This window comes from Achromobacter anxifer (assembly GCF_903652925.1).
GTDB lineage: Bacteria > Pseudomonadota > Gammaproteobacteria > Burkholderiales > Burkholderiaceae_B > Achromobacter > Achromobacter anxifer.
Map to the genome: position 1 here is coordinate 502,147 of NZ_CAHLAR010000002.1, position 54,774 is coordinate 556,920.

A 54,774-nucleotide genomic window follows, 5' to 3' on the forward strand; every position below is an offset into this window, starting at 1 on the left:
CGGCGACCGCGGCCAGCGTGGTGGCCAACGTGGCGGCGAGGGCGGTCAGGGCGGTCAGGGCGGCCACGGCCACGCGCCGCAGAAGCCCCAGTTCAACCGCCCGCGCCAATCGCACGCGGCCATCCGCATCGACCAGGTCCAGCGCGTCCTGGGTGAAATCCTGCAATGGACCTATCCGGCCGACGCGGCGCTGTCGCACTGGCTGCGCAATCATCCCAACCTGGGCGCGCGCGACCGCTCCGAGGTAGCCGAAGCCGTCTACGACGTGCTGCGCCACCTGCGCCGCTACCGCCAATTCGGCGAAAGCGGTGTCGGTCCCGCCTCGCGCCGCCTGGCCATCCTGGGCCTGGCCGCGACGCTGGGCGCCGAGGCGCTGGCCGAAGGCATGGACGCCGCCGAAGCCGAATGGCTGCAGCGCGTGTCGCAGATCGACCTGGCGACCCTGCCGCGCGCGTTGCGCGGCAGCATCCCGGACTGGCTGGACGAGCGCCTGGGCGCCATGGACAGCCCCGACACCCTCATCGAGGCGCTGAACCGCCAGGCGAGCCTGGACCTGCGCGTCAACCCGCTGAAGGTCGAGCGCGACGCCATGCTGGCCGAATTGCAGCAGGGCGCCGGCCGCTACGAGCCGGTCGCCATGAGCTATTCGCCCTGGGGCATCCGCATGGAAGGCCGCCCGGCCATCAACCGCTGGCCGCAGTTCGAGAACGGCAGCATCGAAGTCCAGGACGAGGGTAGCCAGCTGCTGGCCCTGCTGGTCGCGCCGCGTCGCGGCGAAATGGTCATCGATTTCTGCGCCGGCGCCGGCGGCAAGACGCTGCTGCTGGGCGCCTTGATGCGCTCCACCGGCCGCCTGTACGCATTCGACGTTTCCGCCGCCCGCCTGGCGCGCGCCAAGCCGCGCTTTGCGCGCAGCGGCCTGTCGAACGTGGTGCCCGTCGTCATCGACAGCGAAAACGATGCCCGCGTGAAGCGCCTGGCCGGCAAGGCCCAACGCGTGCTGGTCGACGCCCCGTGCAGCGGCATCGGCACCTTGCGCCGCAATCCGGATCTGAAATGGCGCCAGCACCCCGAGGCGCTGGCTGAACTGGGCCAGCTCCAGGAGCGCATCCTGAACAGCGCGGCGCGCTGCGTGGCTCCGGGCGGCCGCCTGGTCTACGCCACGTGCAGCCTGCTGGCCGAGGAAAACGAGGTGCAGGCCGAGCGCTTCCTGGCCAGCCACCCCGATTTCGAGCGTCTGGACGCGGCCGAGATCCTGGCCGCCCGCTGCGAGAATCTGAAGCTGGAAGGCCCCTACGTGCAGCTGCGTCCGGACGTGCACGGCACGGACGGCTTTTTCGCCGCGGTGTTCGAGCGCAAGAAGAAGGGCGCCGCAGCGGCCGCCGACGAGGCAGAGGCTATGGACGCTGGCGATGCGCCGGCTGAAGAGCAGGCCGACACCGCTGCGGCCGGCGAGCAGGGCCAGCCGGCCTGAGTGTGGAGGCGCCGGGTCAGGGACCCGGCGTGACCACCACCGTGGCGCTGTAGCGGCGCGTTCCCAGTGTCTTGTTCTGGTACTTCACTTCCCAGGCCAGGGTGTCGCTGCCGGCCTGGTCCGCCTGATAGACCAGCTGCGACACCGGGACGGTCTGGTAGGCGCAGCGGCCGGAATCGCTGGACTGGCCGCGCGTCTGCATGACGCTGGCCTTGCCCAGCCGCGGCATCATGGTGAGCGAGAGCCTGGGCGCGCGCAGCGCCAGGCAGTCCGACCCCCGGATCTCGTAATACGAGGCCAGCACGGCGACGTCTCCCGACTTCAAGGTCTGCGCGGAAGCGGCGGCCGGCAGCGCGGCTGTCAGCGTGGCCAGGGCGTAAAATAAATGGGGACGTATTTTTTTCAGCAACATCAGTGGGACAAATGAGACAGTTTGGGCGGCAAAAACACCCGCAGTGTGCGCCAGCCGCAAGTCCGCTTCAAGACCGGATTCCAAGCTGACAGGAACTTTAACGGCGAAATGTAGCCAAAACCTTGCGCCTTCGCGTATGCCCCCCACCTTCCCTGGGGAGGACGGCCATAGCGCCGCGTGCCGCAAGGCTCGGCCTCGCAACCTTCGTCAGTGGTGGCGAGTATGGCTTTTTGCCCTGAAAAACCGGGGCTTAGTCCTTGATTTCGCTCAAAAACTATTTTGAAACTACCTTGTCATAAGTCAGGCAAGGTACGCTAAACTTCAGGCACTTCTTAAGCGAGGCTCCTTACAGCTTTATGGATTACATCCTCTCCTTCATTGCCGGCGGTCTGACCCAAGCTACTTGGTGGCAGGTCGTCGTTTTCACGCTGGTAGTGACGCACATCACCATTGTGTCGGTCACGGTTTTCCTCCATCGCAGCCAAGCGCACCGGGGTCTGGATCTGCATCCGGCCGTCATGCACTTCTTCCGCTTCTGGCTCTGGATGACGACCGGCATGGTCACCAAGGAATGGGTCGCCATTCACCGCAAGCACCACGCCAAGTGCGAAAAGGAAGGCGATCCTCATTCGCCCATCCTGTTCGGCATCTGGAAGGTGCTGTTCCGCGGCGCGGAACTGTACCGCGAAGAATCGAACAACAAGGAAACCATGGCCAAGTTCGGCCACGGCACGCCTGACGACTGGCTCGAGCGCAACGTCTACAGCAAGCACAGCCTGTGGGGCGTGCTGACCATGCTCGCCATCGACATCGCCCTGTTCGGCGCCATCGGCGTCACGGTGTGGGCTGTGCAGATGGCCTGGATTCCCTTCTGGGCCGCCGGCGTCGTCAACGGCATCGGCCACTACTGGGGCTACCGCAACTACAACAGCCCGGATACCAGCACCAACGTGTTCCCCTGGGGCATCGTGATTGGCGGCGAAGAGCTGCACAACAACCACCACGCCCACGGCACGTCGGCCAAGTTCTCGGCCAAGTGGTACGAATTCGACATCGGCTGGTGCTACATCAACATCCTGAAGTTCTTCGGCCTGGCCAAGATCAAGAAGGTTGCGCCCAAGCTCAAGCTGGACGACAGCAAGACCGGCATCGACCTGCGCACCCTGCAGGGCGTGATCACGCACCGCTACGAAGTCATGGCCCGTTATGCGGACGTGATCAAGAGCGCCGCCCGCGAGGAAATGGCCAAGCTGAAGGATTCGCGCAAGAAGGGCTCCGCCGAATGCGACTGGACCAAGCTGCACAGCGTGCGCCGCGCCATCCACCGCAACGAGGACATCCTCCAGCCGGAACAGCTGGCCGCCGTGGACAAGGCCATTGCCCAGAACAAGTCGCTGTCCACGCTGGTGCAGATGCGCCGTGAACTCGGCCGTATCTGGGAAAGCTCCAGCGCCAGCAGCGAACAGCTCCTTCATGACCTGCAGGCCTGGTGCCAGCGCGCCCAGCAAAGCGGCATCGCCGGGCTCGAGCAATTCGCTCAACGTCTGCGCCGCTACGCGGCATGATGCTAGAGAAGCTCAACCCTGAACAACGCGCCGCAGTAACGTTAGAACCGCAGCACGCCCTGGTCCTGGCCGGGGCGGGCAGCGGCAAGACCCGGGTGCTCACCACCCGCATGGCCTGGCTGATTCAAACCGGCCAGGCCTCGCCTTTTGGGCTTCTGGCGGTCACGTTCACCAACAAGGCGGCGCGCGAGATGCTCGCGCGCATGTCGGCCATCCTGCCAATCGACACGCGCGGCCTGTGGATCGGCACGTTCCACGGCCTGTGCAACCGCATGCTGCGCGCGCATCACCGCGACGCCGGGCTGCCGCAGAGCTTCCAGATCCTGGACGTCACCGACCAGCTCGCGGCCATCAAGCGCCTGATGAAGGCCAACGGCGTCGACGACGAAAAGTATCCTCCCCGCGATGTGCAGCGCTTCATCAACGGCGCCAAGGAAGAGGGCCTGCGCCCCGCCGATGTCGAAGCCTATGACGCCCACCGCCGCCGCCTGATCGAGATCTACCAGCTCTATGAGGCCCAGTGCCTGCGCGAGGGCGTGGTGGACTTCGCCGAGCTGCTGCTGCGCGCCTACGAACTTCTGTCGCGCAACGCGCCCGTGCGCGAGCACTACCAGCGCCGTTTCCGCCACATCCTGGTCGACGAGTTCCAGGACACCAACACGCTGCAGTACAAGTGGCTGCGGCTGCTGGCCGGCGGCGGCGCGGCCATCTTCGCGGTGGGCGACGACGACCAGTCGATCTATGCCTTCCGCGGCGCCAACGTCGGCAACATGGCCGACTTCGAGCGCGACTACGCGCGTGGCACCGTGATCCGCCTGGAGCAGAACTACCGTTCCTTTGGCCACATCCTGGATTCCGCCAACGCGCTGATCGGCCACAACACCGGGCGGCTGGGCAAGAACCTCTGGACCGAGCAAGGCGACGGCGAGCCGGTACGCGTCATCGAGCAGCCGTCCGACGGCATGGAAGCGCAGTGGATCGTGGACGAAATCCGTTCCTTGATCCGCGAAGGCAGCCTGCGCCGCGAGATCGCCGTGCTTTACCGCAGCAACGCGCAGTCGCGCGTGCTGGAACACGCCATCTTCTCCGCCGGCATCCCCTACAAGGTTTACGGCGGCCTGCGCTTCTTCGAGCGCCAGGAAATCAAGCACGCGCTGGCCTACCTGCGCCTGATGGCCAATCCCCACGACGACACCTCGTGGATGCGGGTCGTCAACTTCCCCACGCGCGGCATCGGCGCGCGCACGCTGGAACAATTGGGCGACGCCGCGCGCGCGCACGACACCAGCCTGTATGCGGCAGTGGCCCTGGTGCCCGGCAAGGGCGGTTCCAACCTGGCGCAGTTCGCCCAGCTGATCCACCGCCTGATCGAAGAGACCCGCGACCTGCCGCTGCCCGAAATGGTCGAGCACATGCTCGAGGCCAGCGGCTTGAACGCGCACTACAAGGCAGAGCGCGAAGGCGCGGAACGGCTGGAAAACCTGAACGAACTGATCACGGCCGCGGCAGTGTTCGCGTCCGAGGAAAACTACGACGGCATGCCTGCCGGCGTGGTGCCCGAGCAGGACACGGCGTCCACGCTCAACGCGGGCGTGGTGGATGCGCCCGTGGTCGCGTCCGACGGCCTGACGCCGCTGGCCGCGTTCCTGTCGCATGCCGCGCTGGAAGCCGGCGACAACCAGGCCCAGCAAGGCCAGGACGCGGTGCAGCTCATGACCGTGCACGCGGCCAAGGGCCTGGAGTTCGACGCGGTCTTCATCACCGGCCTGGAAGAGGGGTTGTTCCCGCACGAGAACAGCGTCCTGGAAGCTTCCGGCCTGGAAGAAGAGCGCCGCCTCATGTACGTGGCCATCACGCGCGCGCGCCAGCGCCTGTACATCAGCCTGGCGCAAAGCCGGATGCTGCACGGCCAGACGCGCTATGCGATGCGGTCGCGCTTCCTGGATGAAATTCCCGAGCAGCACCTGAAGTGGCTGTCGCCCAAGGCCGGCCTGGCCCAGGTTGGCAGCACGGGGGCGGGTTGGGGCGGCGGCAACCGCGGCGACGCGTTCGGCCGCAAGCCCACCAATACCATTGCGCCGCGTCAAGCCCGCAGCGTCACCACCGGCGTCACGGTGGGCGACAAGCAGTATCGTGTAGGTCAGGGCGTGCACCACGCGCGGTTCGGCGAGGGCACGATCATCGGCTTGAGCGGAGCAGGGCAGGACGCCCAGGCTGAAATCCAGTTCCGCGACGTAGGCGCCAAGACCCTGGCGCTGGGCATCGCCAAGCTTGATATTGTTCAAGGTTGAGACATATGGCCAACACCGATTCCCCCAAAGCCGAGCTGGCGTCGCTGCGCGCCGAGGTCGATGAAATCGACCAGCAGATCATGCTGCTGTTGGGCGTGCGGTTCCGTTGCACGGACATGATCGGCGAGCTCAAGCGCGAGCTGGACATGGACCTGGTGGACCCCAAGCGCGAGGAGCAGCAGGTCGCGCGCATCCGCCGCCTGGCGCAGGAAGCGGGCGTGCCGCCCGCCCTGGCCGAGACCATCCTGCGTGAAGTGATCGACACCGTGGTCGACCACCACACCCGCCTGCGCGAGCGCCCGTACTCGTAATGCCAGGTAGACGGCGCCCTAGGGGGCGCCGTCTTTCCCTCAGCTCTACAAAACCCGCATGAACGCCAGCAAGGCGTCGATCTCGTCCGCGCTCAGGTCCAGCGGCCGGATGTGCTCGGACTTGCGCGGGGCATGGGGGTCTGGCGGATCGGCAGGAGCCGGGTCGCGACCCATGCCCGCGTTGTACATCCGCAGCAGCCCCTTCAGGTCCGGGAACAGGCCGTTGTGCATCCATGGTCCGGCGCGCGAGACATTGCGCAAGCTGGGCGTGCGGAACTTACCCAGGTCGGCGGCGTCCCGGGTGACCTCGTAGCGGCCCAGGTCCTGGTTGCGGCGCCCGTAGAAGGACAGGCCGATGTCGTGGAAACCGTGGTCGGTCAGCAGCGCCCCGCTGTGGCAGTTCATGCATCGCGCCTGGGTGCGGAACAGGTGCATGCCGACCATCTCGGCGTCGTCCAGGGCATCGGGTCGGCCGTCCAGGAATTCGTCGAAGCGCGTGGGCTCGGGACGTAGGGTGGCGACGTAGGCCGCCAGCGCGCGCGCCAGCCGGTCCGCGTCCACCGGCGGTTGCGGCGCGGGCGCCGCGCCGAATGCCCGCAGGAATTCCGCTGGATACGGTTCGGTGTCCAACAGGCGCGCCACGACGCCGCCGGCATCATGATTCATCTCGCGCGGATCGTGGATGGGGCCGAGCACCTGTTGCTTGAGGCTGGCGGCGCGTCCGTCCCAGAACAGCCGCGGCGCGAACGGCGCGGCATAGAGCGGCGTGGAGCGCCGCCTGCCCATCAGCTTGTCTTCGCCCACCGCCAGCGCCAGCCCGTCGGTGAAGGCGCGTTGCGGCAGATGACAGGAGGCACACGAAACCTGTCCCTTGCGCGACAGCCGGGTATCGAAGAACAGCGTCTGTCCCAAGGTCACGATGGCCGGGCGGGCCACGTCGGCCGCCAGCTCCTGCTGGCCGGCATTGGCGGCGGTCCAGCTCAGCGGCGCACTGGAAGCGGACGGCACCGGCGCCCACTCGCGCCAGGCCACGCCGGGATCGATGACGGGCGCGGGCCAGGCCGCGGACGGTCCGGCGTAGTGCCGCCGCAGGCATGCCGCGTCCCAGCCCGCCGGCCCTTTGCAGGCGGCCGCGTCCGCTGCGGGCCTTGTATTCCCCGCAGTGTCCGCGCGGCTGGCGGGTGCCGCCAGCGCAAGCGCCAGGCCCAGGATCAGAACCGGTAGCCGACTTGCAGCCATAGCTCGCGCCCCGTCTGGTAGGTACTGCGGTTGGTCTTGAGGTTCGGATTGCTGGCCGTCACGGCAGGCCTGCGGTCCAGCACGTTCAGGACCTCGACCGTGAATTCCAGGCTGCGCGCAAAGGTCGGATTCCAGGCGAGCTTGGTGTCCCAGGTCCAATAGGAAGGGATCTGGCCGGACTCGAAGCGGTCCAGGTAATCGGGCCGCGGGCCCAAGCCCACATAAACGGTGGCATCGCGCTTGCTGCGCCAGTTCACCATGTTGCTCCAGGTCAGCCCCGTGCGTGGCCAGGCGCCGACCAGGCTGAGCGTGGCGACTTGCGGCTGGTAGAAGGTGGACGGCGGCAGGTCGATGGCGCGCATGCGCGAGCCGTTGTAGATCACGTATTCGTCAGGGTCGCGGGCGTCGGCGTTGTAGCCTTCGACCAGGTCGACGTTGGTCTTGCGCTTCTGCCAGCTCCAGCTGGCCTGCATGTTCCAGCGCGTTTCGCCCAGCCGCCAGGGTTCCAGCGTGCGCACGGACAGGCTGACGCCGTCGGTGGTGGACAGGCCTTCGTTGGTGTAGCGGTAGCCGTCCTTTTCGTTGCCGGTCTTGGTCCACTGGTCGCGCCCATTGCGCCGCACGTAGCTCAGCACGCCTTCCATGCCCGCCATGCGCTGGCGCAGCGAGACCGCCCATTCGTCGTCGTACGGCATGCGCAGGCCCTTGTAGTGGACGTAGTACTCCTTGCTGCCATCGGCCACGGGCTTGCCGTTCTTGTCCAGCACCTGCCTCCGCAGGCGGCTCCTTTCCTCTTCAAGCGCCGTCTCCAATACCCCCGAACCGTAGTAGCGCGACCAGCCGGCGCTGAGCAGCGTGTCGCCCGATCCCGACACGTCCCAGTCCAGCCGCGTGCGCGGCGATATGTTGTTGTTGCCGAGGAAGGTCTCGCGGTCGTAGCGCAGGCCGGCGTCCAGGGCCAGCCGCTCCCATTCGATGCGATCAGACAGGTACAGGCTCGCCATGTTGTAGTTCACGTCGACGGTGCCGGGCAGGTAGCGGACCTTGCTGAAATCCCGGTAGCTGCCGTCGCGGTTGTAGGCGCGTTGGTAAGAATGGCTTTCCTGGAAGCGTTCGAAGTTGGCCTGCACCTGGTACAGCTCCACACCCGCGTAGGGCAGGTGGGTGAACACGCCCGTGCGCACGGGGTCCAGGTCCACGCGTCCCTTCAAGGTCCAGGTGTCTTGCCGCTTCTGTTCCTTGCCGAAGCCGCCCGCCGTGTACCGCGGCAGTTGATAGGGAGCGAAGGTCACGAGTTCGTCGCCGACGGATGCGCGGTTGCTCAGCGAACGGTCCCAGCCCGCCTGCAGCGCCAGTCGTCCGCCCTGGAAGACGTGCTCCAGGTTGGCGCCCACGCCGCGCGCGGCATGGTTGTTGTCCCAGCGCGTATGGCGGAACAGGTCGCTGGCCAGGGTTTCGCTGCGGTCGCTGTATTTCAGCGTCAGGTCGGCGGTGGTGTCGGCGCTGGCGCGCACGCTGAACTTGCCCAGGAAGTTGTCGATGCGGTCGCTGTAGCGGTCCTGGCCGGGAGCCGGCTGGCCTCGCTCATCCACGCCCATGTTCCAGCGCGTGATGTCCGATTCGCGCCGCGACATGGCCAGCACGGCGCCCGATTTCTCATTGAAAGCCACATCGCCCACGGCGGAGTAGAAGCGCTTCTTCCATTCGGGCGAGTAGCCGGGCTTGCCCTGCGCCCAGCTGTTCTGCTCGCCCTCGGCCACCTCCTGTCGCGTCATCTTCGATGTGTTCCAGCGGTAGTCGAGGTTCAGCCGGTTTTCGCCGGAGAAGCGGCGCAGCCTGGCATCGACGACCCCGCCGGTGAAGCGGCCGTACTCCACGGGCACGAAACTGTCGTGCACCCGCACTTCCTCCAGCAGGCTAGTGTCGACGAAGTACGACTGCGGATTGCTGGGCACATTGCCGACCTGCAGGTTCAGGTTCTTGCTGGCCGGGTCCACGCGGTTGGTGGCATCCATGCCGTCGAGCTGGAACAGGTTCTGGTAGGGGCTGGAGCCGTGGAAGGAAATGTCCTCCACGTTGAGCGAACCGCGGTTCTGCGAGCCGGCGGCGCCCGGGTTGGTGCGCACGGCCGGATGCGTCGCCACCAGCGTGCTCAGGTCCCGGTTGGAGCTGGGCGTGTCGGCAATGTCCTCGCGGGTGTAGACGCGTTCGCCGATCTGCTCGCCATAGACCCGCACGGCGTCCAGGCGCAGGGCGGAGAACTGGCTGGTCTTGTCCACGAACACGATGTAGCGGCCGGGTCCGTCAGCGCGCAGCGACAGGCCCGATCCTTCCAGCAGCCGGTTCAAGGCCATGAGGGGCGAGTACTCGCCTTGCAGCGCGGGCGCGGTCTTGCCCGCCACGGCTGCCGGCGGGAAGGAAATCTCCAGGCCGGCCTGCCGGCCCAGCGCAAGCAGCGCCTCGCCCAGCGGCTGCGCGGGCAGATCGTAGGCGGCGCCGCGCGCGGCGGGCTGGGCCGAAGCCGGGGAGGCCGAGATCAGGGCGGCGACGAGCAGAGCGGCCGCGGCGCCCGGGCGGCGAGCGCGCCGGACGGTGTGGGGAAACGACATGTATGTGTCCAAGCGGTGTTGATGTCAGCCGTAGGACGTTTGCTGCCGCCGTTTACCTCATCGGTTTGATCATGAATAATTTATATCGATTCTCATTTACCGATTGGCGGCCGTGGTCAGCGCAGGATCAGCAGGCCGGGCAACTCGGTAATGCCGACCTTGGATTGCGCCAGCAGCAGCGCCAGCGCGCGCCTGGGATCGCCGATGCTGGCGGTGCCGGACACGCGCAGGTTGCGGGCGGCTTCACCCAGCACCAGGATGTGCTTGCCGCCATAGCGGGACAGCCGCGCCGCGGCGTCGGGCAGCGAGACGTCGTTGAACGCTAGCAGGCCCTGGCTCCAGTCCGGCGCGGTTTCGGCGGCGGTCGCGGCCAGGCGGGCGATGCCGGCTGCCGAAACGTCGGCCCCTTCGCCCGGGCCGAGGACCAGGCGCTGGTCGTTTTCGCAGGCCAGGCAATCGACGGCCACCTCGTGTTCATACACGACGACGCGCGTGCGCCCGGCTTCCCGCGCCGCCGAATAGCGGGTGCCCAGCGCGGCGGCGGCGCCGTCCGGCGTAAGCACCGTGAAGCCTGGGCCCTCAGGGGTGCGCGGCGCCGCGGCGAACAGCGCACGGCCAGCCAGCAGCCGGACTTCGCGCTTGTCCGAGGTGAAATCGATGGCGATGGCCGATTCCGCATCCAGCGTGGCGCTGGAACCGTCCGGCAGGACGACGCGGCGCACCTCAGCGCCGGTCGTGTAGTCGGCGCCAGGATGGAAATCGCGCAGCAACTGCCAGGCCGGCCAGGCGGCCAGCAAGGCCAGCGCCGCCGCAGCGCCGCGCTTGCGCGCACGCCGCGGCGCCAGCTTGCCGCGTTCGACCTCGCCCATCCGCCGCCACAGGCGCGCCAGCCGTTCGTAGGCGGCAGCATGGCTGGCGTCCGCGCGGTACCAGGCTTCGAACTCCGCCTGGGCTTGAGCATCCATGCCCTGGCCGCTGTGGCGGACCACCCAGCGCGATGCTTCCTCCTGGGCGTTGCGGGCAGGGGCCGGAGACGCCATGGTCAGGATGCCAGCGCGTGGTCGCAGGCCAGCAGGATGCGCATCATGTGCTTTTCCACGGCGCTGACGGAGATCGTGTAGCGTTCGGCGATGGCGCGGTAGCTCAGGCCTTCGTGCCGGTGCAGCACGAACACGTCCAGGCTGCGGCGCGGCTGGGCGAGCAGGGCGCTTTCCAGCCTGCGCAGCATCTGGTTCGCGACGGCGACATCGAGCGTGTCGGCCTCATGCGCGGGCGGCCGCGAGGCCGCGTAGTCGGCAGTCGCCGCCAGTTCACGGCCGCGCCGCCGGTGCCAGTCGGTGGCGATATTGGCGGCCACGCGGAACACGTAGGCGCGGTCGTTGTCGGGACGCGTCCTGTCCTTGAATTCCGCCAGCTTGATCCAGGTGTCCTGCGCGCAGTCCTGCGCGACGTCGCGCGAACCGGTGCGCAAGGACAGGAAACCCAGCACCTCTCGGTAGTGGCGGAGAAATACATCCGTTAGCGAAGACATATCGCCGGCGTCGGGCGCCAGATAGAGTCAAATTCGCGACAGAGTATAGATGATAACGATTATTATTTCTATATAAGCACGGACAGCTGGAAGCGGCGGCAGGCGAGTCGCCCGCCGCCCGGACTCAGGCTTCGGACTGCTCGATCTCTTCGAGCGAGCCCTGGATTTCCAGCCACTGTTCTTCCAGCTCGTCCATGCGTTTGCCATGTTCGCCGTGTTCCGCCATGACCTTCTGGCGTTCGGCGCGGCGCGCGTCCGAGTACAGGTCCGGATCGGCGATCACGGCGTCCAGCGCGTGCAGCTTGGCGCGCAGCTTTTCCATTTCCGCCTCGACCTTGGCCAGCTTGGATTCCAGCGGCTTGCGCAGGGCGGACAGGCGCTGGCGCTGTTCGGCTTCGGCGCGGCGCTGGGCCTTGCGGTCGACGACCGGTTCGCTACCGTCGGCGTTTTCGCGCGCAGCCTCGGCGCGTTCGCCGGCGTTGCGGGCGGCGAGCCAGTCGCGGTAGTCCTCCAGGTCGCCGTCGAATTCGCACACGGCGCCGTCGGCCACGATCCAGAAGCTGTCCACGGTGGTGCGCAGCAGGTGGCGGTCATGCGATACCAGCAGCATGCTGCCGCCGAAGTCGGCCAGCGCGGCGGCCAGGGCCTCGCGCGTTTCCACGTCCAGGTGGTTGCTGGGTTCGTCCAGCAGCAGCAGGTTGGGCTTCTGCCAGACGATCAGCGACAGCGCCAGGCGCGCCTTTTCGCCGCCGGACATGGGGCCGACCTTGCTGGTCACCGTATCGCCCGAAAAACCGAAGCCGCCCAGGTAGTTGCGCAGCTCCTGCTCGCGGGTCTCGGGGGCCAGACGCGCCAGATGGGCGATGGGCGTGCTGTCCACGTCCAGCATGTCCAGCTGGTGCTGGTGGAAATAGCCGATGGCCAGGCCGCGCGAGGCGCGGCGCGTGCCGGCCTGCACCGGCAGTTCTTCGGCCAGGGTCTTGATCAGCGTGCTTTTGCCGGCGCCGTTGGCGCCCAGCACGCCGACGCGGCTGCCGGCGCGCACCATCAGCGTCACGTCGCGCAGGATGGGCACGGCGTTGCCGTCGGCATCCGTGTAGCCGGCCGACAGGTGTTCCAGGGTCAGCAGCGGATCCGGCACCTGGTCGGGCGAGGGGATGCGGATGTCGATGCCCGCCTCGGCGTGCAGCGGCGCCAGCACCTGCATGCGGGCCAGCGCCTTGACGCGGCTTTGCGCCTGCTTGGCCTTGGACGCCTTGGCCTTGAAGCGGTCGATGAAGCCCTGCAGCCGGGCCGCTTCGCGGGTCTGGCGTTCGTAGGCGATATTGGTCTGGCGCAGGCGTTCGGCGCGTTGCGTCAGGAAGTCGCCGTAGCCGCCGCGGTAGCGCACCAGCTTGGCGTGGTCGAAATGCAGGATGGACTTGGCGACCGCGTCCAGGAACTCGGTATCGTGGGAGATCAGCATGACGGTGCCCGGATAGGCGGCCAGCCACTTTTCCAGCCACAGCATGGCGTCGAGGTCCAGGTGGTTGGTGGGCTCGTCCAGCAGCAGCAGTTCGGACGGGGCCATCAGCGCGCGCGCCAGGGCCAGGCGCATGCGCCAGCCGCCGGAAAAGCTCTCCACCGGCTGCATCCACTCGGCCGGCTTGAAGCCCAGGCCGGCCAGCAGCTGTTCGGCGCGCGAGGCCGCGCTCCAGGCGCCGGCTTCCACCAGCGCCGCTTCCACTTCCGCGATCTGGGTGCCTTGCTCGTCAGTCAAGGCGGCGCGGCGCGCCTGCAGCTCGCGCAGATGCGTGTCGCCGTCGATGACGAATTCGCGCGCCGGGCGCTCATCGGCTTCGATTTCCTGCTTCACGCTGGCAATGCGCCAGCCCGCGGGCATGGTGAAGTTGCCGGCGTCCAGGTCCAGCGCGCCGGTCAGCAGCGCGAACAGCGAGGACTTGCCCGCGCCGTTCTTGCCCACGATGCCCACGCGCTCGCCTGGGTGCACGACGAATTCAGCGCCGTCCAGCAGCACCTTGGTGCCGCGGCGCAGGGTCAATCCAGTAGCGCGTATCACAGGCTCAGTTGCTCGCGGGTAAGCAGCAGAAGCTGGTCGGAGGCTTCCTCGGTGTCCAGCCATACGGGCGACAGCTGCGGGAATGCGGCCTCGAAGAAGTCGCGCTCGTGGCCGATTTCCAGCACCAGCACGCCTTCCGGCGTCAGGAAGCGCGGCGCCGCTTCCAGAATGCGGCGCACCAGGTCCATGCCATCGGCGCCGCCGGCCAGGGCCAGCTCCGGCTCGTGGCGGTATTCCTGGGGCAGCACGTCCATGGAGCCGCTGTTCACGTAAGGCGGATTGCAGATGATCACGTCGTACTGGCGCGCCGGCAGGTCGTCGAACAGATTGCTCTGGTGCAGTTCCAGGCGCTCGGCCAGGCCGTAATCGTCGACGTTGCGGCGCGCTACCTCCAGCGCGTCCGTCGATACGTCCACCGCATCGACGTGGGCGTAGGGGAAGGCCAGCGCCGACAGGATCGCCAGGCAGCCGGACCCCGTGCACATGTCCAGCACGTTCTCGACCGCGTAGGCGTCCTGCACCCAGGGCGACAGGCCGGTATCCAGCAGTTCGGCGATGGGCGAACGCGGCACGATGACGCGCTGGTCCACGTAGAAGCGATGGCCGCGCAGCCAGGCCTCGTTGGTGAGGTAGGCGGCCGGCAGGCGCTCGGTCACGCGGCGGTCGATCAGGTCAAGCACGCGGTTGCGTTCCTCGCTGAGCACGCGGGCGTCCAGGAAGGGCTCCAACGTGTCCAGCGGCAGGTGCAGGGCATGCAGCGTCAGGTAGACCGCCTCGTCCCAGGCGTTGTCGCTGCCGTGCCCCAGCGCCACCTGGGCGCCGTTCAGGCGCGACACGCCGTAGCGGATCAGGTCGCGCAGGGTCAGCAGTTCTTGGCGGGCGGATTGATACATATAAGACCTTTGTTTTTCCCCGCCGGGCCGCCCCAAGGGGAAAAGCGCCCCCTCAGGGGCGGAGAGCCCGCGCGGCGAGCGCCGCGCGCGGGCAGTTCATTGCGGCAGCAGGAGGTTTTCCAGCGTGCGCCGATAGATGTTCTTCAGCGGGTCGAGCGAGGCCACTTCGATCCGTTCGTTGACCTTGTGGATCGTGGCGTTGCAGGGGCCGAACTCGATGACCTGCGGGCAGATCTTGGCGATGAAGCGGCCATCGGACGTGCCGCCCGTGGTGGAGAGCTCGGCCGTCACGCCGGTTTCGTCGCGGATGGCCGAGACCAGCGCGTCCGTCAGCGAGCCGCGCGGCGTCAGGAAGGGTTCGCCGCCCAGTTCCCAGTCCAGCGTGTACTCCAGGCCGTGGCGGTCCAGCACCTCGTGCACGCGCGCCTGCAGGCTTTCGGGCGTGCTGGCGGTCGAGAAACGGAAGTTGAACAGCGCCACCGCCTCGCCCGGCACCACGTTGGTGGCGCCCGTGCCCGAGTTCAGGTTGGACACCTGGAACGTGGTGGGCGGGAAGTACTCGTTGCCCTTGTCCCATTCGATGTCGACGATGTCGGCCAGCGCCGGCGCCAACTGGTGCACGGGGTTGCGCGCCAGGTGAGGGTAGGCCACGTGGCCCTGGATGCCCTTCACCGTGAGCTTGCCCGACAGCGAGCCGCGGCGGCCGTTCTTGCAGGTATCGCCCAGCACGTCGCCCGAGGTGGGTTCGCCGACGATGCAATAGTCCATCTGTTCGCCGCGCGCCTTCAGCGCGTCGCAGACGATGGCGGTGCCGTCGATCGACGGACCTTCCTCGTCGGAGGTAATCAGCAGGGCGATCGAGCCGCCATGCTGCGGGTGGGCCGCCACGAATTCCTCGGCCGCCACCACGAAGGCGGCGATCGAGCTCTTCATGTCGGCCGCCCCGCGGCCGTACAGGTAGCCATCGCGCTCGGTGGGAACGAAGGGATCGCTTTCCCACTTATCGCGCGGACCCGGAGGCACCACGTCCGTGTGACCGGCAAACACGGTCAGGGGCGCCGCGCTGCCGCGCCGCGCCCACAGGTTGGTGACCCCGCCCTGGGCGATGGTCTCGCAGGTAAAGCCGACGCGCTCCAGGCGCGCGGCCAGCGTCGCCTGGCAGTCTTCATCGGCCGGCGTGACCGAAGGGCGGGCAATCAGGTCCTTGACCAGATCCAGTACAGCCGTCGTGCTCATTTACGCCCTCAGCAGATCATTGATGCTGGTCTTGGCGCGGGTCTGCGCGTCGACGCGCTTGACGATGACCGCGCAGGCCAGGCTGTGCGAGCCGTCGGCCGAAGGCAGCGAGCCCGGGACCACGACCGAACCCGACGGCACGCGGCCGTAGGTGATCTTGCCGGTGGCGCGGTCATAGATCTTGGTGCTTTGCGACAGGAACACGCCCATGGCCAGCACCGAGTTCTCTTCGACGATCACGCCTTCCACGACTTCCGAGCGGGCGCCGATGAAGCAGTTGTCTTCGATGATGGTCGGGTTGGCCTGCAGCGGCTCCAGCACGCCGCCGATGCCCACGCCGCCCGACAGGTGCACGTTCTTGCCGATCTGGGCGCAGGAGCCGACGGTGGCCCAGGTGTCGACCATGGTGCCTTCGTCGACGTAGGCGCCGATGTTCACGTAGGAGGGCATCAGCACCACGTTGCGGGCGATGTAGGCGCCGCGGCGGGCCACGGCCGGCGGCACCACGCGGTAGCCGCCTTGCTTGAAGGCGTTGTCGCCGTATTCCGAGAACTTGAGCGGCACCTTGTCGTAGAACTGCAGCGGAGCCTGGCCCATGATGGCGTTCTCGTTCAGGCGGAACGACAGCAGCACGGCCTTCTTGATCCACTGGTGCACGACCCAGTCGTCGTTGATTTTCTCGGCCACGCGCAAGCGGCCCAGATCCAGGCCGTCGATGGTGTGCTCGACCGCTTCGCGCACTTCGGCGCTGGCGTCGGTGGGCGACAGGTTGGCCCGGTCGTCCCAGGCTTTTTCGATGGTGGTCTGCAGGTCGAGAGTCATATCGGCTCAGCTTTTAAAGGTTGATCAAACGGAAGTATGCACAAAATGGGCGATGCGCTCGGCTGCCTGTACGCAGTCAGCCAAGGGCGCCACCAAGGCAATGCGGATGCGGCCCTGGCCCGGATTCACGCCGTGCGCCTCGCGCGCCAGGAAGCTGCCCGGCAGCACGGTAACACCAGTACGGCCAAAAAGGTCGCGCGCGAAAGCGGTATCCGAACCAGGCGTGGCCGCCCAGAGGTAGAACGAGGCCTGCGGACGGGACACGTCCAGCACCTTTTGCAGGATGGGCACGACCGCGTCGAACTTTTCGCGGTACATGCGCCGGTTTTCCTTCACGTGGGCCTCGTCGGTCCAGGCGGCGATGCTGGCCGCGGACACGATGGGGCTCATGGCGCTGCCATGATACGTGCGGTACAGCAGGAAGCGGCCGATCAGCGCGGCGTCGCCGGCGACGAAGCCCGAACGCAGCCCAGGCACGTTGGAGCGCTTGGACAGGCTGGAGAACGCGACCAGGTTGCGGTAGGTATCGCGGCCCAGGCGGCGCGCCGCCTGCAGGCCGCCGAGCGGCGGATTGCCTTCGTCCAGGTAGATTTCGGAATAGCACTCGTCCGACACGATCACGAAGCCGTGGCGGTCCGAGAGTTCGAATAGCGTTTTCCACTCGTCCAGCGACATGACGTTGCCGGCCGGGTTGCCCGGCGAGCAGACGAACACCATGCGCGCCTTCTTCCAGACTTCGTCCGGCACCTGGTTCCAGTCGCTGGCGAAATTGCGCACCGGGTCGGCGTTGACGAAGTAGGGCGTGGCGCCGGCCAGCAAGGCCGCGCCTTCGTAGATCTGATAGAACGGATTCGGGCAGATCACCACCGAGCCGGCGGACGGGTCGATGACGGTCTGCGTGAACGCGAACAGCGCCTCGCGCGAACCCAGCGCCGGCAGCACCTGGGTTTCAGGATCGAGGGCAGGGATGCTGTAGCGGCGTGCCAGCCATTCCGAGATCGCGCGGCGCAGCGCCGGGTCGCCCTTGGTGGACGGGTAGACGGACAGTCCGGCGAGATTGTCGCGGATGGCTTGTCCGACGCGTTCAGGCGCGGCGTGTTTGGGCTCGCCAATCGAGAGATTGATGGGCGTCAGGCCGTCCGGCTGTTGCGCGGCCGAAGCCAGCAAAGCCCGCAATTTTTCGAACGGATAGGGGTGGAGAGCATCGAGGCGCGGATTCATGACGCAAGATTTTAACAAGCAAGCTACAATAGCGGGCTTGGCTTAACGCGAAGGTGGCGAAATTGGTAGACGCACCAGGTTTAGGTCCTGACGCCGTAACAGGTGTAGGGGTTCGAGTCCCCTCCTTCGCACCAACCCAATTTGGGCACTGATCTGGCTTGATGCCAACAGTATCCTGCAAGCCCCAAGGCATTGAATGCCTTGGGGCTTTCTTTTTGCTGTCATGGGTTGCTGCTGCGGGGGCGTTGCTGCGGGGTTGTCACTGCGGGCTGTCACTGCCCAGCGGGGATATGCTCAAGCCTTAGTGGAAAACCGCCCATGTATCGACACTTGATACGGCCACTCAAGTCCGCCCACTTAAGGAGAGCCCCCATGGCGCTCAAGCACGCTGCATTTCTGGATGTCATCGATCTGCGCACCCCGCACCAGGAACACGGAGAGGCCGTCAGCGTCAGCCTGATGAAGACGGCGCGCATGCAATTGCTGCAATTGGCCTTGCCGGCGGGCAAGGAGCTGCCGCGCCACGCGGTGGCGGGCGAGGTCACCATTCATTGCATTGCCGGCGAGGTCGACGTGGCCTTGCCCGGCGGCAGCCGTTTGCTGCGCGAAAACCAGCTCAGCGCCTTGCCCGCGCACGAGCCGCACGCGCTGACCGGCTTGCGTGATGCCACCTTGCTGGTAACGATAGTGCTGGATAAATAAACAGTATTCTGGTTAAATCTGTCATGAGGCTTGGCACTTGCCAAGCCGCGCTGCCCATTCCTCGACCAGGACGTCTCATGAAATTCGGATACACCATCATCTACGTGCCGGACGTCGCGGCATCGCTGTCGTTTTTTGAACAGGCCTTCGGATTCTCCAGGCGCTTTCTGCACGAGTCCCAGACTTACGGCGAACTCGAAACCGGCGACACCACGCTGTCGTTCGCCGCGCATGAGCTGGCCGGCGCGAATTTCCGCGGCGGCCACGTGGCGGCCTCGGCGTCGGCCGAGCCCCTGGGCATGGAAGTGGCTTTCGTCACCGATGACGTCGCCGCCGCTCACGCCCGCGCGCTTGCCGCAGGCGCAACGGAACTGACCGCGCCCGCGCCCAAGCCCTGGGGGCAGGTCGTGTCCTACGTCCGTTGTCCCGACGGCACGCTGGTCGAACTGTGCACGCCCGTGCACGGCTAGCGGCCCGCGCTGCCACGCAGCTATTCCCGAGCCGGATACGAAGCCGGCCCCGGGATGACCGCTTGAGCCTTTTCGTCTAGCCGCTACGGGCGATCCTCGAACCTGTCCGCCGACGTTACCGTGGTTGCGGCAGGGGCGGTGGCGTCTGGCTGCGCTCAAGAATTGTCAAGATTTGCATTGCTTTAAAGTCGTCGCTCCCGCCTCGCGATACCGTGGCATTTTCGTTTTACGGGGAGTCGACATGTATTCGCTTTCTAAGCGTTGCGGCGCGGAGTTTTTTGGCACGTTCTGGCTGGTTTTGGGAGGCTGCGGCGCGGCGGTGCTGGCCGCTGGTTTCCCCCAGCTGGGTATCGGTTTCGCCGGCGTGGCGCTGGCCTTCGGCCTGACCGTGCTGACGATGGCGTTCGCGGTGGGGCACATCTCCGGCGGGCATTTCAATCCGGCCGTCACGGTCGGATTGGTGGCGGGCGGACGTTTCCCCGCCAAGGAAATCGTGCCTTACGTCATTGCCCAGGTCCTGGGCGCGATCGTGGCTGCGGCAGTGCTGGCCTGCATCGCAAGCGGCAAGCTGGGCTTCGACCTGAAGGGCAGCCACTTCGCGGCCAACGGCTATGACGCGTATTCGCCGGGCAAGTACTCGATGGCCTCCGCCCTGGTGACGGAAATCGTGATGACCGCGGGCTTCATCTTCGTGATCCTGGGCGCCACCAGCAAGCGCGCGCCCGCCGGTTTCGCGGCGATTCCCATTGGGCTTGCGCTGACGCTCATCCACCTGATCAGCATCCCGGTCACGAACACCTCGGTCAATCCGGCACGTTCCACCGGCCCCGCGCTGTTCGTGGGCGGCTGGGCGCTGGAACAGCTGTGGCTGTTCTGGGTCGCGCCCATCGTCGGCGCAATCGTCGGCGCCATTGCCTACCGGCTGGTGAGCGATCCGGCGCAGGAACGAAACTAGCCCAAGCGTTACGCCGGGCGATAATGGGGCCGAGTCTACGATCCGGTCCCATGAACGAATTCGCGATAGCCATCAATCTTGTGCTGGCCATGCTGCTCGGCGCCGCTGTCGGCGTCGAGCGCCAATGGCGGCAGAACTACGCCGGCGTGGTCACGCATGCGCTGGTTGCGCTGGGCGCGGCCGCCTATACCGCCTTGCCCGCGCTGCTGGACGCCGGTAGCGACATGCGCCTGGGCAGCCAGGTCGTGACGGGCATCGGCTTCCTGGGAGCCGGCCTGATCATGCGCGACGGCCTGACCATACGCGGCCTGAGCGCGGCCGCCACCATCTGGGCCACCGGCGCCGTGGGCGTGCTGGCGGGCTACGGCTTTCTTGCCGAATCCAGCCTGGTCACGGCGCTGATCCTGGTGACCAATGTGCTGCTGCGGCGCGGCGCCAGGCTGGTGGACCGCTACGTTCCCGAGGCCGAGGCCGAGGAGCGCTACTACAACATCGCCTTGACCTGCGCGTCGACGGACGAGGCCCTGGTGCGCGCGGAATTGTTGAACGCCCTGGGCAAGCACAGCCTGCGCCTGCGCGGTGTGGAAAGCCAGCAGCGCGATGGCGGCCGGTCCGAAGTGACCGCGGCGGTCTATTCCACGCAACAGGAAGACGAACGTGTGGAAAAACTGGTGGGCAGCCTGAGCCTGCTGCCGCAAACCTATTCGGCCAGATGGACCTCCGACACCGGCAACGCCTGATGCCCGCCGGCGTCAGGAATCAGGACGCCGTAAGTCTGATGTCAATACGCTTGCAGGCTTTCCTCCAGACGACGAGCGTATCCCGTGCCCACACCCCTCCAACCCGCCGCGCCGGCCCACTATGACCGGGTCACCATCGCGTTCCATTGGCTGACGGCGCTCCTCGTGGTGGGCCTGTTCGCGCTGGCCGAGATCTGGGATTTCCTGCCGCGCGGCACGCCCACGCGGCGCTTGTTGCAGCACCTGCATATTTCATTTGGCTTGTTGTTTGCCGCCGTGTTCGTGCTGCGGATCGTCTGCCGCCTCACCGCGGACAGGCGCCTGCCGCCGGCGGCCACGGGCTGGCTGCGCGCGGCTAGTACGGGCGTACACGGATTGCTGTACCTGCTGATGGCGGCGCAGATCGTGCTGGGCTTCCTGTTCCGCTGGGCGCAGGGCGAGCCGTTCGCGTTCTTCGGCCTGTTCGATGTGCCCACGCTGATCGCCATCGATCACGAGCAGCGCCGCTTCATCGGCGGACTGCACGACACCGTGGCCTGGTGCATCATCATCCTGGCGCTGCTGCATGCGCTGGCCGGGCTGTTCCACCATTACGTGCTGCGCGACGGGGTGCTGCGCCGCATGCTTTCAAGCCGCTGAGCCGGAGGCGTGCGGGGCGGCGGGCGCGGACCGGTCGGGCAGGTTGTACATTACGCACTATCACCTGCCTTACTTCCACAGGATTCACCCATCATGACCGCCCCAGAAGTGTTTATCTCCTCCTCGATCAGCTGCGCGAACGACCGCCCCTTCGTGCTGTTCGGCGGCATCAATGTGCTGGAATCCAAGGACCTGGCGCTGCGCGCCTGCGAGGAATACCAGCGCGTCACCCGCAAGCTGGGCATCCCCTACGTATTCAAGGCCTCCTTCGACAAGGCCAACCGCTCGTCGATCCATTCCTACCGCGGTCCGGGCCTGGAAGAGGGCATGAAGATCTTCGAGGCGGTCAAGAAGGAGTTCGGCGTGCCGGTCATCACCGACGTGCATGAACCGTGGCAGGCGGCTCCCGTGGCCGAGGTCGTCGACATCCTGCAACTGCCCGCCTTCCTGGCGCGGCAGACGGACCTGGTGGTCGCGCTGGCCAAGACGCAGCGCGTCATCAACATCAAGAAGCCCCAGTTCCTCAGCCCGACCCAGGTGCTGAACATCGTCGAGAAGTTCACCGAGGCCGGCAACGACAAGCTGATTCTTTGCGACCGCGGCACCTGCTTTGGCTATGACAACCTGGTTGTAGACATGCTAGGGTTTGGCGTGATGAAAAAAGTGTCCGGCAACCGCCCGCTCATTTTTGACGTCACCCATGCCTTGCAGCAGCGCTCGGCGCTGGACGCCGCTTCCGGCGGCCGCCGCGAGCAGGTCGCCGAGCTGGCGCGCGCGGGCATGGCAGTGGGGTTGGCCGGCCTGTTCCTCGAAGCCCATCCCGATCCCAAGAACGCGAAGTGCGATGGCCCCAGCGCCTTGCCGCTGGACAAGCTGGAGCCCTTCCTGACCCAGCTGAAGATGCTGGATGACCTGGTGAAGTCCTTTGCCCCTATCGACATCGAGCCTTGACGCCAGCAGTCATAACGGCTGCGCAAAGTTGTTATACGATCCCGGCCTAACATTGGGGAGGCCTGGATGTCTTTGTATGTGATCGTCGCGGTCCGTAAAGAGCCTGTCAGCGGGCATGTGGCCTATGTGCGTTGGGGCCAGGCCGAACGCGGCGTGCCCGGCTGGGTCACTGAACCGGTGACGGCGGCGGCATCCGAGGTTATCGAGGCCATCAAGGACGGGGCGGAAGTCGAAACCGCCATCAGCCAGGACGGCATGAGCGTGGCCTTGCGGCCGGTGCGCGTCCTGGTGGACGACGACGGGCGCGAGCATCTCGCGTCCGCGCCGGTTCCCAGTTCAACGCTGTATACGCTCTTCGACCTGCCGGAATTCTGATCCGGCAGATCGCCGCTGGCGGCGCCTAGCGCCGGCCCTGCGCGAAATTGAGCAGGGCGTCTCCAGCCATCCGGTAGCGCACCCATTCATCCTGCGGCAAGGCGCCGATCGACTTGTAGAAATCGATGGCGGGGGTGTTCCAGTCCAGCACGCTCCATTCCAGGCGGCCGCAGCCGTTGGCCACCGCTTCTTGCGCCAGGTGGCGCAGCAGGTCGCGGCCCGCGCCGATGCCGCGCTGTTCGGGCGTGACGTACAGGTCTTCCAGGTAGATGCCGTTCTTGCCCAGCCAGGTGGAGTAGCTGTAGAAGTAGACGGCGTAGCCGATGGCCTTGCCGTCCAGCAGGCACATCAAGGCCTTGGCCGGCGCACCTTCGGCGAACAGGGTGCGCTCGACGTCCTCGGGGCTGGCGATCACCTCGTGGGCGGCGCGCTCATACACGGCCAGCTCGGTGATGAAGGCATGGATCTGGGCCGCATCCGTAGGGACGGCCGGACGAATTTCGATGGTCACGGGTAATTCCTGCTTTAGGGGGGCCTTATCCTACCTGTGAACACGAGGCGGCGCATTTTCGCCCGGCATACCGATCCCGGGAATACCCTTACTTGCGCGCTGGCCGTCAGGGCGCGATTCTTGAAAGCGTTCTGCCCTCGAGTCCGTATGCGTACTACAGGGGACATCAACCATGCCTGAGTCTGGCCCCGCCGTTGCCAGCACGCCTGCCGCAAGGCGCAAAGGGCGTCGCCTGTCCTGGATTTGGCTGGTGCCGGTCATCGCGGCCCTGGGCGGATTGCTGCTGGTGCTTCGCGTCTGGCTGAACGCCGGCCCCACGGCCGACATCAGCTTCCAGACCGCCGAAGGCCTGGAGGCCGGCAAGACCCAGGTCCGCTACAAGGAAGTCAACGTCGGCGTGGTCGAACGCGTGGCGTTGAACCCGGACCGCACGGGCGTCATCGCGACGGTGCGCATCAACAAGGACGCGGGCAGCCTGCTGCAGGAAGGAACCATCTTCTGGGTAGTCCGGCCCCGCCTGACCCTGAATGGCGTGTCGGGCCTGAGCACCTTGTTCTCCGGCGCCTATGTCGGCGTGGATCCGTCCGACCGCTACCGCAAGGAAGGCGCGACCCGCGCGTCCAAGTCCGAGTTCGTTGGCCTGGAAACGCCACCCGAAGTCGCGCAGGACCGCGCCGGCAAGCGTTTCACGCTCAAGGCGCGCGACCTGGGCTCGCTGGACGTAGGCTCGCCCGTTTATTTCCGCCGCATCGCCGTGGGGCAGGTGGTGGCCTACCACCTGGATGCCAACGGCGATGGCGTCGACGTGCAGGTCTTCATCGACGCGCCGAACGACGCCTACGTCAACAGCGCCACGCGCTTCTGGAACGCCAGCGGGGTGGACTTCAGCGTTGACGCCCGCGGCTTGCAGGTGCGCTCGCAATCGCTGCTGTCGGTGATCGTCGGGGGCGTGGCGTTCGACACGGTGGAGCAGCATGCGCACACGGCGGCCAAGGCAGGCGCCGAGTTCACCATTTTTTCGTCCGAAGGCGCAGCCCGCGCGCAGCCCGACGGTCTGCCGCTGCACATCCGCATGCGTTTCGACCAATCGGTCCGGGGCCTGGCGGTGGGCGCGCCTATCGACGCCTATGGCGCGGCTATCGGGCAGGTGGATTCCATTGGCCTGGAGTTCGACCCGGCGACCAAGCAGTTCTACGCCCTGGTCGGGGCCACCGTCTATCCCGAGCGCCTGGGCGCCGATGCGGTGGGTGAAATCAAGCAATACTCCGGATCGTCGCTGGAGCATCCCAGCGGAAAGCTGCTGACCGCATTGATCGAACAGGGCCTGCGGGCGCAGCTGCGCATCGGCAATCTGTTGACGGGCCAGTTGTATGTCGCCTTGGCGGTGTTCCCGGATGCCAAGCCGGTGTCGTTCAAGATGGAGGAAGAACCCTTCATCCCCACGGTGCCGAACAATCTGGATCAGTTGCAGCAGCAGATCAACAGCATCCTGACCAAGCTGGACAAGGTGCCGTTCGAAGGCCTCGGCGCCGATCTGAGCCAGTTCCTGCGCGTCACGGCCAGCCTGATGAAGGGGCTGGACACCCGCCTGGCCCCGGAGGCCCAGGCCATGCTGCGCCAAGCCACCAAGTCGCTGGCCGCGGTAGGGGGGGCGCTGAGTCCCGATGCAGGCTTGCCGGTGAATGCCAACGCGGCCTTGCAGGAGCTGTCGCGCACCGCCCGGTCCCTGCGTGAACTGGTGGACTATCTGCAAGCCCACCCGGAATCGTTGTTGCGCGGTCGCGCCGCGGACGGCCCGTACTCGCGCCAACCCGCGCGCTAGTCAGGCATCGAGCCACTGCGCAATCTGGCGGGCGCTGGATTGCGCGTCCGTGGCGGAGGTGTCCAGCACCAGATCGCTGAACGGGCGCGAAGCGTAGCCTTCGAGGTACATCTGCGCGGTGCGTTGCCGCTCCCATTCCTCCAGCACGCGTCCGCCCCTGTCCGATTGCGCCGCCGCGAGCGCGGGCGCCAGCGTCACCACGCGCAGCCGGGCGGCGCGTCGCGTGCAGGCCGCCAGAATCCGTTCGTAGCTGTCCTGCTCCAGGGGGTAGGCGATGACCAGGTAGGGCTCCCGCGCGCTGCCGATGAGGTCCGTGAGGCGGGTCACTGCCTGCGCCCATTGCTCGGTCTGGGGCAGGTGGCTGGGCGCGTCGTGGTCGTCGCCTTCGATGAAGCGCGCGCCGGGCAGCATGGCGGCCAGTGCGGCGCCCACGGTGGACTTGCCGCTGTTGATGGGGCCGTTGATATGGATGACGGTGGTGTCAGGATGGGAAATGGCTGTTCCTTGCCGTGGTGGCGGGCGCGGGAGCGCGCCGGCGCCCGCGGTTTCAGAACAGGCATTGTCGCAGGGTGAACTTGCGGCCGAAAGCGCGGACCTCGTCGCCGTCCACCGAAGCCGCCAGGTCCCAGCGGCTGCCGCGCGTCACCAGGACGGATTGGCCGGCAAAGGCATGGCGCAAGGCAAACTGCCAGAAGGCGGCTTCGGATCCCACGGGTTCCAGGTCGTGCGGTCCGATCAGCAGCCGGGTGGGGCGGGGCGTGGCGCCCAGCGTCCAGCGCAGGGCGATGCCCAGGAATGCAAAGCGCGCCAGAAGCGACGACGGTTGCACGCAAAGCACGCGGATTCTGTTGACCATGGCAGGACCTCTTGCAGACGAATCCAGCGTAGCAAAAGTGCCGGGGACCTTCCATACCGCCTTTGGCCGAGCATGCGCGCGCCAGTCTGCTATTGCCGCGCGGCCTCGAGCCCGCGCCGGCGCGTGATCCGACGCAGCAGCAACAGCGCTGAGACAGGCGCCAGCGCGAACGTCGCGAACAGCCATTGCGCCGCGTGCTGCGCGCCCACGACGCCGCCCGGATCCGCCAGCCCCGCGCTGTTGGTGATGACGCCGGCAAGCGCCGCCGTCAACGCCGTTGCGTAGAGCTGCACGGTGGTGATGGATGACGAGGTCAGCGTTTCCTCGCCTTTGGGCGCAGCCGTGAATATCCGGGTCAGCAGGTGCGGCCAGCTCAGGCCGATGCCGAATCCCACGCCGGCCAGCGCAAGCACGTAGAGCGCCAAGCCCGCGTAGGACTCAAGCTGCGCCGTGCGCGGGGTCATGAGGGCCAGGCCGATCAGCGCCGCCAGGATAACGACGGGGCTCAAGCGCACCATGAGGTCGGCGGCGGGGCCGCTGCGGGTGGCGCTGGGCATGGCGGCCAGCGTCCATCCGGCCGCCATGGCCGCAGTCATGTAGCCGGCCGCCAGCGGCGTCGTGCCATGGATGACTTGCAGGAAGTACGGCACGAAGATTTCAGTGGTGATCGCGGCCACGATGAGGCACATGATGGCGTACAGCGCGCCCAGCGGCGTGCCGATGGAGTAGGCGCCGGTAGGCAGCAGGCGCTTCGCGGCGCGCCGGTCCACCGCGGCGATCAGCGCGGCGATCGCCAGTCCCGCGGCGATGCCGGCAAGATTCCAGCGCAGGTCCTTCGACAGGCTGGCCAGGGTGATGGCCAGCACGCTGGCCACCAGCAGGCCCAGCGTGGTCAGCGGCAGCGGACTGGGCTTGCTGGGCGGAATCGAATCCTTGCCGCCCACCTTGAGCGTCACGATGGCCGCCAGGGCTGCGGCCACGGGCAGGAGGGCCCAGAACGCCAGCCGCCAGTGCCCGGTCTGGGCAAAGACGCCGCCGATGGCCGGTCCGCACAAGGTGGCGACGCCCCACATGCCCGATACCAGCGCCATCGCGCGCGACCACAGCGGCGCTTCGAACACCAGTCGGATCAGGGCATAGCTGAGCGCGAAGAGGATGCCGCCGCCCAGGCCCTGGATGCTGCGTCCCGTCAGCAGCGCGGGCATGCTCGGGGCCAGCGCGCAGGCCACGGAGCCGACGGTGAACACCAGCACGGCGAGCAGGTAGGCTGCGCGCGGGCCCAGCGTTTCGATCAACCGGGCGGAAAGCGCCGAGCCGACGATGGACGTGACCACGAACAGCGTGGTGTTCCAGGCGTAGTACTCCAGCCCGCCGATGTCCTGGATGACGCTGGGCAGGATGGTGGTGACGATGTAGACGTTGATGGCGTGCAGCGCCACGCCGCCCGCCAGCGCGATGGAGCGCAGCGCATTGGTTCCATGCAGCAGGTCTGCCCAGGACGCGTTTGAAACAGGGGATGTGCTGGTGCTCACGCGGTGTTCCGCCTTCGGGGGTGATTTATTTAAACAAGGTATTTCTTTGATAATACGCGTGCCGGGGCGTGACCGCAAACGGATGGCGCGCCGGGCGGCGTCAGCGCGGCCGGCGCAGGCCGCGCAGCAACAGGTCCAGCGCTTGCAAGGCCTGCGCCAGCCTGGGGCCGTCCTCGGCGTCCTGCGCGATCCAGAAGGCGCTTTCGACCAGGCTGCCGTTGATCAGCCGGGCCAGCGCTTGCAATGGCGCCCGCTCGATGACACCCTGGTTCATCAAGGCCTGCAGCAGGGCGCTCAGCGAAGCGAGGCATTGGCGTTGGGAAGCGTCGGCCGCGGCGCCCAGCACCGCCCGCGCGTCCTGCAGCACGATGCGCCGGATCTCCGGTTCGGCCGCCATTTCCAGGTAGGCGCGGCAGCGTTCGCGCAAGGCCGTCCAGGCATCGGGCGCCTGCGCGGAAATGGCGGCCAGGCGCTGGTCCGTTTCACGGTCGATCTGTTCGACCACCGCCGCGAGCAGACCCTTCTTGTCGCCGAAGTGGTGGTACAAGGCGCCTCGCGTCAGTCCCGCGGCGGCTGTGAAATCGTCCATGGACGTCGCCGCGTAGCCCGCTTCCCGGAAGGCTAGCCGGGCGGTCGCCAGCAGTTTCGCGCGGGTGGCTTCGATCATTTCGGCGCGGGAACGCGTCATGCAGCTCTCCAAAGACATACGCTACGTATGTAAATTGACATACGCATCGTATGTGAATACGATGCCGCTGTCCATCGCATTGAAAGGTCTCCGGTGTCGAATCCGTATCGCGAGTTGTTCCAGGCGCCTGGCGCCCTGGGTTTTGTGCTGGCCGGCGCGATCGCGCGCCTGCCGCTGCCGATGATAGGCATAGGCATCATCACGATGCTGTCGGAGGTGCGGGGCGCCTATGCGCTGGCGGGCGCCGTTGCCGCCACTTTCGCGCTGGCCACGGCTTTGCTGGCGCCGCGGATTTCCCGGCTGGTCGACCGCCACGGCCAGGGCAGGGTGCTGCCAGTGGCGGCAGGCCTTTGCATCGCCGGCCTGCTTGGGCTGGCGGCCTGCGCCTACTGGAATGCGCCCGATTGGACCCTGTTCGCCTTCGCCGCTCTGACGGGCGCCTTGCCCAGCATGCCGGCGATGATACGCGCGCGCTGGACCGAGATCTTCCGGGACCGGCCGCAACTGCGCACCGCCTACGCGCTGGAGTCCGTGGCCGACGAGCTGAGCTTCATCGTCGGGCCGCCGCTGTCCGTGGGCCTGAGCGTGTTGTTCTTTCCGCAGGCTGCGCCGTTGGCCGCGGCGCTGCTGCTGGCGGTCGGCGTCACGGCCTTTGTCCTGCAGCGCTCCACGGAGCCCGTGCTTCGGTTCAAGCAGGAAGGGCCGCAGGAATCGGTCTTGCGCATGCCGCCGATGTGCGCGCTGCTCGCGGTGATGGCCGCCATGGGCATCATCGTGGGGACCATCGACGTCCTGAGCGTGGCCTTCGCCCGGCAGCAGGGCATGCCCGCCGGCGCCAGCCTGGTGCTGTCCGCCTATGCCCTCGGCTCCTGCGTGGCAGGCCTGGTGTTCGGCATCCTGAAATTCCGGACGTCGCTCACGCGCCTGCTGGTCGTCGCGGCGGCGGTGACAGCCTTCACCACGATTCCCTTGTTGCTGGTGAACGACCTGCTGACGCTGTCGCTGGGCGTGCTGCTGGCGGGCCTGTCTTTCGCGCCGACCATGATCATCGCCATGGCCCTGGTGGAAAGCAGCGTGCCCGGGCATCGCCTGACCGAAGGCCTGACCTGGCTGGTGACCGGCCTGGGCGCGGGCGTCGCCGCGGGCGCGGCGTTAGCCGGGTGGGTAGTCGACCACTATGGCGTCAGTGCGGGATTCTGGACCGCGGTGGGCGCAGGCGCGATCGTGCTGCTGGCCGCCTTGCCGGTTGCGCGCGGTGCTGGCGCCGGGCGCGTCGACGCCTGAGACCACTGGATAGAATGCGGGCTGCGGCGCCGCGTCGGGCGCGCCTTCAGGAGAATGCAATGTCCAGAACCGTCGTCAACCCGGATAGCGTGCCGAACACCGTGCAATACGGTTTCAGCCAGGCCGTCATCGTTACCGGGCAGCGCCGCATGCTGCTGTCCGGCCAGGTCGGCGTCGACGCTGATGAGCGCACGGTGGGGCCGGGCCTGCAGGAGCAGACCGAAGCCGCGCTGGACAATGTCGAACGCGTGCTCGGCGCCGCCGGCGCCACGCTGGCTCAGGTGATCATGCTGCGCATCTACATCTGCGAGGCTGCGCGCGAAGACCAGGAAGTGATCGCCCAGGCCTTGCGCGACCGCTTCAAGAAGGATCCTCCGCCGTCGTCGTGGGTCATCGTCAGCGGCTTGTCGCTGCCGGAATGGCTGATCGAGATCGAGGCCGAGGCCATGCTGGACTGAAGACGGCTAGCCGCGCCAGGGCGGCGTGGCGAAGGCGGCGCGCAGGTGGGCAAGGAAGCCCGCGGTCCGCGCGGGAAGCTCCTGGCGCGATTTGACCAGGGCCACCACATCGGCCGAAGGCAGGGTCCAGCCGGGCAACAGGGGCACCAGCGCGCGCGCCTGCAGATGCGCCGCCACATCCCATTCCGAGCGCACGATGATGCCGTGCCCGGCCAGGGCCCATTCCACGGCAGTTTCCCCCGCATTGCTCGACAGCACCGGCGAGACGCGCACGCCCACGGCTGGTCCGCGGCCCTGCTTGAAGCGCCACAAGGTGACGTCCTCGTCGTTCTCGCGCAGGGCGATGCAATCATGTCCGCGCAGGTCCTCGGGCTTGGCGGGGGCGCCGTGGCGCGCCAGATAGGCGGGCGAGGCGCAGAGGATGCGGCGGTTGGGCGCCAGCGGGTAGGCGACCAGCGTCGAGTCCCGCAGCTCACCGATATGGACCATGACGTCCCAGTCGTCGGCGGCGAGCCGGGGCGGGCCGTCGGACAGGAGCAGGCTGGCGGTGATGTCCGCGCTCTGGCTGCGGAATTCCGCGACCAGCCCCGCGATGTAGCGTTGCCCGAAGCCCAGCGGGGCGACCACGCGCAGATGGCCCGCCACCACGCCGCGCCGGCCCGCCAGTTCGTCGGCCAGCTCGCCGAGTTCGCCGCAGATCTGTTCGGCCCGCAGCGCCAGCAGCCTGCCTTCGTCGGTCAACGCCGTGCCACGCCCCGAGCGGTTCACCAGCCTGACGCCCAGCCGCTTTTCCAGCGCATGCAGCCGCTGCGTCACGGCGGGCGGCGTCACATCCAGCGCGCGCGCCGCTTCCGCCAGCGAGCGGGTGACCGACAGGCTCAGGAAGAAGCGCAGGTCCTCGGTGGTGATCATTCAGATGCTCATTAATCGATGATTAAGTCCAGATTAAACACGGGGAAGCGGCGCCGCGCCATACTTCGTCCATTCGAATCGTCACGCCGAGACCATCATGAGCCAGACCGCCGTTTCCTCCTCCCTGGATACCCTCGATACGCCTTGCCTGCTGCTGGACGAAGCGCGCATGACACGCAACATCGAGCGCCTGAATGCGCTGATGGCGGGGCATGGCGTGCAGCTGCGTCCCCACCTGAAGACGCCCAAGTCCATTGAGGTGGCGCGCCGGCTCATGGCCTCGCCGCAGGGGCCGGCCGCCGTGTCGACGCTGCAGGAGGCCGAGCAGTTCGCGGCCGCCGGCGTCACCGACCTGCTTTACGCCGTGGGCGTATCGCCTGCCAAGCTGGACCGCGTGCTGGCGCTGCGCCGCGGCGGCGCGGACCTGACCGTGGTGGTGGACAGCATCGAGGCGGCGCGCGCCGTCGCCCAGCGCGGGCGAGAGGCGGGCGACGCGATCCCGGCGCTGATCGAGATCGATTGCGACGGCCATCGCGCTGGCGTGCAGCCGGGCAATACGGCGCAGTTGCTCGCCATCGCCAAGGTCCTGCACGAGGACGGCGCATGCCTGCGGGGTGTCATGACGCATGCCGGCGAGTCCTATGGTTGCGACAGCGTCAAGGCGATCGCCGACATGGCGGAGCAGGAGCGCTGGGCGGCGGTGAGCTGCGCCGAGGCCATCCGCGCGGCGGGCATGCCGTGCCCGGTGGTCAGCGTGGGGTCCACGCCCACCGCGCATTTCGCCCGCAAGCTCGACGGTGTGACGGAAGTCCGCGCTGGCGTGTACGTGTTCTTCGATCTGGTGATGGCGGGGCTGGGCGTGTGCTCGGTGGACGATATCGCCGCTACTGTGTTGACGACCGTCATCGGCCATCAGCCCGACAAGGGCTGGATTCTGGTGGACGCCGGATGGATGGCCATGTCCCGCGACCGGGGCACCTCCAAACAGCGGGTGGATCAGCTGTATGGGTTGGTGTGCTCGGAGGACGGCACGGTCTATCCCGACCTGCTGCTCGCCGAAACCAACCAGGAGCAGGGCATCATCAAGGTCCGGCCGGGCAGCGGCGCAACCTCGCCCGATCTGCCGTTGGGCGCGAAGCTGCGCATCGTGCCCAACCACGCATGCGCCACCTGCGCCCAGCACGACGCCTACGAGGTCGTGCGCCCCGGATCTTCCGAGGTGGTGGCACATTGGGAGCGCTTTCGCGGCTGGTAGGCGCGTCAACAGGAGATAGCCATGGAACTCATCCATACGCAGCAGGCCACGCCGCCTGCGGGCCACTATTCGCAGGCGGTCCGCGCCAACGGTTTCATATTCGTTTCGGGGCAGCTGGGCTTCCTGCCGCCGGCGGCGCCGGGCGCGCGGCCCGCGCTGGCCAGCGGTGCGGCCGCGCAGACCCGCGAGGCGTTGCGCAGCGTCCGCGCCATACTCGAAGCGGCGGGCGCGTCGCTGGCCGCGGTTGCCAGCGTGACGGTGTACATCCCGGACGTGGGGCTCTGGGACGAGGTCAACAAGGTCTACGAACAGTGCTTCGGCGAGCACCGGCCGGCGAGGGCGATCGTGCCCACGCGCGAATTGCACTACGGAGCGCTGGTTGAGATCAGCGTGGTCGCCGTCGGTTAGGCGAGCAGGCGACTAGGCGGTTAGACGGCCTGGCGGCCAGTCGGCTTGCGCGGAGTAGGGCCGGGGGCGCGCGCCTATAATGCCTGCGCCTCAATTCCTACAGGGGAGACCGTCCGCATGCAGTACGAATACCTGTTCTGGTCCATGGCCGCGATGGTGGCGGCGGCGCTGGCTGGCGGCTCGCTGTGCGGCCGCCTGGGTTCCGTCAAGCATGTGCTGCTGGGTGTCGCCACGCTGGCGGCGGCAGTGGGCGTGGCGGTGTTCCTGCTGTCACGCCACGGCGGCTTCAACGAACTGTCGGCGATGCTGTCGATCGCCGCCTTCATGTTCAGCCTGGTGATCGGCGCGGCGGCTTCGCTGCTCACGCGGCGCATCCTGCTGCGCCGCTGAGCGCCGCGGGCGCCTCACTCTTCGGCGTCGTAGTCCTCGTCGTCTTCGTCCTCTTCATCCTGTTCCAGGGCGTCGTAGCCCTTCCAGGTGATGCGCCAGCGTGTCGCGCCCGCGGTCGCCGCGGTTTCGCTGATCTGCTTGACCAGGCCGGCGTCTTCCAGCAGGTCCAGGTGATGCGCGATCAGTTGCAGGCCTTGCTCTTCGGGGTGCGGGGCCAGGGCCGCGTTCTTGATGTCGTGCGTGCTCAGGTTGGGGCCCGGCGCGTCGCGCAGGGCGCCCAGGATCGTGACGACCAGATCGAAATCGCGTTGCATGATGTCCACCATTCTTTGGGGGTAAAGGATAGGCCGACGATAGCAGAGATCCATTGCCGCGACGCGACAGGCGGCGCAGCCGGGTTACAGTCCAGGGTTCTCGACAACCGATACATGCAGATTCCATGAAGAAACCCGCAGAGCGCGATTGCCTCGCGCTGATCCCTGGCTACACGGGCCAGGCCGCCAAGCTCTTTCTTGCCCGCGGCGAGGACGACCGCATCGAAGGCGTGACCGTGTACGACCTGCAGGGCCACATCAAGCTGCAGGGCGCCGCCGATGCTGCGGCGGCCTGGGTGGGCGAGTGGCTGGCGCAGGAGTCCGGCAACCGCAAGGCCCGCCGCACGCAATTGCTGGCGCAGATGTTCATTTGCAAGCTGGCCGGCGAGGAGAAGGATGCCTTCCTGGCCGCCCAGAAGCCGCTCGCCCGCGTGCTGGCGGATGCCGGGGTGCGCAGCCGTCCCGTCGCGGCCACCTCGGGTGCCGCGCGGCAGTCGCTTGGTCCTACAGTCAAGAAGCGTTAGCCCAAGGCTGTTATAGTCGCGCCTGGGCGTGCGAGTGCACCTGCAAGGTGCCTGCCCAGGCGGGCAGCGCCCGCAAGTCAAGGAAGAGTGATCATGGAAATAGTAAGTCGGCAGGTTGCCGACGTAGCGGGCGGCGTCGAGTTGCACACCACGCTGGATGGCGAGAGCATCAGCGTCTACGTTGTAGTGGGCGTTACGGACCTCGATGCGATCGCAGACATCGTGCCGCGTGAAAAAGTCGAAGCAGGGGCTGATATACATGCCTCAAGTGTCGACAATGTTGATAATGCGCAAGAACAGATCGACCAAGTCCTGGAGAATATGAATCCCGGCGACGTGGCGGTTTTCCTTTGCTCGGGTCCCGATGCTTTCGGCGCGGCACTCGATCTGCTGGGTTTACCTATCGACGAGTAAGCCTGGCGGCAAACCAAAGTGCTAGCCCAAACGGCGTATGGAGAATCTCCATGCGCGGTTGGACGGCATTTATATAAGCCTTGATTGTTTTTTTATGATGCGTGGGTGTAAACACCTATGCAGGACTTCTTATTGCCTATGAAAATGTGTGGATTCCGCGTGCAGTTTCTCTTTGTTGCATTATTGGCACGCATTTTTTAGGATTATGTTGACTTGTGAGGGGAACCTAACGATAGTGTCGGCACACGATCACAAGCGTTGCGATTTTCGTTCAGTGCCGTGCCTTTTCCGGCTCAGCGTTATTGTTCTACTGTCCCCTCCTTGATTGATTCGTGACCTCCGGGCATTTGCCCATTATCTCTAGGAAATACAGTATGGAAACCGGCGTCGTTAAGTGGTTCAACTCGGAAAAGGGCTATGGCTTCATCACCCCGGAAGCGGGTGGTAAGGATCTGTTCGCTCACTTCTCCGAAATTCAGGGCTCGGGCTTCAAGTCTCTGGAAGAGAACCAGCGCGTCAGCTTTGTGACGGCCAATGGCCCCAAGGGCCCGCAAGCCACGAAGATCCAGGTCCTGTAAGGGTCTGAGTTTTCGGTAGAAGCCCCTTCGCGGGGCTTTTTTGCTTTTTGCGGGCGGATTTTTTCTGAATAAAGAAAATATTCGCCCGTTTGTAATATCAGGGTAATCCCTAGAATGTTGTTTTTTTCTGGCACAAGACTTGCGCCAGATTCATCAAAGGCGGGCAGGCTTTAAACCGCCGCGCGCGCGTGTTCTGTTCTGGTGCGCGCTCTGTTATCGTCGGCCATGCCTCGACTTCAGGATCCGCGCCGTCATGACTTCATCTTCCCCCACGCCGATTGTTCCGCAGCCTCAGGACGTGGTCGCGTTCTGGCTCGACGCCGGTCCGCAGCAATGGTTCAGCAAGAGCGACGCGTTCGACGCCGAGTTCCGTGCCCGTTTTGAACATGCCCACATGGCCGCCGCGGAGCGCGAGCTGGACGAGTGGCTGGAAGAGGCCACCGGCGCCTTGGCGCTGATGATCCTGTTGGACCAGTTCCCGCGCAATGCCTACCGCGGCACGGGACACATGTTCGCCACGGATCCGCTGGCCCAGTATTTCGCCGAACGCGCCATCTCGGTGGGCCATGACCTGGCCGTGGATCCGCAGTTGCGCCAGTTCTTCTATCTGCCTTTCGAGCACGCGGAAAACCTCACTGCGCAGAACCGCGGCGTGGCCCTGATGGAGCCGCTGGACGCGGACTCGCTGCGCTGGGCCGTCCTGCATCGCGACATCATCAAGCGTTTCGGACGCTTCCCCCATCGCAACGCGGCGCTGGGCCGGCAAACCACGCAGGCGGAGCAGGAGTTCCTGGATGCCGGCGGCTTCGCTGGATAATCGCCGCGCCGCATTAGGTATCCGCATGTGTCCACGCGTCGCAAGTTGAAAATTCCTGGCCCGTTTCGCGGGCAGGAACCCTCGCCAGGCCTTGCTTTGCGCCAGTCTTCCGGTCTTGCCGAACTTGCGGATATTTGACGTTTTTCGGGGTTCGCCAATACACTGGGTTTAGCGAGATTTTCAAGCGACGCGGTCTGCGTTTCACTTGTCGCCGTCAGTGGTACTGCGGTTGCTTCCTCTCCCATCCTTGATGATCTGGCGCCCCGCGAGCAATCGCTTTTTCTAGGTTCAAGGACACTCCATGGCAACCGGCATCGTTAAGTGGTTCAACGCCGAAAAGGGTTATGGTTTCATCATGCCCGATGATGGCAGCAAGGATCTTTTCGCTCACTACTCGGAGATCCGCAGCGAAGGCTATAAGTCGCTGCAGGAGAACCAGCGCGTCACCTTCGAGGTCGGTACCGGCCCCAAGGGTCCCAGCGCAAAGAATATCAAGGTCGCGGCCTGACCTTCGCAGGGCAGCGCCCCGGGCCGGCCCGGCGCTCCGCCCAAGAAAAAAGCCCCCGCACGCAATGTGCGGGGGCTTTTTTTGCGCTTGCCGCCGTGGCGGCTGGCGCTGGTCATCAATGCTTGGCGTGGTTCGCCGGCGTGGCCAGCTTGTCCACCAGTGCAATCCCCAGCGCCGACAGGATGAACAGGGCGTGGATGATGGTCTGCCACATCACGCCGGCCTCGGAGAAGCGCGCGTTGGGCGTGCCCAGGGTGCCGGCTTCGATGAAGGTGCGCAGCAGATGGATCGACGAGATGCCGATGATGGCCATCGCCAGTTTGACCTTGAGCACGCTGGCGTTCACGTGGCTGAGCCACTCGGGCTGGTCCGGATGGTCTTGCAGGCGCAGGCGGGACACGAAGGTCTCGTAGCCGCCCACGATCACCATGACCAGCAGGTTCGAGATCATCACCACGTCGATCAGGCCCAGCACCAGCAGCATGATTTCCATTTCCCCGAAGCTGTTGGCGTGCGTCAGCAGATGCCACAGCTCCTTCAGGAACAGCATGACGTAGACGCCTTGCGCGACGATCAGGCCCAGGTACAGGGGCAGTTGCAGCCAGCGCGAGCTGAATATCAGGCTGGGCAGCAGGCCCAGGCGGGGAGGGGTGTTGGAGATCATTTTTTGGGTGCGAGCCGTGTGGTGTGTGCGAAAAAAGGCGGGCGCAATTCTATCAATGCCGCGTTGCCGCAGATATCAGTTTTTTGTGCGGGACGCGGCGGCGCCGGCAAGCCGGCTAGCATGATTGCGCGGGTCCCGTTGGGGTTTTATGTAAGAAAAACTGGCATTTGCGAAACTGTGTGGCGAAACGCTTGGTGCGCTTTGGCCGTATATAGAATTGCGGCCTCGTTCGCATAGAGCCAGCAAAGAGGAGTTTGTTCCCATGAAGATCCGCTACACCGTCGCCGCGTTGAGCGTCGCGCTCGCCCCGTTTTCCGCCTCGCATGCCCTGGACATCGGTGGCCTGGTCGGCGCCGGCAGCAAGGTAGTCCAGGCTGCCACGCTGAGCGACGCCGAGATCAAGACCCTGTCGGACAAGGCTTGCGCGCAAAGCGATTCGCAGGAAAAGATTGCCGCTCCGGGCAGCAAGTACGACGCCCGCCTGCAGAAGATCGCCAAGCAGCTCGGCGGCACGGTCAACGGCCAGAAGGCCAGCTACAAGGTCTACGTCACGAAGGACGTCAACGCCTGGGCCATGGCCAACGGCTGCATCCGCGTCTACAGCGGCCTGATGGACATGATGACCGACGATGAAGTGCTGGGCGTGGTCGGCCACGAAATCGGCCATGTGGCCCTGGGCCACAGCAAGAAGGCCATGCAGACCGCCTACACCGTTTCCGCCGCGCGCGACGCCGCCAATGCGGCCGGTGGCGCCACCGTTGCAGCCCTGAGCGGCTCGCAGCTGGGCGACCTGACCGAAAAGTTCATCAACGCGCAGTTCTCGCAGTCGCAGGAAAGCGCCGCTGACGATTATTCCTTCGACCAGCTGCAAGCCAAGGGCCTCAACACCCGCGGCCTGGTGACCGCGTTCCAGAAGCTGGCCGAACTGGACGGCGGCAAGAGCGATATGATGAGCTCCCACCCGTCCTCGGCCAAGCGTGCGCAGCATATCGAAGAGCGCATCGCCAAGGCCAAGTAAGGCGTCCGTATAGGCGTTCATCCTCCCGTCCCGGGTGGAAAACGGGGCGCGAGTATCCGGACTTATCCGGGTGCTCGCGCCCCTTTGCGTCAGGGGTCCGGAAGTTTCCGGTAAAATGCCGCGTTTATCCGCCCGTCATCTCTTTATCTCTCGGAAAATAGGTCTTTTAATGCAGCCTGTGGTTGAAACCCTCTCCGGCCTGGAGCGCCGTGTTGATCTGGCCGTCTCGGTGGCCGACGTCGAAAAGGAAGTCCAGGCGCAATTGAAGCGCGTGGCTCGGACCGCCAAGGTCCCCGGCTTCCGTCCGGGCAAGGCTCCGCTTGCCATGCTCGAGCGCAGCCATGGCCCGAGCATCCGCTACGACGTGATCAATAGCCAAGTTGGCCGTGCCTTTGAACAAGCTGTCGATGGCGCCAAGCTGCGCGTCGCCGGCGCCCCGAACCTCGAGCCCAAGACTGAAGGCGTTACCGACGACACGCTGGCGTTCACCGCCACGTTCGAGGTCTATCCTGAAGTCGCCGTGCCGGACCTGTCGGCCCTGGCCGTCACCCGCTACGAAACGGCCGTCACCGACGCCGAAGTGCAGCAGACCCTGGACGTCCTGCGCAAGCAGCGCGCCACGTTCGAAGCCCGTGAAGGCCGTGCCTCGCAAGACGGCGACCGCGTCACCCTGGACTTCGCCGGCACCATCGACGGCGTGCCGTTCGAAGGCGGCAAGGCCGAATCCTTCCCGTTCGTGCTCGGCCAAGGCCGCATGCTGCCGGAATTCGAGGAAGCCGCCCGCGGCCTGAAGGCTGGCGAAAGCAAGGTCTTCCCGCTCAAGTTCCCCGATGACTACCAAGGCAAGGAAGTCGCCGGCAAGACCGCCGAATTCACCATCACCGTCAAGGAAGTGGCTGAAGGCGTGCTGCCCGAACTGAATGGCGAATTTGCCAAGTCGCTCGGCCAGGCCGAAGGCGACGTCGAAAAGCTGAAGGCCGACATCCGCAGCAACATCGAGCGCGAAGTCAAGGTCCGTTCGGCTGGCCGCACCAAGTCCAGCGTCATGGACGCCCTGGTCGAAGCCGGCAAGTTCGACGTGCCGAAGGCCCTGGTCGACAGCGACGTGCAAAACCGTGTCGCCGCCGCCCGCGAAGAGCTCAAGCAGCGCGGCATCCCGAACGCCGAATCCGTGCCGATCCCGCCCGAGGCTTTCTCGACCGAATCCGAGCGCCGCGTCCGTCTGGGCCTGCTGGTGTCGGAACTGGTCAAGCAAGCCCAGCTGCAAGCCAAGCCCGAGCAAGTCCGTGCGCGTATCGAAGAGTTCGCCGAGAACTACGAACAACCCGCACAGGTTGTCAGCTATTACCTGGCCGACCGCCAGCGTCGTGCTGAAATCGAGGCTATCGTGCTGGAAGACAATGTCGTCTCGCACGTGCTGGAAAAGGCCAAGGTCACCGAAGAGAAGGTGCCTTTCGATCAGTTGATGGGGATGGCGTAACACTATGCAGAGATTCACCGATTTCTATGCGGCAATGAATGGCGGGTCTTCGGTGACCCCCACCGGCCTGGGCTACATTCCCATGGTGATCGAGCAGTCGGGGCGCGGCGAACGCGCCTACGACATCTATTCGCGTCTGCTCCGCGAGCGGCTCATTTTCCTGGTGGGCCCGGTCAACGATGCAACGGCCAACCTGGTCGTCGCGCAGTTGCTGTTCCTGGAATCGGAGAATCCTGACAAGGACATTTCCCTGTACATCAACTCGCCCGGCGGGTCGGTGTACGCGGGAATGGCCATCTTTGACACCATGCAGTTCATCAAGCCGGACGTGTCCACCCTGTGCACCGGCCTGGCGGCCAGCATGGGCGCGTTCCTGCTGGCGGCAGGCAAGAAGGGCAAGCGTTTCACGCTGCCCAACTCGCGCATCATGATCCACCAACCCTCGGGCGGCGCCCAGGGGCAGGCTTCGGACATCCAGATCCAGGCCCGCGAGATCCTGGACCTGCGCGAGCGCCTGAACCGCATCCTGGCCGATAACACCGGCCAGACCATCGAGCGCATCGGTATAGACACGGAGCGTGACAACTTCATGTCGGCCGAAGATGCGGTATCGTATGGACTGGTGGACAAGGTTATGACCTCCCGCTCGGAAGGCTGACTTCCAGGTTGATCCGAACCCGCTGCCACCACGTTTGAGTAAGCGCATGCGCTAGGCCTTTAGCCGGCCTGGCGCATCTTTACCTGAGATACGAAACAAATATGCCTGAAAAAAAGGGATCGGCAGACGCAAAAGTGCTGCATTGCTCGTTTTGCAATAAAAGCCAGCACGAAGTCCGCAAGCTGATCGCGGGTCCGTCGGTATTCATCTGCGATGAATGCATAGATCTGTGCAACGACATCATCCGCGAGGAGGCGCAAGCCACCGCGCGCGCGGCGATTCGTTCCGAGCTGCCCACTCCGGCTGAAATCAAGACCTTCCTCGACCAGTACGTCATCGGGCAGAACTCGCCCAAGCGTATGCTGGCCGTGGCCGTCTACAACCACTACAAGCGGATCCGCCACGGCGAGATCAAGGGCGACGAAGTCGAGCTCTCCAAGAGCAACATCATGCTGATCGGCCCCACCGGGTCGGGCAAGACGCTCCTGGCGCAGACGCTCGCGCGCATGTTGAACGTGCCGTTCGTCATGGCGGACGCCACCACGCTGACCGAGGCCGGCTACGTGGGTGAAGACGTCGAAAACATCATTCAGAAGTTGCTGCAGAACTGCAACTACGAAGTCGAAAAGGCGCAGCGCGCCATTATCTACATCGACGAAATCGACAAGATTTCCCGCAAGTCCGATAACCCGTCCATCACCCGCGACGTGTCGGGCGAGGGCGTGCAGCAGGCCTTGCTGAAGCTGATCGAAGGCACGGTTGCCTCGGTGCCCCCGCAGGGCGGCCGCAAGCACCCGAACCAGGACTTCGTCCAGGTCGACACGACCAACATCCTGTTCATCGTGGGCGGCGCCTTCGACGGGCTGGAAAAGGTCATCCGCGACCGCACCGAGAAATCGGGCATCGGCTTTTCGGCTTCGGTGCGTGCCAAGTCGGAGCGCGGCGTGGGCGAACTGTTCTCCGAGGTCGAACCCGAAGACCTGATCAAGTTCGGCCTGATTCCCGAGCTGGTTGGCCGTCTGCCGGTGGTCGCCACCCTGGACGAGCTGGACGAAGCGGCCCTGGTGCAGATCCTGACCGAGCCCAAGAACGCCTTGCTCAAGCAATTCCAGAAGCTGTTCGCCATGGAAGGCGCCGAGCTCGACGTCCGACCCGCCGCCTTGAAGGCGATCGCCCGCAAGGCGCTCAAGCGCAAGACGGGCGCCCGCGGCCTGCGTTCCATCATCGAGCAGGCGCTGCTGGACACCATGTATGACCTGCCCTCCCAGGGCAACGTCAAGCGCGTGGTGCTGGACGAAGGCGCCATCGAAGGCGAGGGCAAGCCATTGCTCATCTACGCCGATGAGGACGCGGCTTCAGACAAGCCAGAGCGCGGCGAAGTCCGCGACGCCGCAGCCTGATATTTCAAAAAAGCCCGTTCTCGTAACGGGTTTTTTTGCCTGAGGCCCATTCCCGGGGCAAAACATACTTTTCTCGCAGGCGCGACGCTTGCATACTGAAGGTGCCACCCCGGGGTTTTTTCCAGCCTTTGGCTTATCCAGGCGCCGAGATCTTGAATTTTCGGCTATTGTTCCCATAACAGACGTAACCGACGTGGATTGCCCGGGTATACCCGGGTCTCCCGTCCCCGATACGCCGAGTCATACCGAGGAACCTCCTATGTCTGCCAGCCAGACCCTGCCTTCCGACCCGATCGACCTGCCCCTGCTCCCACTGCGCGATGTCGTGGTGTTTCCGCACATGGTCATCCCGCTGTTCGTCGGCCGTCCGCGCTCCATACGCGCGCTCGAGGTTGCGATGGAAGCGGGCAAAAGCATCATGCTGGTGGCCCAGAAATCCGCCGGCAAGGATGATCCGACCCCCGAAGACGTCTACGAGATCGGCTGCGTGGCCGGCATCCTGCAGATGCTCAAGCTGCCCGACGGCACCGTCAAGGTGCTGGTCGAAGGCACCCAGCGTGCCCGCATCAATAGTATCGAAGACGCCGATTCGCACTTCACCTGCCAGGTGACGCCTATCGAACCGGACGCCATCCAGGGTTCCGAGACCGAAGCCTTGCGCCGGGCCATCGTCGCCCAGTTCGAGCAGTACGTAAAACTCAACAAGAAGATCCCCCCGGAGATCCTGACCTCGCTGGCTGGCATCGATGATGCCGGACGCCTGGCCGACACGATCGCCGCGCATCTTCCCCTGAAGCTCGAGCAGAAGCAGAAGATGCTCGAGATCGTCGGCACCTCCGAGCGCCTCGAAGGTCTGCTCACGCAACTCGAAACCGAAATCGACATCCTCCAGGTCGAGAAGCGGATTCGCGGCCGCGTGAAGAAGCAGATGGAAAAGAGCCAGCGCGACTACTACCTGAATGAGCAGGTCAAGGCCATTCAGAAGGAGTTGGGCGAAGGCGAAGAGGGCGCGGACATCGAAGAGCTTGAAAAGAAGATCATCGCTGCCCACATGCCCAAAGAGGCGCGCAAGAAGGCCGATGCCGAGCTCAAGAAGCTCAAGCTCATGTCGCCCATGTCGGCCGAAGCCACCGTGGTGCGCAACTACATCGACACGCTCATCAACCTCCCCTGGAGGAAGAAGAGCAAGATCAACAATTCCATCAGCAACGCGGAAACGGTGCTGGACAACGACCATTACGGTCTGGAAAAGGTCAAGGAACGGATCCTGGAATATCTTGCCGTGCAACAGCGCGTGGACAAGGTGAAGGCGCCGATCCTGTGCCTGGTCGGCCCTCCGGGCGTCGGCAAGACCTCGCTCGGCCAATCCATCGCCAAGGCAACGAACCGCAAGTTCGTGCGCATGGCGCTGGGCGGCGTGCGCGACGAAGCCGAGATCCGCGGCCATCGCCGGACCTACATCGGCTCCATGCCGGGCAAGATCGTCCAGAACATGTCGAAAGTCGGCGTGCGCAATCCCCTGTTCCTGCTCGATGAAATCGACAAGCTGGGCATGGATTTCCGCGGCGATCCCTCGTCGGCGCTGCTCGAAGTGCTGGACCCGGAACAGAACCACACGTTCCAGGACCACTACATCGAAGTCGACTTCGACCTGTCCGACGTCATGTTCGTGGCCACCAGCAACACGCTGAACATTCCGCCGGCCCTGCTGGACCGCATGGAAGTGATCCGCCTTTCCGGTTACACCGAGGAAGAGAAGATCCACATCGCCCGCGACCATCTGCTGCCCAAGCTGATGAAGAACAACGGCGTGAAGGATAGCGAACTCACGGTCGATGACAGCGCGCTGCGCGACATCGTGCGCTACTACACCCGCGAAGCCGGTGTGCGTGCGCTCGAACGCGAAGTGGGCAAGATCTGCCGCAAGGTCATCAAGCAGTTGCTGACCCAAAGCGACCAGGCCAAGGCCGAAGGCAAGACCGTCGAGGTCAAGCCGGTCAACGTCACGGGCGACAACCTGAGCGATTACCTGGGCGTGCGCCGCTACACCTTCGGCATGGCCGAAAAGGAAAACCAGATCGGTCAGGTGACGGGTCTGGCCTGGACGGAAGTCGGCGGCGATCTGCTGACGATCGAAGTCGCGGACATGCCGGGCAAGGGCGTCATCCAACGCACCGGTTCGTTGGGCGACGTGATGAAGGAATCGGTCGAGGCGGCCCGCACGGTGGTGCGTTCCCGCGCCCGCCGCCTGGGCTTCGCCGACAGCGTGTTCGAGAAGCACGACATGCACGTGCACGTGCCGGAAGGCGCGACGCCCAAGGACGGTCCGTCCGCGGGTATCGCGATCACCACGGCCATGGTTTCGGCCTTGTCGCGCATCCCCGTGCGCGCCGACGTCGCCATGACCGGCGAGATCACGCTGCGCGGCGAGGTCCTGCCCATCGGCGGCCTGAAGGAAAAGCTGCTGGCGGCCCATCGTGGCGGTATCAAGACGGTCTTGATTCCGGAAGAAAACGTCAAGGATTTGGCGGAGATCCCGGACAACGTCAAGAACCACCTCGAGATCGTTCCGGTGCGCTGGATCGACAAGGTGCTGGAACTGGCCCTGGAGCGCATGCCTGAGCCCCTGGCCGAGGAAGAAGCGGTCAAGGAGCCCCTGGTGGCCAAGCCTGCCGAACCTGGTTCGACCGATCCGGTGCTCAAGCACTGATGAACGCCCGGAGAGCGCCGCCTGTATGGGGCGTTTCTCTGGAAGCAGGGCTTCCAATGAAAAACCCCGCCAAGCAATTGGCGGGGTTTTTTTCGGGCTGCGGTTTTATGTGGTGCGGGCCTAGTGCAGCGCGTGCGTGCGAATCAAGCCTACCGCGATGCCTTCGAGCGCGAAATCCTGGTCGGCTTCAACCACGATCGGTTCGAAGTCTGGATTTTCGGGCAGCAGTTCGATGTGACCGTTCTGGCGCTGCAGGCGCTTGACCGTGACGTCGTCGCCCAGGCGCGCGACCACGATCTGGCCATTGCGGGCTTCCGTGGCCTTTTTCACGGCCAGCAGATCGCCTTCCAGGATGCCGGCGTCGCGCATGCTCATGCCGCGTACCTTCAGCAGGTAATCAGGCGCTTGGGCAAACAGGTTGGGGTCGACGCCGACCTCGCGTTCGACGTGTTCGGCGGCGAGGATGGGGCTGCCTGCCGCCACGCGGCCGACCAGCGGCAGCAGCAACTGCGCCAGGCCCGGCATGGGCAGCGAGCTTTGCGTGGGGGCAGGGGAGTTGTCCTTCAGGCGGATGCCGCGTGAGGCTCCGGCCGTCAGTTCGATGGCGCCTTTGCGCGCCAGCGCCTTGAGGTGATCTTCCGCCGCATTGGGGGAACGGAAGCCCAGGGCCAGGGCAATCTCGGCGCGGGTCGGCGGAAAGCCGGTGCGCGCGACGGTTTGCCTGATGAGGTCCAGGATTTGTTGTTGGCGATCAGTGAGTTTGCTGGCCATGGCGATGATCCGGTGCTAGCGGACTGTACATATATACAGCGCCATTCTGGGGGACGCAGCGCAAAAAAGCAAGCCAACATCGGCCAAAAGAAAAACGGGACCCGAGGGTCCCGTTTCTGGCGGAGGACCCCGGAGGGCCCATGCGCGGCAGGTGGCCTTACAGCACGGCTGCGATGCCCTTGGCGACCTTGTCGATGTTGCCGCTGTTCAGCGCGGCGACGCAGATGCGGCCGCTGGACACGGCGTAGACGCCATGCTCTTCGCGCAGGCGGTCCACTTGCGCGGCGGTCAGGCCCGAGTACGAGAACATGCCGCGCTGCTGCAGCACGAAGCTGAAGTCCTGCTTGCCGCCGTGTTCCTTGATCTTGTCGACCAGTTGCTTGCGCATCAGGCGGATGCGGTCGCGCATGCCGGCCAGTTCTTCTTCCCACATGGCGAAGAGTTCAGGCGTGTTCAGGACCGTCGACACCACCGTGCCACCGTGGGTGGGCGGGTTGGAGTAGTTGGTGCGGATCACGCGCTTGAGCTGGCTCAGCACGCGGGTGGCTTCATCCTTGCTGCCGGCCACGACCGTCAACGCGCCGACGCGCTCGCCGTACAGCGAGAACGACTTCGAGAACGAGGAGCTGATGAACATGGTCAGGTCCAGGTCTGCGAACATGCGAACGACCGAGGCGTCTTCGGTCAGGCCGTCGCCGAAACCCTGGTAGGCAATGTCCAGGAACGGGACCAGCTTGTTTTCCTTGACGACGGCGGCGATCTGCTTCCATTGGTCGGCCGTGGGATCCACGCCGGTCGGGTTGTGGCAGCAGGCATGCAGCACGACGACGGTCTTGGCCGGGGCGGCCTTCAAGTCGGCCAGCATGGCGTCGAAATTCAGGCCGCGGGTGGCGGCGTCGTAATACGAATAGGTGCCGACTTCGAAACCGGCGCGCTCGAACAGGGCGCGGTGGTTTTCCCAGCTGGGGTCGCTGATCAGGACCTTGGAGGTCGGCAGCAACTGGCGCAGGAAGTCGGCGCCGATCTTCAGCGCGCCGGTGCCACCCAGGGCCTGGGTGGTCAGTACGCGGCCGGCGGCGGCCAGCGCGGAATCCTTGCCCAGCAGCAGCGCCTGCGCGCCGGCGTTGTAACCGGCGATGCCTTCGATCGGCAGGTAGCCGCGGGCGGCGGCGGCCTCAATGCGGGCGGTTTCAGCCTTGCGAACCGCGCCCAGCAGGGGGATGCGACCCTGATCGTCGTAGTACACGCCCACGCCCAGATTGACTTTACCGGGACGCGTATCAGCGTTGAATTGTTCGTTCAGGCCAAGAATGGGGTCGCGCGGGGCGAGTTCGACGGAATCGAAAAGGGTGCTCATGGGAGTCTGATGAGGTGGGTGGACGCAGTACGGGCTGCTGTGGATAATGAGGGGTTTACCCTGGAAGAGTCTAGCATGCCTAAGAGCGCAATAGACCCGATTACGGCGGGGGCCGCAGCGAACCTGACGGCCGATCCCGCGGCGGCATCGGTCGTGGCGGATCCGTCCGCGCCAGGCCCCGGATTCATCGATTTCCCGGGCAGTCCGTTTCACCTGTACCAGCCTTATCCGCCGGCGGGCGACCAGCCCACCGCCATCGAGGGCTTGACGCAGGGGGTCGAGGACGGCCTGATGTTCCAGACCCTGCTGGGCGTGACTGGCTCCGGCAAGACCTACACCATGGCCAACGTCATCGCCCGTATGGGGCGTCCGGCGCTGGTGCTGGCCCCCAATAAGACGCTGGCTGCCCAGCTCTACGCTGAAATGCGGGAGTTCTTCCCGAAGAACGCCGTCGAGTATTTCGTTTCGTATTACGACTACTACCAGCCCGAGGCCTACGTGCCGACGCGCGACCTGTTCATCGAGAAGGACTCGTCCATCAATGAACATATCGAGCAGATGCGCCTGTCGGCGACCAAAAGCCTGCTGGAGCGCCGCGACACGATCATCGTGGGCACGGTGTCGTGCATCTACGGTATTGGCAATCCGGGCGACTACCATGCGATGGTGCTGATCCTGCGCGCCGGGGATCAGATCTCGCGCCGCGAGATCCTGGCGCGCCTGGTCGCCATGCAGTACACCCGCAACGATGCCGAGTTCACCCGCGGCGTATTCCGGGTGCGCGGCGAGACCATCGACATCTTCCCGGCGGAAAGCCCGGAACTGGCACTGCGCCTGACTCTGTTCGACGACGAAATCGAAAGCCTGGAGTTGTTCGATCCGCTGACCGGCCGCATTCGCCAGAAACTGCCGCGCTTCACGGTCTATCCCGGCTCGCACTACGTTACGCCGCGCGATACCGTGCTGCGCGCCATCGAGACCATCAAGGAAGAGCTGCGCGAACGCGTCAAGCGCTTCGTCGACGACGGCCATCTGGTCGAGGCCCAGCGGCTGGAGCAGCGCACCCGCTTCGACCTGGAAATGCTGCAGGAACTGGGCTTCTGCAAGGGCATCGAGAACTACTCCCGCCACCTGTCGGGCGCGGCGCCGGGCGAGCCGCCGCCGACCCTGATCGATTACCTGCCGTCCGATGCGCTCATGTTCATCGACGAAAGCCACGTCACCATCGGGCAGCTTGGCGGCATGTTCCGCGGCGACCGCGCGCGCAAGGAGACGCTGGTGCAATATGGTTTCCGGCTGCCCTCGGCGCTGGACAACCGGCCGCTGAAGCTCGAGGAATTCGAAGCCCGCATGCGCCAGTGCGTGTTCGTATCGGCCACGCCGGCCGCCTACGAGAAAGAACACACCGACAATGTGGTGGAACAAGTGGTGCGGCCCACCGGCCTGGTGGACCCGCAGGTCCAGGTCCTGCCGGCCCGCACCCAGGTCGACGACCTGCTTGGACAGATCAAGGCGCGCGTGGCACAAACAGAACGTGTGCTGGTCACCACCCTGACCAAGCGCATGGCCGAGGATCTCACGGACTTCCTGAGCGAGCACGGCGTGCGCGTGCGCTACCTGCATTCGGACATCGATACGGTCGAACGCGTGGAAATCATCCGCGACCTGCGCCTGGGCACCTTCGATGTGCTGGTGGGGATCAACCTGCTGCGCGAAGGCCTGGATATTCCCGAGGTGTCGCTGGTGGCCATCCTGGATGCCGACAAGGAAGGCTTCCTGCGTTCAGAGCGCAGCCTGATCCAGACTATCGGCCGCGCGGCGCGCAACCTGAACGGCCACGCCATTCTTTATGCGGACCGCATCACCGATTCGATGCAGCGCGCCATGGAGGAAACCGGGCGTCGGCGCGCCAAGCAGCTGAAATTCAACGCCGACCATGGCATTACCGCCAGGGGAGTGCAGAAGGCAGTACGCGAGCTGATCGACGGCGTCGTGGCACCCACGCAGCATGATGCGTTGGAAGCCGCAGTGCCCGCTGAACTGCTGAAGGACGAAAAAGCCCTGGCGCGTGAAATCAAACGCCTGGAAAAGTTGATGATGGATCATGCTCGGAATCTGGAGTTCGAGCAGGCTGCAGCGGCTCGCGACGCTTTGACCGCGCTGAAGCAGCGGGTGCTGCTGGATGGCGCGGTATAGCGGGAATCGGTGTATCTGAACGTTTCAAATTACTGACTATAGGCTGAATTGAGCGAAAATCTGTTGCGTTGCAATCAAGCTTTCGCAATCCGTTGGAATATCCGGGTCTGGTGTTCAAGCGCCACATCCGGATTGCTCAATAACTCATTGATTTAAATGAATAAATGAAAGGGACGGATGTGCCGCGCCTTTATCGCGCAGGCGCAAAAAAAGCTTGCCTTATCTCGGGTTTTCCCGCACACTTACTTCCATGATGACCAAGGTACTTTTCGTTTGCATGGGCAATATCTGTCGCTCGCCGAGCGCAGAGGGCGTGTTTCGCCATTTGGTGAATGACGCGGGTTTGAGCGATGTGGTTCGCATCGACTCCGCCGGCACGCACGCGTTTCACATCGGCGAGGCGCCTGATGCCCGGGCGCAGGCCGCAGCGCGCAAGCGCGGCTACGAGATCACGCACTGCGAAGCGCGTCAGGTGACCGCGGAAGATTTCCGCGATTTCGACCTGATCCTCGCCATGGATTGGGACAACCTGTCCGCCATGCAGCAGCAGTGCCCCAAGGCCTACCAGCACAAGCTGATGCTGCTGATGCGCTTTGCCAACGAGTTCGAAGAGGCCACCGTGCCCGATCCGTACTATGGCGGCGCCGACGGTTTCGGCAAGGTCCTGGACTACCTGGAAGACGCCTGTCAGGGTGTCCTCGAACTGGTGCGCAAGCGCGCTACCCAGTACCAGGCGGCGTGATCCGCTTTCGCCGCAGGGCTGCCCGCCGGGCGGCTCTCGGAGGTGCTAGGCAGTAAAAGACCGCGCGAATGCGCGGTTTTTTCTAGCCGGGAGCCATACCAAATTAGTCGGGAATAGGCTATACTTGAGCCAATTACTCGGGTATTGACCGCTGGATTCGCTGGCGGCCATTGCCGAATCACTGGGAACCTACCATGCGGCTAACTACCAAGGGGCGTTTCGCCGTGACTGCCATGATCGATCTGGCTATGCGGCAGCATAGCGGTCCGGTCACTCTTGCGGCCATCAGCCAGCGTCAGAATATCTCGCTGTCCTATCTGGAACAGCTGTTCGGAAAACTGCGTCGCCACGAACTCGTGGACAGCGTGCGCGGTCCCGGCGGCGGCTATTCGCTCGCCCGCCTGGCGCGCAACGTCACCGTTGCCGACATCATCTTCGCCGTCGACGAGCCCCTGGACGCCACCAGCTGCGGCGGCAAGCGGGACTGTACGAGCGGCAACGACGGTAAGCCGGGCAAGTGCATGACGCACGAACTCTGGGCTACGTTGAATCGCAAGATGGTGGATTACCTGGATTCGGTGTCGCTGCAGGATCTGGTCGATCAGCAGCGCGTGCGCCAATTGCAGGAAGCCAACAATCAAGCGCAGGCTTGCGCGGTGCGCGTGAACCGGGTGGGAGGCGCCGCTAATGCCGCCAACGCCCCGGCCGCGACCGTCGCCGCCAACGCCACCGTATAAGCAGTATCAGGAGTTGTAGAAATGACCACCCGCCCGATCTATCTGGATTATTCCGCCACGACGCCCGTCGACCCCCGCGTCGTGGACAAGATGGTGCCCTGGCTGTACGAAAACTTCGGCAATCCTGCCTCCCGCAGCCACGCCTTTGGCTGGGAATCCGAGGAAGCCGTCGAGCGCGCCCGCGAGGAAGTCGCCAAGCTGGTGAACGCCGATCCGCGCGAAATCGTCTGGACCTCTGGCGCCACGGAATCCGACAACCTGGCCATCAAGGGCGCCGCCAACTTCTATGCCGAACGCGGCAAGCACATCATCACCGTCAAGACCGAGCACAAGGCGGTGCTGGACACCTGTCGCGAACTCGAGCGCCAGGGCTTCGAAGTGACCTACCTGGACGTCAAGGACAACGGCCTGATCGACCTGGACACCTTCAAGGCCGCGCTGCGCCCCGATACCGTGCTGGTGTCGGTGATGATGGTGAACAACGAAATCGGCGTGATCCAGGACGTGGAAACGCTGGGCGAAATCTGCCGCGAGAAGGGCATCATCTTCCACGTGGACGCCGCCCAGGCGACCGGCAAGGTGGAAATCGACCTGCAAAAGCTCAAGGTCGACCTGATGTCGTTCTCGGCCCACAAGACCTACGGTCCCAAGGGCATCGGAGCGCTGTACGTGCGCCGCAAGCCGCGCATCCGCATCGAAGCGCAGATGCACGGTGGCGGCCATGAGCGCGGTTTCCGCTCGGGCACGCTGGCCACGCACCAGATCGTCGGCATGGGCGAGGCTTTCCGTCTGGCCCGCGAGGAAATGGGCACTGAAAACGAGCGCATCCGCATGCTGCGCGACCGCCTGTGGGCGGGCCTGTCGCAGATCGAAGAGGTCTACCTCAACGGCGACATGGACCAGCGCGTTCCGCACAACCTGAATGTCAGCTTCAACTACGTCGAAGGCGAATCCCTGATCATGGCGATCAAGGAACTCGCCGTCTCCAGCGGCTCGGCCTGCACCTCGGCCAGCCTGGAACCGTCCTACGTGTTGCGCGCCCTGGGCCGCAACGACGAACTGGCGCACAGCTCGATCCGTTTCACGCTCGGCCGCTTCACGACCGAAAAGGAAGTGGATTTCGCCGTGGAGCTCATCAAGAGCCGCGTCGGCAAGCTGCGCGACATGTCGCCGCTGTGGGAAATGGCCAAGGAAGGCATCGACTTGAACACCGTGCAGTGGGCTGCGCACTAAGCGCCCGCGCCTAGAAATTCGTGGAGAATTAACATGTCTTACAGCACCAAAGTTCTGGATCACTACGAAAACCCGCGCAACGTCGGTTCGTTCGACAAGTCGGACGAATCCGTTGGCACCGGCATGGTCGGCGCCCCGGCCTGTGGCGACGTCATGAAGCTGCAGATCAAGGTGAACGAAGCCGGCGTGATCGAAGACGCGCGCTTCAAGACCTACGGCTGCGGTTCGGCCATCGCCTCCAGCTCGCTCGTGACCGAATGGGTCAAGGGCAAGACGCTGGACGAAGCGATGAACATCCGCAACACGCAGATCGCCGAAGAACTGGCCCTGCCGCCCGTGAAGGTCCACTGTTCCATCCTGGCCGAAGACGCGATCAAGGCTGCGGTGCAGAACTACAAAGAAAAGCACTCGGCCCCGGCCGAAGCTGTGGCGGGCTGAACATGTCCGTTACCCTGACCCAACAGGCTGCCACCCATATCGGCCGCTACTTGCAGAAGCGCGGAAAGGGTATCGGCTTGCGGCTCGGCGTTAGGACGACGGGCTGCTCCGGCATGGCCTACAAGCTCGAATACGTGGACGACGCCGCGGCGGAAGACATGGTGTTCGAAAGCTTTGGCGTGAAGGTCTTCGTCGACCCGAAGAGCCTGGCCTATCTGGACGGCACCGAGCTCGACTACGCCCGCGAAGGCCTGAACGAAGGCTTCAAGTTCCGCAACCCCAACGAAAAGGCGACCTGCGGCTGCGGCGAGTCGTTCACGGTGTAAGTCTTGGCTGGAGACGATCACTTCGGCCTGTTTGGCCTGCCGGCGCGTTTCGATCTGGATACGCAGGCGCTCGAGTCCGCCTGGCGCGCCGTTGCGGCGCAGGTGCATCCCGACCGCTACGCCACGGCCAGTCCCGCGGAGCGCCGCGTGGCCATGCAGTGGGCGGCGCGCGCCAATGAGGCCTACCGCCTGTTGCGCGATCCGCTGCTGCGGGCGCGCTACCTGTGCGAGCAGGCGGGCGTGGACCTGCAGACCGAGAGCAACACGGCCATGGATCCCGAGTTCCTGATGCAGCAGATGACCTGGCGCGAAATGCTGGACGACGCGCGCGACGACGCCGAGGCCCTGGCGGCCTTGCAGGCGGAATTGCAGCAGGCGCGCGCCGCCATGCGCGCCACGTTGACCCGGCTGCTGGACCAGGACCGCGATTACGCGGCCGCGGGGCTCAAGGTGCGGGAATGGATGTTCGTGGAGAAGCTGGCGGAAGAACTGGCGCAAGCCCAGCCCGCCGCATAGCCCAGGGCGCGCCGGGGCGTCCGCGAGACGGGCGCCGGCACAGCGCCGCCTACTGACCATAAAAACAGAATCATGGCCTTATTGCAGATATCCGAGCCTGGCGAATCGCCCGCGCCGCACCAGCGCAAGCTGGCGGTCGGGATCGACCTGGGCACCACCAATTCCCTGGTCGCGGCTGTGCGCAGCAGCGTCGCTGAAGTTCTGGCCGACGAGCAGGGCCATGCCTTGCTGCCGTCCGCCGTGCGCTATTTCCCCGGCGGCAAGGTCACCACGGGCCGCGAGCCCTTGGCGCAGCAAGCCCAGGACCCGCTGAATACCGTCGTATCCGTCAAGCGCTTCATGGGCCGTTCGCTGGAAGAGGCGCGCGCCACGCGGGCGCCCTACGAGTTCGTCGACGCGCCCGGCATGGTGCGCATCCGCACCGTTCAGGGCGACCTGAGCCCGGTCGAGGTGTCGGCGCAGATCCTGGCCGTCCTGCGCCAGCGCGCCGAGGACGTGCTGGGCGACGACCTGGTCGGCGCCGTCATTACGGTGCCGGCCTATTTCGACGACGCCCAGCGTCAGGCGACGCGCGATGCCGCCCGCCTGGCCGGTCTGAACGTGCTGCGGCTGCTGAACGAACCCACTGCGGCGGCCATCGCCTACGGCCTGGATAATGCCGCCGAAGGCGTGTACGCGGTCTACGACCTGGGCGGCGGCACCTTCGACATTTCCATTCTGCGCCTGACCCAGGGCGTGTTCGAAGTGATCTCCACGGGTGGCGACACCGCGTTGGGCGGGGACGACTTCGACGCCCTCATCGTCGATCACGTGGCCGCCGGGCTCGTTGCGGGCGAGTTTTCGCCGGCGGACCGCCGCGGCCTGCTGATGGCCGCGCGCGCCGCGCGCGAAGCCCTGTCGGACGCCGATGAAGCCAGCCTGAAGCTGACCCTGTCCGACGGTCGTGTCGTGGATGCGGTCTTGACCCGGGCAAAATTTGAAGAATTGGCCCAGCCCCTGATCGTGCGCACGCTGGACTGCGCTCGCCGCGCCTTGCGCGACGCATCGCTCGCGCCCGCCGATGTGCGCGGCGTGGTGATGGTGGGCGGCGCCACGCGCATGCCGGTCGTGCGCGCCGCCGTGGGCAAGCTGTTCGGCACCCAGCCCTTGACGGATCTGGATCCCGACCAGGTGGTGGCGCTTGGAGCCGCTTTGCAGGCCAACCTGCTGGCGGGCAACCGCGCTCCGGGCGAGGACTGGCTGCTGCTGGACGTGATCCCGCTGTCACTGGGCCTCGAAACCATGGGTGGCCTGGTGGAGCGCATCATTCCGCGCAACAGCACCATCCCCGTGGCGCGCGCGCAGGAATTCACGACCTTCAAGGATGGCCAGACGGCCATGAGCATCCACGTGGTGCAGGGCGAACGCGACCTGGTCTCCGATTCGCGCTCGTTGGCCCGCTTCGAGCTGCGCGGCATTCCGCCCATGGTGGCGGGCGCGGCGCGCATCCGCGTGACCTTCCAGGTGGACGCGGACGGCTTGCTGAGCGTGACCGCGCGCGAGCAGAGCAAGGGCGTCGAGGCCATGGTGTCGGTCAAGCCGTCCTATGGCCTGAGCGACGACGAAATCGCGCAGATGCTGGCCGACAGCGTGGCGCAGGCCGATACCGATGCCCGTGCCCGCATGCTGCGCGAACAGCAAGTGGACGCGCGCCAACTGGTGGAATCCGTGCAAGCTGCGCTGGCCGCCGACGGCGACCTGCTGGACGCCGACGAGCGCAAGCGCGTGGACGAATGCCTGCAGGCCGCCATGGCCGCGCAGGACGCCCAAGATGTGGATACGGTGAAGGACGCGGTGCAGGCTCTCGCGGCCGCCACCGACGATTTCGCTGCGCGCCGGATGGATCGCAGCATCCGCGCCGCGCTGGCGGGCCGCAAACTTGATGAGATCGCCTGATAACACGCTATGCCGAAACTGACTGTATTGCCTCATCCCGACTACTGCCCCGAAGGCGCCGTGATCGAAGACGCGCCCAAGGGCGTGTCGATCTGCCGCGTGCTGCTGGACAACCATATCGACATCGAGCACGCCTGCGAGCTGTCGTGCGCGTGTACCACCTGTCACGTGGTGGTCAAGCAAGGTTATTCCTCGCTGGAAGACGCGACTGACGACGAAGAGGATCTGCTGGACAAGGCCTGGGGCTTGACCCCGACCTCGCGCCTGTCCTGCCAGGCGCTGGTGACGGATGCCGACCTGACGGTCGAGATTCCCAAGTACACGATCAATCACGCGAAAGAGGGCCATTGATGAAGTGGACCGACACCTACGAGATCGCCGCCGCGCTGGTCGGCGCGCATCCGGACGAGGACCCCAAGACGCTGCGCTTCGTGCAGCTGCGCGAATGGGTGCTGGCCTTGCCTGGTTTCAATGATGACCCCGCCCATTGCGGCGAGAAGATCCTGGAGGCCATCCAGATGGCCTGGATCGACGAAGCGGACTGACCGCTGAACAGAAAAACGCTCCCTGCGGGGAGCGTTTTTATTTTTGAGCATCGCGGATCCTGGTCGATCCCGCCGCAGTCAGGGCCGCCACGGTATCATCAAGGATCCCATAGTGTCGTTCCCATCTGCCTGAGTCTACTGATGCCCGCTGCCCAATTGCGCTTTGGCCTGGCCGCCAACCGGCTGCACCACGAAACCCCCGATGCCGCGCTGTTCACCTGGCTGCGCGCATGTTCGTCCACGATACGCGAACTGGGCGTGCAGCTGCATACCGTCGGCCGC

At 65.4% G+C, this 54,774-nt stretch carries 58 protein-coding genes and 1 tRNA gene (1 of these 59 only partly in view); 39 read left to right on the plus strand and 20 right to left on the minus strand.

The genetic code is table 11. The features are described from left to right. Window positions 1-127 precede the first annotated feature (127 nt). The gene (locus tag HWY37_RS34835; RefSeq protein WP_176088493.1) at window positions 128-1,474 is read left to right on the plus strand and encodes an RsmB/NOP family class I SAM-dependent RNA methyltransferase; all 1,347 of its coding nucleotides are present in this window, start codon (window positions 128-130) and stop codon (window positions 1,472-1,474) included. A gap of 16 nt (window positions 1,475-1,490) precedes the next feature. Here the strand turns inward: HWY37_RS34835 and HWY37_RS07700 are convergent, their stop codons facing one another. After that, window positions 1,491-1,886, minus strand: a complete 396-nt coding sequence (locus tag HWY37_RS07700) for a hypothetical protein (protein ID WP_175205738.1) — start codon at window positions 1,884-1,886, stop codon at window positions 1,491-1,493. A gap of 356 nt (window positions 1,887-2,242) precedes the next feature. Between HWY37_RS07700 and HWY37_RS07705 the strand changes: the two genes are divergently transcribed. Genes HWY37_RS07705 through HWY37_RS07715 form a run of 3 tightly spaced genes read left to right on the plus strand, consistent with a single transcriptional unit; the run spans window position 2,243 to window position 6,053 of the window. Continuing rightward, a complete protein-coding gene (locus tag HWY37_RS07705) occupies window positions 2,243-3,451 on the plus strand; it encodes a DesA family fatty acid desaturase (protein ID WP_175205739.1) in 1,209 nt (402 codons plus the stop codon). Next, entirely contained in the window at window positions 3,448-5,742 is a 2,295-nt protein-coding gene (locus tag HWY37_RS07710; protein WP_175205740.1) for a UvrD-helicase domain-containing protein, read from the plus strand. Before HWY37_RS07705 ends, HWY37_RS07710 begins: the two co-directional genes overlap by 4 nt. 5 nt (window positions 5,743-5,747) lie before the next feature. Further along, window positions 5,748-6,053 carry a chorismate mutase gene (locus HWY37_RS07715; protein ID WP_176088282.1) on the plus strand — a complete coding sequence of 102 codons (306 nt, stop codon included), beginning with the start codon at window positions 5,748-5,750 and terminating at the stop codon, window positions 6,051-6,053. Window positions 6,054-6,098: 45 nt separating this feature from the next. On the opposite strand, the gene HWY37_RS07720 is transcribed toward HWY37_RS07715, so the two are convergent. From HWY37_RS07720 to dapC, 9 genes are all read right to left on the minus strand, one after another. Then, entirely contained in the window at window positions 6,099-7,292 is a 1,194-nt protein-coding gene (locus HWY37_RS07720) for a cytochrome-c peroxidase (RefSeq protein WP_176088283.1), read from the minus strand. Next, on the minus strand, window positions 7,265-9,901 hold the full coding sequence (locus tag HWY37_RS07725) for a TonB-dependent receptor (protein ID WP_176088284.1): 2,637 nt from the start codon (window positions 9,899-9,901) through the stop codon (window positions 7,265-7,267). The genes HWY37_RS07720 and HWY37_RS07725 overlap by 28 nt, the downstream gene beginning before the upstream one ends. A gap of 116 nt (window positions 9,902-10,017) precedes the next feature. Then, the gene (locus tag HWY37_RS07730) at window positions 10,018-10,941 is read right to left on the minus strand and encodes a FecR family protein (RefSeq protein WP_176088285.1); all 924 of its coding nucleotides are present in this window, start codon (window positions 10,939-10,941) and stop codon (window positions 10,018-10,020) included. A gap of 2 nt (window positions 10,942-10,943) precedes the next feature. Continuing rightward, window positions 10,944-11,432 (minus strand): RNA polymerase sigma factor, encoded by a 489-nt coding sequence (locus tag HWY37_RS07735; RefSeq protein ID WP_175205787.1) that lies wholly within the window; start codon window positions 11,430-11,432, stop codon window positions 10,944-10,946. Between the two features lie 124 nt (window positions 11,433-11,556). Next, a complete protein-coding gene (locus HWY37_RS07740; RefSeq protein WP_175205788.1) occupies window positions 11,557-13,491 on the minus strand; it encodes an ABC-F family ATP-binding cassette domain-containing protein in 1,935 nt (644 codons plus the stop codon). Continuing rightward, window positions 13,488-14,384, minus strand: a complete 897-nt coding sequence (gene prmB / locus HWY37_RS07745) for a 50S ribosomal protein L3 N(5)-glutamine methyltransferase (RefSeq protein ID WP_175205789.1) — start codon at window positions 14,382-14,384, stop codon at window positions 13,488-13,490. Before prmB ends, HWY37_RS07740 begins: the two co-directional genes overlap by 4 nt. Window positions 14,385-14,480: 96 nt before the next feature. Continuing rightward, complete coding sequence (dapE, locus tag HWY37_RS07750) at window positions 14,481-15,620, minus strand: succinyl-diaminopimelate desuccinylase (RefSeq protein ID WP_176088286.1); 1,140 nt, start codon at window positions 15,618-15,620, stop codon at window positions 14,481-14,483. Further along, window positions 15,621-16,442 carry a 2,3,4,5-tetrahydropyridine-2,6-dicarboxylate N-succinyltransferase gene (gene dapD / locus HWY37_RS07755; protein WP_176088287.1) on the minus strand — a complete coding sequence of 274 codons (822 nt, stop codon included), beginning with the start codon at window positions 16,440-16,442 and terminating at the stop codon, window positions 15,621-15,623. It abuts the gene before it with no gap. 24 nt (window positions 16,443-16,466) lie between these two features. Then, a complete protein-coding gene (dapC, locus tag HWY37_RS07760) occupies window positions 16,467-17,663 on the minus strand; it encodes a succinyldiaminopimelate transaminase (protein ID WP_176088288.1) in 1,197 nt (398 codons plus the stop codon). 47 nt (window positions 17,664-17,710) lie between these two features. On the opposite strand from dapC, the gene HWY37_RS07765 reads away from it, so the two are divergent. From HWY37_RS07765 to HWY37_RS07800, 8 genes are all read left to right on the plus strand, one after another. Then, window positions 17,711-17,797, plus strand: a tRNA-Leu gene (locus tag HWY37_RS07765). Window positions 17,798-18,035: 238 nt separating this feature from the next. Then, window positions 18,036-18,365, plus strand: a complete 330-nt coding sequence (locus HWY37_RS07770) for a cupin domain-containing protein (RefSeq protein WP_176088289.1) — start codon at window positions 18,036-18,038, stop codon at window positions 18,363-18,365. Window positions 18,366-18,442: 77 nt separating this feature from the next. Beyond that, entirely contained in the window at window positions 18,443-18,835 is a 393-nt protein-coding gene (locus tag HWY37_RS07775; RefSeq protein WP_176088290.1) for a VOC family protein, read from the plus strand. 241 nt (window positions 18,836-19,076) lie between these two features. Continuing rightward, the gene (gene aqpZ, locus HWY37_RS07780) at window positions 19,077-19,790 is read left to right on the plus strand and encodes an aquaporin Z (RefSeq protein WP_175205795.1); all 714 of its coding nucleotides are present in this window, start codon (window positions 19,077-19,079) and stop codon (window positions 19,788-19,790) included. A gap of 50 nt (window positions 19,791-19,840) precedes the next feature. Then, window positions 19,841-20,530: an MgtC/SapB family protein gene (locus tag HWY37_RS07785; protein ID WP_175205796.1), complete on the plus strand. Its 690-nt coding sequence runs from the start codon at window positions 19,841-19,843 to the stop codon at window positions 20,528-20,530. A gap of 84 nt (window positions 20,531-20,614) precedes the next feature. Next, window positions 20,615-21,169 (plus strand): cytochrome b, encoded by a 555-nt coding sequence (locus HWY37_RS07790; protein ID WP_176088291.1) that lies wholly within the window; start codon window positions 20,615-20,617, stop codon window positions 21,167-21,169. A gap of 93 nt (window positions 21,170-21,262) precedes the next feature. Beyond that, on the plus strand, window positions 21,263-22,120 hold the full coding sequence (kdsA, locus tag HWY37_RS07795; RefSeq protein WP_175205798.1) for a 3-deoxy-8-phosphooctulonate synthase: 858 nt from the start codon (window positions 21,263-21,265) through the stop codon (window positions 22,118-22,120). Between the two features lie 66 nt (window positions 22,121-22,186). Continuing rightward, window positions 22,187-22,495, plus strand: a complete 309-nt coding sequence (locus tag HWY37_RS07800) for a carbohydrate isomerase (protein WP_175205799.1) — start codon at window positions 22,187-22,189, stop codon at window positions 22,493-22,495. Between the two features lie 25 nt (window positions 22,496-22,520). On the opposite strand, the gene HWY37_RS07805 is transcribed toward HWY37_RS07800, so the two are convergent. After that, window positions 22,521-23,006 carry a GNAT family N-acetyltransferase gene (locus tag HWY37_RS07805; RefSeq protein WP_175205800.1) on the minus strand — a complete coding sequence of 162 codons (486 nt, stop codon included), beginning with the start codon at window positions 23,004-23,006 and terminating at the stop codon, window positions 22,521-22,523. 172 nt (window positions 23,007-23,178) lie between these two features. On the opposite strand from HWY37_RS07805, the gene HWY37_RS07810 reads away from it, so the two are divergent. After that, the gene (locus HWY37_RS07810) at window positions 23,179-24,828 is read left to right on the plus strand and encodes a PqiB family protein (RefSeq protein ID WP_176088292.1); all 1,650 of its coding nucleotides are present in this window, start codon (window positions 23,179-23,181) and stop codon (window positions 24,826-24,828) included. Here the strand turns inward: HWY37_RS07810 and HWY37_RS07815 are convergent, their stop codons facing one another. The 4 genes from HWY37_RS07815 to HWY37_RS07830 form a co-directional block, all read right to left on the minus strand. Further along, window positions 24,829-25,260, minus strand: coding sequence for a shikimate kinase (locus HWY37_RS07815; protein ID WP_175205802.1), 432 nt, complete (start codon window positions 25,258-25,260; stop codon window positions 24,829-24,831). Window positions 25,261-25,375: 115 nt separating this feature from the next. After that, window positions 25,376-25,684 carry a hypothetical protein gene (locus tag HWY37_RS07820; RefSeq protein ID WP_175205803.1) on the minus strand — a complete coding sequence of 103 codons (309 nt, stop codon included), beginning with the start codon at window positions 25,682-25,684 and terminating at the stop codon, window positions 25,376-25,378. 89 nt (window positions 25,685-25,773) lie between these two features. Further along, on the minus strand, window positions 25,774-27,216 hold the full coding sequence (locus HWY37_RS07825; protein ID WP_176088293.1) for an MFS transporter: 1,443 nt from the start codon (window positions 27,214-27,216) through the stop codon (window positions 25,774-25,776). Between the two features lie 100 nt (window positions 27,217-27,316). Then, window positions 27,317-27,904 carry a TetR/AcrR family transcriptional regulator gene (locus tag HWY37_RS07830; RefSeq protein WP_176088294.1) on the minus strand — a complete coding sequence of 196 codons (588 nt, stop codon included), beginning with the start codon at window positions 27,902-27,904 and terminating at the stop codon, window positions 27,317-27,319. A gap of 93 nt (window positions 27,905-27,997) precedes the next feature. On the opposite strand from HWY37_RS07830, the gene HWY37_RS07835 reads away from it, so the two are divergent. After that, the gene (locus tag HWY37_RS07835) at window positions 27,998-29,188 is read left to right on the plus strand and encodes an MFS transporter (RefSeq protein ID WP_175205806.1); all 1,191 of its coding nucleotides are present in this window, start codon (window positions 27,998-28,000) and stop codon (window positions 29,186-29,188) included. 59 nt (window positions 29,189-29,247) lie between these two features. Beyond that, window positions 29,248-29,646, plus strand: coding sequence for a RidA family protein (locus HWY37_RS07840; RefSeq protein ID WP_175205807.1), 399 nt, complete (start codon window positions 29,248-29,250; stop codon window positions 29,644-29,646). A gap of 6 nt (window positions 29,647-29,652) precedes the next feature. Here the strand turns inward: HWY37_RS07840 and HWY37_RS07845 are convergent, their stop codons facing one another. Beyond that, entirely contained in the window at window positions 29,653-30,558 is a 906-nt protein-coding gene (locus HWY37_RS07845; RefSeq protein ID WP_175205808.1) for a LysR family transcriptional regulator, read from the minus strand. 97 nt (window positions 30,559-30,655) lie between these two features. Here HWY37_RS07845 and HWY37_RS07850 point away from each other — a divergent pair, with 97 nt between their 5' ends. From HWY37_RS07850 to HWY37_RS07860, 3 genes are all read left to right on the plus strand, one after another. After that, window positions 30,656-31,813: a DSD1 family PLP-dependent enzyme gene (locus tag HWY37_RS07850; protein ID WP_175205809.1), complete on the plus strand. Its 1,158-nt coding sequence runs from the start codon at window positions 30,656-30,658 to the stop codon at window positions 31,811-31,813. Between the two features lie 21 nt (window positions 31,814-31,834). Beyond that, window positions 31,835-32,221, plus strand: a complete 387-nt coding sequence (locus HWY37_RS07855) for a RidA family protein (RefSeq protein ID WP_175205810.1) — start codon at window positions 31,835-31,837, stop codon at window positions 32,219-32,221. A 117-nt stretch (window positions 32,222-32,338) separates the two neighbouring features. Further along, window positions 32,339-32,611, plus strand: coding sequence for a hypothetical protein (locus HWY37_RS07860; RefSeq protein ID WP_176088295.1), 273 nt, complete (start codon window positions 32,339-32,341; stop codon window positions 32,609-32,611). 14 nt (window positions 32,612-32,625) lie between these two features. On the opposite strand, the gene HWY37_RS07865 is transcribed toward HWY37_RS07860, so the two are convergent. Further along, complete coding sequence (locus HWY37_RS07865) at window positions 32,626-32,925, minus strand: DUF2513 domain-containing protein (RefSeq protein WP_176088296.1); 300 nt, start codon at window positions 32,923-32,925, stop codon at window positions 32,626-32,628. A gap of 125 nt (window positions 32,926-33,050) precedes the next feature. Here HWY37_RS07865 and HWY37_RS07870 point away from each other — a divergent pair, with 125 nt between their 5' ends. The 5 genes from HWY37_RS07870 to HWY37_RS07890 all read left to right on the plus strand — a co-directional run bounded on the left by HWY37_RS07870 (window position 33,051) and on the right by HWY37_RS07890 (window position 35,766). Then, complete coding sequence (locus tag HWY37_RS07870) at window positions 33,051-33,449, plus strand: hypothetical protein (RefSeq protein WP_175205813.1); 399 nt, start codon at window positions 33,051-33,053, stop codon at window positions 33,447-33,449. Between the two features lie 93 nt (window positions 33,450-33,542). Further along, a complete protein-coding gene (locus HWY37_RS07875) occupies window positions 33,543-33,863 on the plus strand; it encodes a hypothetical protein (RefSeq protein ID WP_175205814.1) in 321 nt (106 codons plus the stop codon). 374 nt (window positions 33,864-34,237) lie between these two features. Beyond that, entirely contained in the window at window positions 34,238-34,441 is a 204-nt protein-coding gene (locus tag HWY37_RS07880; RefSeq protein ID WP_006220190.1) for a cold-shock protein, read from the plus strand. A 253-nt stretch (window positions 34,442-34,694) separates the two neighbouring features. After that, a complete protein-coding gene (locus HWY37_RS07885) occupies window positions 34,695-35,258 on the plus strand; it encodes a DUF924 family protein (protein ID WP_175205815.1) in 564 nt (187 codons plus the stop codon). Window positions 35,259-35,559: 301 nt separating this feature from the next. After that, window positions 35,560-35,766: a cold-shock protein gene (locus HWY37_RS07890; protein ID WP_006225311.1), complete on the plus strand. Its 207-nt coding sequence runs from the start codon at window positions 35,560-35,562 to the stop codon at window positions 35,764-35,766. A 115-nt stretch (window positions 35,767-35,881) separates the two neighbouring features. Here the strand turns inward: HWY37_RS07890 and HWY37_RS07895 are convergent, their stop codons facing one another. Continuing rightward, window positions 35,882-36,430 (minus strand): TIGR00645 family protein, encoded by a 549-nt coding sequence (locus HWY37_RS07895; RefSeq protein WP_175205816.1) that lies wholly within the window; start codon window positions 36,428-36,430, stop codon window positions 35,882-35,884. Between the two features lie 262 nt (window positions 36,431-36,692). On the opposite strand from HWY37_RS07895, the gene loiP reads away from it, so the two are divergent. The 5 genes from loiP to lon all read left to right on the plus strand — a co-directional run bounded on the left by loiP (window position 36,693) and on the right by lon (window position 43,696). Beyond that, window positions 36,693-37,448, plus strand: a complete 756-nt coding sequence (loiP, locus tag HWY37_RS07900) for a metalloprotease LoiP (protein ID WP_175205817.1) — start codon at window positions 36,693-36,695, stop codon at window positions 37,446-37,448. Window positions 37,449-37,617: 169 nt separating this feature from the next. Beyond that, on the plus strand, window positions 37,618-38,928 hold the full coding sequence (gene tig, locus HWY37_RS07905; protein WP_176088297.1) for a trigger factor: 1,311 nt from the start codon (window positions 37,618-37,620) through the stop codon (window positions 38,926-38,928). A 4-nt stretch (window positions 38,929-38,932) separates the two neighbouring features. Further along, the gene (gene clpP, locus HWY37_RS07910) at window positions 38,933-39,586 is read left to right on the plus strand and encodes an ATP-dependent Clp endopeptidase proteolytic subunit ClpP (protein WP_175205819.1); all 654 of its coding nucleotides are present in this window, start codon (window positions 38,933-38,935) and stop codon (window positions 39,584-39,586) included. A gap of 101 nt (window positions 39,587-39,687) precedes the next feature. Beyond that, window positions 39,688-40,986, plus strand: a complete 1,299-nt coding sequence (clpX, locus tag HWY37_RS07915; protein ID WP_175205820.1) for an ATP-dependent Clp protease ATP-binding subunit ClpX — start codon at window positions 39,688-39,690, stop codon at window positions 40,984-40,986. 259 nt (window positions 40,987-41,245) lie between these two features. Continuing rightward, on the plus strand, window positions 41,246-43,696 hold the full coding sequence (gene lon, locus HWY37_RS07920; RefSeq protein WP_175205821.1) for an endopeptidase La: 2,451 nt from the start codon (window positions 41,246-41,248) through the stop codon (window positions 43,694-43,696). Between the two features lie 120 nt (window positions 43,697-43,816). Here lon and lexA read toward each other — a convergent pair whose 3' ends face one another. Next, entirely contained in the window at window positions 43,817-44,467 is a 651-nt protein-coding gene (gene lexA, locus HWY37_RS07925; RefSeq protein WP_175205822.1) for a transcriptional repressor LexA, read from the minus strand. A gap of 157 nt (window positions 44,468-44,624) precedes the next feature. Then, window positions 44,625-45,824 (minus strand): amino acid aminotransferase, encoded by a 1,200-nt coding sequence (locus HWY37_RS07930; RefSeq protein ID WP_175205823.1) that lies wholly within the window; start codon window positions 45,822-45,824, stop codon window positions 44,625-44,627. A 75-nt stretch (window positions 45,825-45,899) separates the two neighbouring features. Here HWY37_RS07930 and uvrB point away from each other — a divergent pair, with 75 nt between their 5' ends. The 11 genes from uvrB to HWY37_RS07985 all read left to right on the plus strand — a co-directional run. Continuing rightward, window positions 45,900-48,020, plus strand: a complete 2,121-nt coding sequence (gene uvrB, locus HWY37_RS07935; RefSeq protein WP_246302222.1) for an excinuclease ABC subunit UvrB — start codon at window positions 45,900-45,902, stop codon at window positions 48,018-48,020. 250 nt (window positions 48,021-48,270) lie between these two features. Then, on the plus strand, window positions 48,271-48,762 hold the full coding sequence (locus tag HWY37_RS07940; protein WP_042794076.1) for a low molecular weight protein-tyrosine-phosphatase: 492 nt from the start codon (window positions 48,271-48,273) through the stop codon (window positions 48,760-48,762). A 194-nt stretch (window positions 48,763-48,956) separates the two neighbouring features. After that, window positions 48,957-49,499 carry a Fe-S cluster assembly transcriptional regulator IscR gene (iscR, locus tag HWY37_RS07945; protein WP_063642426.1) on the plus strand — a complete coding sequence of 181 codons (543 nt, stop codon included), beginning with the start codon at window positions 48,957-48,959 and terminating at the stop codon, window positions 49,497-49,499. 21 nt (window positions 49,500-49,520) lie between these two features. Further along, a complete protein-coding gene (locus tag HWY37_RS07950) occupies window positions 49,521-50,732 on the plus strand; it encodes an IscS subfamily cysteine desulfurase (RefSeq protein ID WP_175205824.1) in 1,212 nt (403 codons plus the stop codon). A gap of 33 nt (window positions 50,733-50,765) precedes the next feature. Then, the gene (iscU, locus tag HWY37_RS07955) at window positions 50,766-51,170 is read left to right on the plus strand and encodes a Fe-S cluster assembly scaffold IscU (protein ID WP_042794074.1); all 405 of its coding nucleotides are present in this window, start codon (window positions 50,766-50,768) and stop codon (window positions 51,168-51,170) included. Window positions 51,171-51,172: 2 nt separating this feature from the next. Beyond that, the gene (gene iscA, locus HWY37_RS07960) at window positions 51,173-51,496 is read left to right on the plus strand and encodes an iron-sulfur cluster assembly protein IscA (protein ID WP_175205825.1); all 324 of its coding nucleotides are present in this window, start codon (window positions 51,173-51,175) and stop codon (window positions 51,494-51,496) included. A gap of 3 nt (window positions 51,497-51,499) precedes the next feature. Next, entirely contained in the window at window positions 51,500-52,012 is a 513-nt protein-coding gene (gene hscB, locus HWY37_RS07965; protein ID WP_175205826.1) for a Fe-S protein assembly co-chaperone HscB, read from the plus strand. A gap of 72 nt (window positions 52,013-52,084) precedes the next feature. After that, window positions 52,085-53,947 (plus strand): Fe-S protein assembly chaperone HscA, encoded by a 1,863-nt coding sequence (gene hscA / locus HWY37_RS07970; protein WP_175205827.1) that lies wholly within the window; start codon window positions 52,085-52,087, stop codon window positions 53,945-53,947. 9 nt (window positions 53,948-53,956) lie between these two features. Further along, window positions 53,957-54,298, plus strand: a complete 342-nt coding sequence (gene fdx / locus HWY37_RS07975; protein ID WP_013394592.1) for an ISC system 2Fe-2S type ferredoxin — start codon at window positions 53,957-53,959, stop codon at window positions 54,296-54,298. Continuing rightward, window positions 54,298-54,492 carry a Fe-S cluster assembly protein IscX gene (iscX, locus tag HWY37_RS07980; protein WP_176088298.1) on the plus strand — a complete coding sequence of 65 codons (195 nt, stop codon included), beginning with the start codon at window positions 54,298-54,300 and terminating at the stop codon, window positions 54,490-54,492. Before fdx ends, iscX begins: the two co-directional genes overlap by 1 nt. A gap of 141 nt (window positions 54,493-54,633) precedes the next feature. Then, window positions 54,634-54,774 carry the 5' end (the start) of a methylglyoxal synthase gene (locus tag HWY37_RS07985; protein WP_175205829.1) on the plus strand. 744 nt of this gene lie beyond the right edge of the window, so 141 of the gene's 885 nt are visible here — the first part of the coding sequence; the start codon lies at window positions 54,634-54,636; its stop codon lies beyond the right edge, outside the window.

Coding starts and splice junctions, on each gene's coding strand:
- HWY37_RS07700 (WP_175205738.1), bottom strand. CDS start 1,886: ATGTTGCTGAAAAAAATACGTCCCCATTTATTTTACGCCCTGGCCACG.
- HWY37_RS07705 (WP_175205739.1), top strand. CDS start 2,243: ATGGATTACATCCTCTCCTTCATTGCCGGCGGTCTGACCCAAGCTACT.
- HWY37_RS07710 (WP_175205740.1), top strand. CDS start 3,448: ATGATGCTAGAGAAGCTCAACCCTGAACAACGCGCCGCAGTAACGTTA.
- HWY37_RS07715 (WP_176088282.1), top strand. CDS start 5,748: ATGGCCAACACCGATTCCCCCAAAGCCGAGCTGGCGTCGCTGCGCGCC.
- HWY37_RS07720 (WP_176088283.1), bottom strand. CDS start 7,292: ATGGCTGCAAGTCGGCTACCGGTTCTGATCCTGGGCCTGGCGCTTGCG.
- HWY37_RS07725 (WP_176088284.1), bottom strand. CDS start 9,901: ATGTCGTTTCCCCACACCGTCCGGCGCGCTCGCCGCCCGGGCGCCGCG.
- HWY37_RS07730 (WP_176088285.1), bottom strand. CDS start 10,941: ATGGCGTCTCCGGCCCCTGCCCGCAACGCCCAGGAGGAAGCATCGCGC.
- HWY37_RS07735 (WP_175205787.1), bottom strand. CDS start 11,432: ATGTCTTCGCTAACGGATGTATTTCTCCGCCACTACCGAGAGGTGCTG.
- prmB (WP_175205789.1), bottom strand. CDS start 14,384: ATGTATCAATCCGCCCGCCAAGAACTGCTGACCCTGCGCGACCTGATC.
- dapE (WP_176088286.1), bottom strand. CDS start 15,620: ATGAGCACGACGGCTGTACTGGATCTGGTCAAGGACCTGATTGCCCGC.
- dapD (WP_176088287.1), bottom strand. CDS start 16,442: ATGACTCTCGACCTGCAGACCACCATCGAAAAAGCCTGGGACGACCGG.
- dapC (WP_176088288.1), bottom strand. CDS start 17,663: ATGAATCCGCGCCTCGATGCTCTCCACCCCTATCCGTTCGAAAAATTG.
- HWY37_RS07770 (WP_176088289.1), top strand. CDS start 18,036: ATGGCGCTCAAGCACGCTGCATTTCTGGATGTCATCGATCTGCGCACC.
- HWY37_RS07775 (WP_176088290.1), top strand. CDS start 18,443: ATGAAATTCGGATACACCATCATCTACGTGCCGGACGTCGCGGCATCG.
- aqpZ (WP_175205795.1), top strand. CDS start 19,077: ATGTATTCGCTTTCTAAGCGTTGCGGCGCGGAGTTTTTTGGCACGTTC.
- HWY37_RS07785 (WP_175205796.1), top strand. CDS start 19,841: ATGAACGAATTCGCGATAGCCATCAATCTTGTGCTGGCCATGCTGCTC.
- kdsA (WP_175205798.1), top strand. CDS start 21,263: ATGACCGCCCCAGAAGTGTTTATCTCCTCCTCGATCAGCTGCGCGAAC.
- HWY37_RS07800 (WP_175205799.1), top strand. CDS start 22,187: ATGTCTTTGTATGTGATCGTCGCGGTCCGTAAAGAGCCTGTCAGCGGG.
- HWY37_RS07810 (WP_176088292.1), top strand. CDS start 23,179: ATGCCTGAGTCTGGCCCCGCCGTTGCCAGCACGCCTGCCGCAAGGCGC.
- HWY37_RS07820 (WP_175205803.1), bottom strand. CDS start 25,684: ATGGTCAACAGAATCCGCGTGCTTTGCGTGCAACCGTCGTCGCTTCTG.
- HWY37_RS07830 (WP_176088294.1), bottom strand. CDS start 27,904: ATGACGCGTTCCCGCGCCGAAATGATCGAAGCCACCCGCGCGAAACTG.
- HWY37_RS07840 (WP_175205807.1), top strand. CDS start 29,248: ATGTCCAGAACCGTCGTCAACCCGGATAGCGTGCCGAACACCGTGCAA.
- HWY37_RS07845 (WP_175205808.1), bottom strand. CDS start 30,558: ATGATCACCACCGAGGACCTGCGCTTCTTCCTGAGCCTGTCGGTCACC.
- HWY37_RS07850 (WP_175205809.1), top strand. CDS start 30,656: ATGAGCCAGACCGCCGTTTCCTCCTCCCTGGATACCCTCGATACGCCT.
- HWY37_RS07855 (WP_175205810.1), top strand. CDS start 31,835: ATGGAACTCATCCATACGCAGCAGGCCACGCCGCCTGCGGGCCACTAT.
- HWY37_RS07860 (WP_176088295.1), top strand. CDS start 32,339: ATGCAGTACGAATACCTGTTCTGGTCCATGGCCGCGATGGTGGCGGCG.
- HWY37_RS07865 (WP_176088296.1), bottom strand. CDS start 32,925: ATGCAACGCGATTTCGATCTGGTCGTCACGATCCTGGGCGCCCTGCGC.
- HWY37_RS07870 (WP_175205813.1), top strand. CDS start 33,051: ATGAAGAAACCCGCAGAGCGCGATTGCCTCGCGCTGATCCCTGGCTAC.
- HWY37_RS07875 (WP_175205814.1), top strand. CDS start 33,543: ATGGAAATAGTAAGTCGGCAGGTTGCCGACGTAGCGGGCGGCGTCGAG.
- HWY37_RS07880 (WP_006220190.1), top strand. CDS start 34,238: ATGGAAACCGGCGTCGTTAAGTGGTTCAACTCGGAAAAGGGCTATGGC.
- HWY37_RS07885 (WP_175205815.1), top strand. CDS start 34,695: ATGACTTCATCTTCCCCCACGCCGATTGTTCCGCAGCCTCAGGACGTG.
- HWY37_RS07890 (WP_006225311.1), top strand. CDS start 35,560: ATGGCAACCGGCATCGTTAAGTGGTTCAACGCCGAAAAGGGTTATGGT.
- HWY37_RS07895 (WP_175205816.1), bottom strand. CDS start 36,430: ATGATCTCCAACACCCCTCCCCGCCTGGGCCTGCTGCCCAGCCTGATA.
- loiP (WP_175205817.1), top strand. CDS start 36,693: ATGAAGATCCGCTACACCGTCGCCGCGTTGAGCGTCGCGCTCGCCCCG.
- tig (WP_176088297.1), top strand. CDS start 37,618: ATGCAGCCTGTGGTTGAAACCCTCTCCGGCCTGGAGCGCCGTGTTGAT.
- clpP (WP_175205819.1), top strand. CDS start 38,933: ATGCAGAGATTCACCGATTTCTATGCGGCAATGAATGGCGGGTCTTCG.
- clpX (WP_175205820.1), top strand. CDS start 39,688: ATGCCTGAAAAAAAGGGATCGGCAGACGCAAAAGTGCTGCATTGCTCG.
- lon (WP_175205821.1), top strand. CDS start 41,246: ATGTCTGCCAGCCAGACCCTGCCTTCCGACCCGATCGACCTGCCCCTG.
- lexA (WP_175205822.1), bottom strand. CDS start 44,467: ATGGCCAGCAAACTCACTGATCGCCAACAACAAATCCTGGACCTCATC.
- HWY37_RS07930 (WP_175205823.1), bottom strand. CDS start 45,824: ATGAGCACCCTTTTCGATTCCGTCGAACTCGCCCCGCGCGACCCCATT.
- uvrB (WP_246302222.1), top strand. CDS start 45,900: ATGCCTAAGAGCGCAATAGACCCGATTACGGCGGGGGCCGCAGCGAAC.
- HWY37_RS07940 (WP_042794076.1), top strand. CDS start 48,271: ATGATGACCAAGGTACTTTTCGTTTGCATGGGCAATATCTGTCGCTCG.
- iscR (WP_063642426.1), top strand. CDS start 48,957: ATGCGGCTAACTACCAAGGGGCGTTTCGCCGTGACTGCCATGATCGAT.
- HWY37_RS07950 (WP_175205824.1), top strand. CDS start 49,521: ATGACCACCCGCCCGATCTATCTGGATTATTCCGCCACGACGCCCGTC.
- iscU (WP_042794074.1), top strand. CDS start 50,766: ATGTCTTACAGCACCAAAGTTCTGGATCACTACGAAAACCCGCGCAAC.
- iscA (WP_175205825.1), top strand. CDS start 51,173: ATGTCCGTTACCCTGACCCAACAGGCTGCCACCCATATCGGCCGCTAC.
- hscA (WP_175205827.1), top strand. CDS start 52,085: ATGGCCTTATTGCAGATATCCGAGCCTGGCGAATCGCCCGCGCCGCAC.
- fdx (WP_013394592.1), top strand. CDS start 53,957: ATGCCGAAACTGACTGTATTGCCTCATCCCGACTACTGCCCCGAAGGC.
- iscX (WP_176088298.1), top strand. CDS start 54,298: ATGAAGTGGACCGACACCTACGAGATCGCCGCCGCGCTGGTCGGCGCG.